Origin of the sequence: Caulobacter segnis, assembly GCF_003243465.1 — a bacterium.
GTDB lineage: Bacteria > Pseudomonadota > Alphaproteobacteria > Caulobacterales > Caulobacteraceae > Caulobacter > Caulobacter segnis_A.
Genome location: NZ_QFQZ01000001.1, coordinates 1 through 56,472, shown reverse-complemented (window position 1 = coordinate 56,472; position 56,472 = coordinate 1). Strand labels below are relative to the sequence as shown.

Sequence of the window (56,472 nt, the reverse complement as noted above, 5' to 3'; positions counted from 1 at the left end):
TGGCGATGAACCTGCTGACCCGCGCCCGCATCTTCATGGCGCGCGCCGGTCGCATCATCCTGCCGCTGATGGTGCTGGTCTGGGTGTTGTCGACCTTCCCCTATCCGCCTGAGGGCGCGACGGGGCCGGCCATCGACTACAGCATCGCCGGCCGCCTGGGGCAGTTCCTGGCCCCGCTGATGGCGCCGATCGGCTTCAACTGGCAGATGACCGTGGCCCTGATTCCCGGCATGGCCGCCCGCGAGGTCGCCGTGGCGGTGCTGGGCACGGTCTATGCGGTCGGCGGCGAGGACGGCGAGACGGGCGCCCTGTCGACCCTGCTGAAAAACCAGTGGTCCCTGGCCAGCGCCCTGTCGTTCCTGGCCTGGTACGTGTTCGCGCCCCAGTGCCTGCCCACCCTGGGCGTGGTCAAGCGCGAGACCAACAGCTGGGTCTGGCCGACCGTGATGTTCGTCTACATGGTCAGCCTGGCCTATCTGGCCGCGTTCGTGACCTACCACGTGGCCGTGGCGTTGGGAGCTGGCTAGAGGCGGACTCTTCCGTCCGTCTCCAATAGTCCGATCTCCCCGGCGAATGCCGGGGTCCAGATCGAACCCGCCAGCATCCTTGTTCAGGGCGCAGCGGGGGGCGCGAGCGCCCAGACGACCCCGGATGAATCTGGGCCCCGGCATTCGCCGGGGAGGTCGGATTTCCGGATGCCGCGCTCCGACGGCGTCCTCACAACAACCCCCGCACCCAGGCGAACACGTCGTCTGGCCGCTCGATGGCCGACAGGCCCTCGCGGCGGGCGCGTTCGCCCAGGCTGCGCAGGCGGCCGGGCGTCATGCCGAAGCGCGCGCGGAAGGCGCGGCTGAAGTGGGCGTCGGAGCGGAAGCCCAGGCGGTAGCCGACCTCGGCCAGGGTCTGCTGGTCGGCCTTGTCGCCCAGGATCTCGTCGAAGGCCTGGTCCAGGCGCCGGGCCTGGATGAACGCGCTGACCCCGCCCGCCGGTTCGAACACCTTGTAGAGCAGGCTGCGCGAGACGCCGAGGTGGCGGCGGACCGCCTCCGGCGACAGGTCTGGCTCGGCCAGGTTCTGGACGACGAACCGCTGGGCCGAGGCCAGCAGCATCTTCTCGACCGGCCGAACCTCCTCGTCGCTCGGCGCGCCGTGGGCCAGGATGACGGCGCTGACCAGGGCCGCCGCCGCCTTGCCGGCCAGGGTCAGGTCGGTGGCCGACATCGCCTGGGCCGACGCCCACAGGGCCCGCAGATGCGAGCCCAGAAGGCGGCCGCTGGGGCCGTCCTCGCGGATCACGCAGCCATGGAAGTCGAGCTCGGCGGCCTGGGGCTCCAGGGCGGTGCGCGACAGGATCAGGTGGACGGTCTCGTAGGCCTCCGTGACCATGTCGAACGGGCGCGACATGTCGATCAGGCGGATCGAGCCCATGTCGCTGCTGGCTTGCCGCCCGTCGTAGTCGCCGCGCCAGCCGCCGGACTCCAGGTCCAGGACCGCCAGCACCGAGTCCGAGGCGTCGGCGGCGATGTGCGACAGCTTTCGGGTGAAGCGCTGTGGCACGCCCGAGCAGCGCGCCATCACCACGCCGGCCAGGTTGTAGCCCTCCATCCGGTTGCGGAATTCGGCCTCGGGCGAGAGCAGGGTGATGTCGAACAGATGCGCGCAGGCGCGGCGGTACTCGGCGGCCGCGTCTGCGCGCTCGCGGGCGTCCAGGACCCAGAGATCGCGTCGCAGCGAAGCGGTCATCGGCGTGGTTTCGCGGCCAGGTAGAGGCGGTGATCCATCGCGGACGGCGGGGCAAGAGAACGTGGATATCGGGTCAATGACAACCGAGCCATGGCGAGCGAAAAGGGCGGCGCTTTCGAGGCGCGCCGGTGGGGGAGATTGGCGCGCTTGGGAGATGGTCATCGGCCCTCCGCCAGGGCTTCGACGACCCGTCGGCAGGGCCCCTATCCCTCCGACCTCGGGGGAGCGGCGCCGTCTTGAGTTCCTCAAATTCGCGACGGCTCCGCTCCTTCCACACCTTGCGGTCCGGTGGACGTGTCGCGGAGCCTTGCGTTGCGGGCGACCTAGCGCGTGGGGACCGGCGTCTCGCCGCGATAGTCGTAGAAGCCGCGCCCGGTCTTCTTGCCCAGCCAGCCGGCCTCGACATACTTCACCAGCAGCGGGCAGGGACGGTACTTGCTGTCGGCCAGCCCCTCGTGCAGCACGTTCATGATGCTCAGCACGGTGTCCAGGCCGATGAAGTCGCCCAGCTCGAGCGGGCCCATCGGATGGTTGGCGCCCAGCTTCATCGCCGTGTCGATGGCGTCGACCGTGCCGACCCCTTCGTACAGGGTGTAGATCGCCTCGTTGATCATCGGCACCAGCACGCGGTTGACGATGAAGGCGGGGAAGTCCTCGGCGTTGCTGGTGATCTTGCCCAGCGACTTGGCGAAGTTCACGGCCGTCTCGTAGGTCGGAACATCGGTGGCGATGCCGCGGATGATCTCCACCAGCTTCATCAACGGCACCGGGTTCATGAAGTGCAGGCCGATGAAGCGCTCGGGACGATCGGTCGCCGAGGCCAGGCGCGTGATCGAGATCGACGAGGTGTTCGAGGCCAGCAGCGTGTCGGGCTTCAGGTGCGGCTGCAGGCTGCGGAAGATCGACTTCTTGACTTCCTCGTTCTCGGTGGCGGCCTCGATGGCCAGGTCCGTGGCGCCCACCGCCTCCAGGCCGTCGGCGGGCGAGATGCGCTCCAGGGCCGCCTTCATGGCCGCGTCGTCGATGATGCCGCGGCCCACCTGGCGGGCCATGTTCTTCTCGATGACGGCGATGCCGGCGTCGATCCGCTCGCGCGAAACGTCGTGCAGCTTCACCCCGTAACCGGCCAGGGCGACGACATGCGCGATGCCCGCCCCCATCTGGCCCGCGCCGATCACGCCGACCGTCTTGATCTCACTCATGAACGCCAAGCCTTCGCTCGATCCCGCGCCGGGCTTCCGCGCCCACGCCTTCGACTATGGCGACTTTTCTAGCACGAGAAACCACGGCGCCGCCAAGGCTTTGCTGCGTCGCAACCGAAGGGCGGCTTTTCGCCTCAGTCGCCGGCGGGCGGATAGGCGTGGCGGCCGCCGTTCGGGTCCTCCACTTGGCCCTCGCCGAGGTAGCTGGGGCCCACCGGCGCCTTGCCGTGGCCGCCGGGAATGTCGAGCACATAGGTCGGCTGGGCCAGGCCCGACAGGCTTCCGCGCAGGGCGCGCATGATCGCCTGGCCTTCCGCGATCGTGGTGCGCAGGTGCGCGGTGCCGGGGGCGAGGTCGCCATGGTGCAGGTAGTAGGGCTTGATCCGCGTCTCGACGAAGGCCCTCATCAGCGCCGCCAGGGTGTCGGGATCGTCGTTGACGCCCTTCAGCAGCACGGTCTGGCTGACCATGGCGATCCCGGCGTCGACCAGGCGCGCGCAGGCCGCGCGGGCGGCCGGGGTCAGCTCGCGGGCGTGGTTGGCGTGCAGGGCGACATAGACCGCCTTGGTCGAGCGCTTCAGAGCGGCGATGAGGTCATCGCTCACGGCGGCCGGATCGACGGCCGGGACGCGGGTGTGGAAGCGCACGACCTTGACGTGGTCGATGGCCTCCAGCCGGTCGACCAGTTCGGCCAGCCGCCGCGGCGACAGCACCAACGGATCGCCGCCGGTGACGATCACCTCCCAGATCTCCGGCCGGCCGGCGATATAGGCGAAGGCCGCGTCCAGCTCGGCCGGCGTCAGGTTCGACAGCCCCTCGGGGCCGACCATCTCGCGGCGGAAGCAGAACCGGCAATAGACGGCGCAGGTGTGGGTGGGCTTCAGCAGCACCCGGTCGGGATAGCGATGGACGACGCCCTCCACGGGGCTGTGGGCGGAGTCGCCGATCGGGTCGCCGTCCTCGCCGGGGCTGGCGACCAGCTCCTCGGGGGCCGGGACGAACTGGCGGGCGATCGGGTCGTGCGGGTCGGCGACGTCGATCAGCTCGGCCATGGCCGGGGTGATGGCCACCGCATAGCGCGCCGCCACCGCCTCCAGCGCCGGCAGGCGCTCGGGCGGAACCAGGCCGGCCTCGTTCAGGGACCGGACGTCGCGAAGGGTCTTGGCGGGGGACATGAGGCGGCGGGATATGCGGGATTTTCGCCGTCGGGGCAAACGCGGCCTTCGCGCCGCTCGCCCTCTGTCTCTCTCAGCAACCAGTCCCGCAGCTTCAGGATGCGCGGCAGTTTCGGATTGTCGGCGCGCCAGACGAAGCTGTGGCCGGTGTCGACATCGACCTCTCCGGGCAGGGGGCGGACCAGGCGACCGTCCTGCAGGTCCCGCTGTGCGTAACCGGCGCGGGCCAGGGCGAAGCCCATGCCCTGGGCGGCGGCGTCCAGCAGCATGGTCGAGGCGTCGAAGGCCAGGCCGGGCGGCAGCTCGGGCGGTTCGATCCCCATCGCCCGGAACCACGTCGCCCAGGTCAGGCTGGTATGACGCAACAGCGGCGCGGTCAGCAGATCCTCGGGCTTTTCGATCGGATGGCGGGCCAGGGTCTCGGGGCTGCAGACCGGGAACATTCGCTCGTCGATCAGCCGGACCGACTCCACGCCCGTCCAGGGGCCGACGCCGTAGCGCAGGGCGATGTCGACGCCGTCGGTCGTCAGGTCGGCGACGCGGTCCTCCACGCGAATGGTCAGGTCCAGCTCGCCGGTTTCGGCCGTCAGGCGCGCCAGCCGGGTGGTCAGCCAGCTGGCGGCCAGGGCGGCGCCGACCGAGATCACGATCGGGCCGCTGCCGGCGCGACGGGCGTCCTCGACGCCGTGCCTGAGCGTGTCCAGGGCGCGGCGGACCTGCTCGGCCAGGGCGGCGCCCGTGGGCGTCGGCTCCATCTGGTTGCCGCGCCGGGCGAATAGCTGGACTCCCAACTCGTCCTCCAGCTTGCGGACCTGCTGGCTGACCGCGCCGTGGGTCACGAACAGCTCATCCGCCGCGCGGCTATAGCTCCGATGGCGAGCGGCGGCCTCCAGGGCCACCAGGGACGAGAAGGGCGGCAGGCGCATGGTCGCGCTCGGGGTTGTTAGTCAGGCTCACAAGCTGACACAGATACCATCGTTCGCAAAGCCGCTCGCACACGAGCATGTTCCCTCTCGCGACGCGCCGCTACCGCTTCACACCGATGAGGATCAACCCATGAAGACCCTGCTGATCGCGGGCGCGCTGGTGCTCGCCCTGGCCTCCGCCGCCGCGAGCCCTTCGTCCAGCCTGTCCAACCCGGACGCCGCTTGGGCCAGGCCGGTCATCACCGTGCGCTAACGCCATGCCCGCCGCACGAAGAAGGCCCGGAGTCGCCTCCGGGCCTTTCAAATTCATCCCTTCTCCCGCAGGGGGAGAAGGGGAGTTCCTACTTTCCGGCCGCGCTCAGGGCGTCCATCAGTTCCGGCACGGCGGTCTTGTAGTCGGCGACCAGGCCGTAGTCGGCGACCTGGAAGATCGGCGCGTCGGCGTCCTTGTTGATCGCGACGATCACCTTGGAGTCCTTCATGCCGGCCAGGTGCTGGATCGCGCCCGAGATGCCGATGGCGACATAGAGCTGCGGCGCCACGACCTTGCCGGTCTGGCCGACCTGGTAGTCGTTCGGGGCGTAGCCGGCGTCGACGGCCGCGCGGCTGGCGCCGACGGCGGCGCCCAGCTTGTCGGCCAGCGGCTCGATCACGCGCTGGAACTCCTCGGCCGAACCCATGGCGCGGCCACCCGAGACGACGATCTTGGCCGCGGCCAGTTCCGGACGGTCGGACTTGACCATCTCCTCGCTGACGAAGCGGGTCTTGCCGGCGTCGGCGCCTGCGACGCTTTCCACCGACGCCGAGCCGCCTTCAGCGGCGGCGGCGAAGGCGGTCGGGCGGACGGTGATCACCTTCTTGGCGTCGCCCGACTGGATCGTCTCCAGGGCGTTGCCGGCGTAGATCGGGCGCACGAAGGTGTCGGCGCTGACGACCTCGACGATGTCCGAGATCGGGGCGACGTCCAGCTTGGCGGCGACGCGCGGCGCGAAGTTCTTGCCGCCCGAGGTGGCCGGAACCAGGATCGCGTCGTAATTGCCGGCGAGGGCCAGCACCGCGTCGGCCTGGGCCTCGGCGATCCCGTGGCCCAGGGCGTCGGACTCGGCCAGCAGCACCTTGCGGACGCCGGCGATCTTGGCCGCTTGGTCGGCCACGGCCTTGGCGCCCTTGCCCAGCACCAGCACGTCGACGTCGCCCGAGATCTTCTGGGCGGCGGTCACGGTCTTGTGGGTGGCGTCGCGCAGGTGCGCGTTGTCGTTGTCGGCGATGACGAGAACAGCCATTACAGCACCCCCGCGGTGTTGAGCTTGGAGACCAGGTCAGCGGCCGTCTCGACCTTGACGCCCGCCGAGCGCTTGGCCGGCTCGGTGACCTTCAGGACCTTCAGGCGCGGCGCGACATCGACGCCGTAGTCGGCGACCGCCTTGGTGACGATCTCCTTCTTCTTGGCCTTCATGATGTTGGGCAGAGACGCATAGCGCGGCTCGTTCAGGCGCAGGTCGGCGGTGATCACGGCCGGCAGGTCGACGTCCAGGGTCTGGAGGCCGCCGTCGACTTCGCGGGTGACCTTGGCGGTCGAGCCCGACACGTCCACGGCCGAGGCGTAGGTCGCTTGCGGCCAGCCCAGCAGGGCCGACAGCATCTGCCCGACGGCGTTGTTGTCGCCATCGATCGCCTGCTTGCCCATCACGACCAGGTTCGGGTTCTCCTCGGCGACCACGGCGGCCAGCAGCTTGGCCACGGCCAGCGGCTCGACGTCGGTGTCGGAGGTGATCAGGATGCCGCGGTCGCCGCCCATGGCGAGCGCCGTGCGGATCGTTTCCTGGGCTTGGGCGGGGCCGATGCTGACGATGACGACTTCCGTCGCCACGCCTTTTTCCTTGAGACGCACGGCTTCCTCGACCGCGATCTCACAGAAGGGGTTCATCGACATCTTGACGTTGGCGAGGTCGACACCCGTTTGGTCCGCCTTGACGCGAGCCTTCACGTTATAATCGATCACCCGCTTGACCGGGACTAGGACCTTCATCGGTTTTCACCGCCTCCAGGTTTTGCGTTTTCTCCTGCTTGCCAATCGACTTAGCGCTTGTGCGCCGCAATGCAAGTTTCCCTTGGCGTAAGCGTAATGCGTTATCGCTGTGCGAGTTCAAACAATCGTAGGGAAGCTTCTCGCTTCCGAGCCGCCCGCGCGCTCGCCGGCCAATTCCCTTGCGCGCGGAAAGGCGCTAAGGGGCCGATCATGAACAAGACCTTCACCCGCCTGAAGTACATCTTCCTGGGCCTGTTCCTGCTCTCCAGCGCCAGCGTGCTGGCCTATCACGCGATGTGGGTCTGGCCGAAGCAGCGTTGCGAGGAGCGCGGCGGCGCCTGGGCCGGCCGGTGGCTGAAGTGCGCCACCATCTATCCGATCGAGACCCTGACCCGCCGCCCGGCCAATGTGCCGCCGATCAACGGCGAGGCGAAGATCGCGCCCGCGGCTCCAGCCGCCGCCTCGGCGCCACAGAAGAAGTAGTCCGCTAGCGCGTCGCGCCGGGCTTCCAGAGCACGTCGGCCTTGCCCTTGTCGTTGGCCCAGCGGGCGGCGACGAACAGCAGGTCCGACAGGCGGTTCAGGTACTTGATCGCCGGGGCGCCGACGATCTCTCCCTCGACGGCCGTCAGGGCGACGCAGCCACGCTCGGCGCGGCGGCAGACGGTCCGGGCGACATGCAGGGCGGCCGCGGCGGGCGAGCCGGCCGGCAGCACGAACGAGGTCAGGGGCTCGAGCTCGCCGTTCAGCAGATCGATCTCGCGCTCCAGCCGCTCGACCTGGCTGTCGAGGATGCGCAGCGGCTCCCATTCGGGCTTGCCGTGCTGTTCGGGGGTCGCGAGATCCGCGCCCAGGTCGAACAGGTCGTTCTGCACCCGCTCCAGGATGGCGTCGAGCACCGGGTCGGCCGCGGTATGCTGTCGCGCCTGGCCGATCGCCGCATTGGTCTCGTCCACCCCGCCATAGGCCTCGACCCGTTGCGAAGCCTTGCTGACCGGCGCGCCGGTGGCTAGGCGCGTCGAGCCGGCGTCGCCGGTGCGCGTGTAGATGCGGTTCAGCGTGACCATGCGTCGCGGACCCCTGTTCTCTGACGAGCGTTATCTAGCTGACGCGCCTCAAGCGCCCTTTCGCCACCAGAAGGCGGCGGCGACCAGGACGATGATGGCGATGAACTGCAGCAGCACCCGCAGCCGCATCAGCTTGTTGGAATAGGAGCGCCCGAAGTCGCCGCCGCGGAACAGCGCATAGAGGCCCGCGCCCAGGGCGATCAGCACCGCCAGGAGCGCGGCCGGAACGAGGAAGTCGAACAGATGGGACATGGCCCCAGGATAAGGGGTCTGGAAGCCACGCGCCATAGCGCTGCCGGATCTGCTGGAACGCCGGATTTTGAGCGCGTTCGCCGAACTCGTTCGACGGGCATTATGTCGCAGTGACGCTATGGTGGTGCGCGCATATCTAGGTTGAGCGCGATCACTTAGGTAATTCGCGCAGGTTTTCGCGGTTGCTAAGACGCTTCCCTGGCGTTAAGGCGGCGGCTTCCTATTTAGTAGTCTGCGTTCGTTGAACATGATCAACTCCCCCACCGCGGATCGTTCAACGCCTTTCACTGACCCCAGCGGGGGTAGGAGATAGCCGTATGGCTCAGAGCGCCTGCTCTGTGGACAGGGCCGAATCCGCCGCGTTCGAGCGCGAAGAGGCCATGGCCGAGGTTCGCCAGCTGATCACCGACCTGCGCGACGCCGCGCAGGACGGTCGCCAGCTGGCCCGTCGTTACGCCGACGTTTTGCAGAACGTCGTCGATGAATATTGCACCGAGTTCGAGATGCGCGCCGAAGCCGCTCTCGCCCGCCTGGAGGCCGTCGCATGAGCTTCGTATCCGTCAATATCGACCAAGGGGACGAGACCCCGGTGAAGCTGACCCGTCGGGCCCTGGCCAAGCAGCGCACCCGCGAGCGTGTCCTGGCCGCCGCCCGCCGCCTGTTCAGCGAGCGTGGCTATGAAGGCGCGACCATCCGCGACATCGCCCAGGCCGCCGGCATGTCGACGGGCGCCGTCTTCGCCAGCTTCGCCGACAAGTCGGAGCTGTTCGAGGAAATCCTGACCGCCGACTACGAGGTCATCTACGGCCAGATGACCCAGGCGGCCCGCACGGCCAAGACCGTGGACGAGGCGCTGCTGGGCCTGTTCGGCGTCGGCTACAGCTTCCATGTCGAGCAGCTGCCGCTGCTGCGCGCCAGCATCGCCGTCTCCTGGACCCGGTCCGAAGCGGCCGAGCGTCGCGCGCGCGCCGACCTGAAGCACATCTTCAGCCTGATCGGCGAGGCGCTGCAGCGCGGCGTCGAGCAGAAGCAGCTTAAGGCCGATGTCGACGCCAAGCTGTTGGCGGAAATCGTCTGGGACGTGTATCTCGCCAACTATCGGCGCGCGGTCTATGACGGCTGGACGGTCGACGCTCTGATGGAGCGCCTGTCGGCTCAGCTGAAGATCATCTTCGCCGGCGTGCGCGCCTAGAGCCCTTTAGCTTTCGGTGGAATCATCTAAAGCGTCGAAAGGCGCTCTAGAGGCTTGATTCCAGGGCCTGTTTGTCCGGCCTGGATTTTCCATCCGAGCCGGGTGGGCTCTGCGATGCGAGCCTTCGGCCAAGCCGGGGGAACGCCTGAGCTTGTCAAGACGTCCGCTCTCCGGGCTTGGATGGTATCATCTCGGTCCCGGTGGGCTCAACCGATGGGCGACTTCGTTCCTGGGGGGGAACGGGGCCGTCCGTGAAAAGTCAATTTTGACGCTGGCGTGTTCGAGGGGGACGTGCGTGGGCGTAAGAAACGTTCAGAAGGCCGCGACGCGCGAGAAGGTTCTCGAGGCGGCGCGCGACCTGTTCAACGACGTGGGCTATGACGAGACCACCATCCGCGCCATCGCGGAGCGCGCGGGGGTGTCGGTCGGCAGCGTCTTCACCACCTTCGCCTCCAAGGCCGAGGTGCTCAGCCATGTGATGGAGCATCGGCTGGGCGAGCTCTATGCGGAGTTCGATCGGGTGGTCCCATTCCTGCGGGGCAGCACCGTCGATCGGCTGTGCACGATCTTCGCCATCCACTACGCGTTCGAGACCCGGCGGGTGAAGCTGTTCCTGGCGCACATCGCCGCCTCGTACAATCCCAGCAACGATCCGGGCGTCACGCCCTACGGCCGCAACCCGCGCCTGACCGAGATGCTGCTCGACGTGCTGCGGGACGGCGTGCGGCGCGGCGAGGTGCGCGACGATCTCGAGCTGCCGCTGATCGTCGACACCCTGAAGGCCGCCTACGCCTGGAACTACCGGATGACGGCCGCGGCGGGCGGCGAGCTGCCCGCCGCCCAGATGTCGTCGGTGATGGACAAGCAGATCGCGATGATCGCCGAGGGCTGGAAGCCGCGGTAGGACCTGCCCGGGCTTACCGACATCCCGCCCTCACGACACCCGCGTCAGCCGCAGGTCCTGGTAGTCGTAGCTGAAGTCGGCCAGGGGCGAGACCGCCTTGACCAGGGCCGACACCACCTTGCCGTCCTTCAGGTCGAAGGTGAAGAAGGCGTCCTCCTGGGTGCGGTCGTCGAAGGTCGTCTTGAAGACCTCGCCGTCGAACGGCTCCAGCTTGCCGCGCAGGGCGGGGGTCTTGTCGAACGAGACGTGCAGGCCCTTGGCCTTGCCTTTCCCGACCAGGCTGATCGTCACCGTGCCGTACCAGGGATCGCGATAGACCCCGGCATAGGCCTCGAGCGGCAGGCTCGGCTTGGCGCCGCCGCCGGTCGGCGTCGTCGCCTTGGCCAGGTCCTTCAGCGTCTGGGCCTCGTTATCGGCCTGGGCGCGCTTGCTGGAGGCGATCCAGTCATAGTCGGACCGGCCCTGCAGGCGATCAGGACCGCCGTAGCGCAGCGACCGCAGCACCGGGTTTTCCTCGGCGTTGGTCATCACCATGATCCCCGACTTCCGACCCGGCAGCAGGCCGGTATAGGAGATGAAGCCGGCCAGACCCCCGGTGTGCCACAGCAGCCGCTCGCCGCGATGGTCCTGGACGAACCAGCCCAGGCCATAGGCCTGGATCGTGGCGCGGGCGGGGGCCTCGGCGGTGGGACCGTCCGACCAGTTGGTGATCGTGTGCGGCTTCCACATCTCGCGGGCCGTGGCCTCGCTCCACAGCCGCTTGCCGTCCGGCGCGACGCCGAGGGCCAGCTGGGTCAGCATCCACTGGCCGATGTCCTTGGGCGTCGAGTTGGTCCCGCCCGCCGGGGCGGCGGCGTCGAAGCTGCTGTCGAACGGCAGCACCTTCTGGGGACCGAGGCCGCGGGTCGGCGGGCCCAGGCGCGCGTGCGGCGAGGCGCGGCGAGACTTGTCGACCAGGGCCGGGCTGGAGACGGTGCTGCTCATGCCCAGCGGATCGAAGATCCGGGTCTTGATCATCTCTTCCCAGGTCTTGCCGCTGACCGCCTCGATCACCGCTCCGGCCGCGACGTAGAGGACGTTGTCGTAGGCGTAGCCGCCCCGGAACTGGCCGCCGATCGGCAGGTACTTGAGCCCCGCCACGATGTCGGCGCGGGTGTGGGTCGGAGCCGGCCAGATCATCAGGTCGCCCGCGCCCAGGGTCAGGCCGCTGCGGTGGACCAGCAGGTCGCGGACGGTCATCAGCTTGGTGACGATCGGGTCGCTCATCTGGAAGGCCGGCAGGTGCTTGGTGACAGGGTCGTCCCAGGAAAGGCGCCCTTCCTCGACCAGCATGCCGATCAGGGCGGCGGTCATGGCCTTGGTGTTCGAGGCGATGCCGAAGACGGTGTTCTCGTCGCAGCGGTCCTGGGTCCCAAGCGTCTTCACGCCATAGCCCTTGGCCAGGGTGACCTTGCCGTTCTCGACGACGGTGACGCCCAGGCCCGGCTGGTCGGGGAAGGCGGCCATGACCTCCTGCGCGAACTTGTCGACGGCCGCGCCGACCGCGCCGGTCTCCTGCCGGGCCCAGGCTCGACTGTCGAACGCCGCCAGGCCCGCCGTCGCCAGGGCCGAGACAAGGGCGGAGCGGCGGGTCGTGGTCAGCATGGGGCGGCTCTCATAAGGGAATCCTCTCCCTGGGGAGAGGAGGGACCCATTGCGTAGCAATGGGAGGTGAGGGGGTAAACCGTTGGCCGCGAAACCCCTCACCCTCCCATCCCGACCTTCGTCGGGACGGGCCCCGCCCTCTCCCTCGGGGAGAGGGTCTCTCTAATTCCCGCCGTCCAGCAGCCGCCGCGCGATGACCTGGGCCTGGATCTCGCCCGCGCCCTCGAAGATGTTGAGGATCCGGGCGTCGGCCAGCAGGCGGCTGGCGGCGTATTCCATCGCGAAGCCATTGCCGCCGTGAATCTGCAGGGCGTTGTCGGCGGCGGCCCAGGCGACGCGGGCGGCGATCAGCTTGGCCATGCCGGCCTCGAGGTCGCAGCGCTTGCCCTCGTCCTTCTGGCGGGCGGCGAAATAGGTCAGCTGGCGCACACCCATGATTTCGGCGGCCATCATGGCCAGCTTGTTGGCCACGCGCGGGAACTCGAAGATCGCCTGGCCGAACTGCTTGCGGTCGAGGGCGTAGCCGAGGCCCACCTCCAGCGCCGCCTGGGCCACGCCGACGGCGCGGGCGGCGGTCTGGATGCGGGCGCTCTCGAAGGTGGCCATCAGCTGCTTGAAGCCCTGGCCCGGGACGCCGCCCAGCAGGTTTTCGGCCGGCACGGTGAAGCCGTCGAAGCCCAGCTCGTACTCCTTCATGCCGCGATAGCCGATCACCCCGATCTCGCCGCCGCTCATGCCCTCGGCGGGGAAGGGGGCTTCGTCGGTCCCGCGCGGCTTGGGCGCCAGCAGCATCGACAGGCCGCGATAGTCGGTCGTGCCCGGCTCGGTGCGGACCAGCAGGGTCATGACGTCGGCGCGGGCGGCGTGGGTGATCCAGGTCTTGTTCCCGGTGACGACGTAGCTGTCGCCCTTCAGCTCGGCGCGGGTGCGCAAGGACCCGAGGTCGCTGCCGGTGTTCGGCTCGGTGAAGACGGCGGTCGGCAGGATCTCGGCGCTGGCGATCTTGGGCAGCCAGTACTGCTTCTGCTCTTCCGTCCCGCCGGTCAGGATCAGCTCGCCGGCGATCTCCGACCGCGTGGCCAGCGACCCGACGCCGATCCAGGCGCGCGACAGCTCCTCGGAGACCACGCACATGGCGGTCTTGCCCATGCCGCTGCCGCCGTATTCCTCGGGGATGGTCAGGCCGAAGACGCCCAGCTCGCCCAGCTCCTGAACGAGCTCGATCGGGATCAGTTCGTCCTTCAGGTGCCATTCGTGGGCGAAGGGCGTGACCTTCTCCTCGGCGAAGGCGTGGAACTGGTCGCGGATCATCTCGAAGGTTTCGTCGAGGCCGGTGTTCTCCAGCGTCGGGCGGCCCCGCGCCTCTGCCAGGCGCTGGGCGATCCGGCTCTTCACGGCCTGGGTCCCGCCCTCGACCATCAGCTTCATCAGGCCGTTGGAATAGAGCCGGTTCAGCACCGCGCGGTCCTCGACCAGGTGCGCGGGGCGGACGATCTCGCCCTGGTTCATCGGCACGCCGCCGACCAGCTGGGCGCAGTATTCCGAGAACAGCAGCTGGGCCAGCAGGGCCTCGATCTCGCCAAAGCGGCCTTCGGCTTCCAGCCGCTCGGCCCAGCCGGCGACCTGGTTCAAGAGTTCGGCATAGGAAGCGTACCAGCCATAGCCGTGGACGCGGTGCTGGTGGACGTCGGCCAGCTTGCGGTCGACCTTCCCACCTTCCGGCGCTATGTGCGCCAGCACGGCGGGCTTGGCCTCGGCTACGAACAGGCCCGCCGCGTCGGCGGCCTCGCGCAGCAGGCCCAGCAGGCCGGGCAGGACCAGATTGTCGGTATTGTCGCGCGCGAGTGTCGTGGTCATGGCTTGCTCCCCTTGGCCAAACAGATGTTTTGCGCCAAACAATTGTTTTCTTTCACCGTGGCGCATTTCGCATCTGCGAGCAATGCCGCGCTGCAACATAAAGATCACAAAACGGGGAGTCCGATGATCAAGGTCCACCACCTCAACGAGTCGCGCTCGCAGCGCATCCTGTGGCTGCTGGAGGAGCTGGGCCTGCCTTACGAGATCGTCCAGCACACCCGCGATCCCCAGACGCGCCTGGCGCCGCCGTCGCTTCTGGCGGTGCATTCGCTGGGCAAGTCGCCGGTGATCGAGGACGACGGGCGGGTGATCATCGAGTCCGGGGCGATCATCGACTACGTGATCCGCCGTCACGGCGGCGGCCGCCTGGCGCCGGACATGGCGAGCGCCGACTACGACCTCTACCAGCAGTGGCTGCACTACGCCGAGGGCTCGGCCATGCTGCCGCTGCTGCTAAACATGTATGTCGGCCGCCTGGGCGAGGCCGGCGCGCCGCTGCACCCGCGCATCCACTCCGAGATCGCCAACCACCTGGCCTTCGTCGACCAGAGCCTGGCTGGGCGTGAGTTCTTCGTCGGCGACAGCCTGACGGGCGCCGACATCCAGATGAGCTTCGTGCCCGAGGTGGCCAAGGCCATGGGCAAGCTCGGCGACTATCCGAACCTCGCCGCCTGGATCGGCAAGATGCACGCGCGACCGGCCTGGAAGACGGCGCTGGACAAGAGCGGGCCCTACGCCCTGGGGGCCTAGGAAATCGGGCGCTCAAGGGGAGCGCTTGCTCAGCGCTTCCCCCACTTCGCCAGCCTGTCCCGGGCCGGCCGCTCGAACGCCACCAACGACAGGTAGGCGATCGGGAACAGGGCTACGACCCAGAACAGGCACCACAGCCGCATGGCGTCGCCGTCCAGCCGCCAGGCGCTGAAGCCCACCCAGTTGAGGGCGATCTTCAGCGCGATCGGGTGCAGCAGGTAGAGGCTGAAGCTGAGCTGCGCCCAGGGCGCCAGGCGGCGGCTCACCCCGCCCTGGACGCCTTGCGCGTCGGCCGCCACGCCCGCCAGCCCCACGGCGTAGATCACCAGCAGCAGCACGGTCCGCGAGGCGCCGGCCCACGAGGCGGCCATGAACACGCCCAGCAGCGCCCACATGACGATGCGCGCGAACGGCAGCCTGGCCAGCGTGTCCCGCGCCTGCCAGGCCAGCATGCCCAGCATGAATCCCGGAACCGCGCGGGCGACGCCGAAGTCGTAGGTCCATTGCGAGAAGCTCTCGCCGTCGCGGGTGATCCAGACCAGCAGGGCCAGGCTGCCGACCGCCACGGCGGCGGTCGCCCAGCGGCCCCTCGCGGTGATCCAGAAGAGCAGGGGCAGGGCGATATACAGGCCCATCTCGGCGCTGATCGCCCAGCTGACGAAGTTCCAGGTCTGGGCCTTGCAGGTTCCCCAGGCGTGGACGAACACGAGGTTCGGGACGATGCAGGCGACATCGTAGCGCGACGGGTCCCGCTCGCTGATCACGCCGGCCCAGCCGAGCGCGGCGATCACCACGAACACCCCTAGCGTCGCCCAGTGCAGCGGCCCCAGCCGCGCCACCCGCTTGCGCAGGAAGTCACCGTACTTGGCGAGGGTCGTCAGCTTGCCCGTGTAGATCGCCGCCATCACGTAGCCGGAGATCAGGAAGAACAGGTCGACGATCAGGCTGAAGCTCTTGATCGTGTCGTCCGCCGCCTGCCACCGGCCATCCAGATTGATGAACCGGTTGAAGTGGAAGACCACGATCATCACCGCCCCGACGATCCGCAGGGCGTCGAGGTGCAGCATCTGGTCGGAGTCGGGTTTCAGCGGCGGCAACTTCAGCATGGGCCAGTGGTGGCATGGCGGGCCGTGCGCAGACAATGGCGCAGGCGGGGCGGTGGAAATCGAGAAGGTGACAAACGTTCGTTTAAGGTCCAGCCTCGCGGCATGGCCCCGTCAGAGGGCCGAAGCCTAGGGTGTGGCATGAGCGAACTGGCGGGGACGCCTCCGGGCGTGAGCGAGGTGCTGGGCGAGGCCGGCGCCGAGGATGTGCTGGTCCCGGTCCCGAAAAAACGGCTCTCGCGCGGGGCGCTGAGCTGGATCCTGCACCAGGGCAGCCGCGATCCCTATGTGATCCTGGTCACCATCTATGTGTTCGCGCCCTATTTCTCGCGGGTGCTGGTCGGCGATCCGGTCAAGGGCCAGGCGACCGTCGCCGACATCTCCACCGTCTACGGCCTGCTGACCGCCCTGACGGCGCCGCTGCTGGGCGCCTCGATCGAGCGCTACGGCCCGCGCAAGCCGTTCATGGCGGTGATCCTGGCGGTCATGCTGCCGATCCTCCTGGCCCTGTGGTTCGCCAAGCCCGGCGGGCTGCCGGTCGGCCTGGTCGGCGCCGCCCTGATCACCCTGGGCGTGGCCTATAACCTGGGCGACGTGCTGAACAACTCGCTGCTGTCGCGGGCGGCCGAGCCGGGCCAGGAGCCGGTGCTGTCGGGCCTGGGCTACGCGGTGGCCAACGGGCTGTCGGTGTCCCTGCTGATCTTCGTGATGTGGGCCTTCGTGCTGCCGGGCCAGGTCCCGTGGTCGTTCGTGCCGTCCGCGCCGCTGTTCGGCCTGAGCCAGGCCGACAATGAGCCCAGCCGCCTGGCCGGCCCGCTGTCGGCGGTGGTGATGCTGCTGGGCGCGATTCCGTTCTTCCTGTGGACCCGCGACGCGGCCCGCACCGGCGTCTCGCTGCTGGCGTCCTTGAAGGAGGGCGTGCGGCTGATCATCGACACCTTCGCCAACCTGAAAGGCCACGCCGAGGCCGCCAAGTTCCTGGGCGTGCGGATGTTCTACTGCGACGGCATGACCGCGATGATCATCTTCGGCGGCCTGTTCGCGGCCGGGATCATGGGCTGGGGCGAGCTGGAGATGCTGGCCTACGGCGTCTCGCTGTCGGTCTTCGGCGTGCTGGGCGGCCTGGTCGCGCCGGTGCTGGACCGGACGCTGGGCCCGCGCCGCGCCGTCCAGGTCGAGATCGCCGGCTGCATCCTGATGCTGCTGGGCATGATCGGCACCACCCGCGACAAGATTCTGTTCTTCTGGCCGTGGTCCGCGAGCGCCCATCCGCCGGTGTGGAACGGGCCGCTGTTCCAGACCCTGCCGGAGCTGGTCTATCTGGGCTGCGGCCTGATGATCGCCGTCTGCGTCACTGCCCAGTACGCCTCGAGCCGCACGCTGCTGGTCCGCCTGGCCCCGCCCGACCGGATGGCCGCCTTCTTCGGCCTGTTCTCGCTGTCGGGCACGGCGACGGTGTGGCTGGGCTCGCTGCTGGTGGCCCTGGCGACCAAGATCTTCCAGGCCCAGGTGGCGGGCTTCATCCCGATCATGGCGCTGATGCTGGTCGGGCTGATCGGTCTGTCGACGGTGAAGGGCGGCGGGCGGGAGGGCGCGTGATACTTGCCCCCACCTGACCTGCTTCGCAGGTCGTCTGCCCCCGGAGGGTGCAGAAGAGAAACCCTTCCTCCCCCATTGGGGGAGGGGGACCGCCGAACGGCGGTGGAGGGGGCCTGCCGACGCTGCTATCAACGCTCCATGCGCCGCGTCGCCATCCTGACCGCCCCTTGGCGCGAGCCCGTCTGGGCCCTGGCGCCCTTTCGGGACGAGCCCCACGCCTGCGCGCTGATCTCCGGCGGGCAGGGCGGGCGGTGGTCGTATCTGCTGCGCGCCCCGGACCAGACCTTCAGCCTGACCGCGAAGGACGCCGCCGACCCGTTCGCGGCGCTCGCCGCGCTGCTGGGTCCGCGCCAGCCGACCGATCCGGACGGCCCGCCGTTCCAGGGCGGCGTCGTCGGGCTGGCGGCCTATGAGCTGGGTGACTGGATCGAGCGCCTGGGCCTGCCGCGCTCCGACTGGCCGGACCTGGCCTGCGCCCGCTATCCGGCGCTGCTGGCCTTCGACCACCACGCCCGCCAGGTGCTGGCGATCGGCCGGGGCGAGACCGAGGGCGACGCCGACACGCGCGCCCGCGCCGCCCTGGCCTGGCTCGACGCGCGGGCCACGCAGAGGTCGGAGCCACAGGGCCCGCTCTGCGTCGACCTCGTCGCCGACGATCCCGCGACCTATGAAACCGCCGTCGCCGAGGTGGTCGAGCGCATCCTGGCCGGCGAGATCTTCCAGGCCAATATCGCGCGCGCCTGGAAGGGCCGCCTGGCGCCCGGCGCCGATCCGTTCGACCTGTTCGCCCGCCTGCGCGCCCAGAGTCCCGCGCCGTTCTCGGCCTATCTGCGCCTGCCGGGGCGGGCGATGGTTTCCAACTCGCCCGAGCGGTTCCTGAAGGTCTCGCCGGACGGGACGATCGAGACCCGGCCGATCAAGGGCACGCGGCCCCGCGACCGCGATCCGGCCCGCGACCTGGCCCTGGCCGCCGAGCTCCTGGCCAGCGACAAGGACCGGGCCGAGAACCTGATGATCGTTGATCTGATGCGCAACGACCTGGCCCGGGTCAGCCCGCCGGGCAGCGTGCGCGCGCCCGAGCTTTTCCGGATCGAGAGCTTCGCCAACGTCCACCATCTGGTCTCGACCGTCACCGCGCGCCTGGCCAAGGGGCGCGGCCTGGCCGACCTGCTGCGCGCGAGCTTCCCGCCAGGGTCGATCACCGGGGCGCCCAAGGTGCAGGCGATGCGGGTTATCGCCAGCCTGGAGCCGCCGCGCGGCCCCTATTGCGGCGCGCTGTTCTGGGCGGGGCATGATGGCGCACTCGACTCGAGCGTGTTGATCCGGACCGTGGCCTTGGTCGAGGATGGCGGCGGCTGGCGGGTCGAGGCGCGCGCCGGCGCGGGGATCGTCGCCGACAGCGATCCGCGCGCCGAGCAACTGGAGACCCAGGCCAAGATCGCCGCCATCCGGCGCGCGCTGACGGAGAGCCCTGGATGATCACCCACGACGCCATCCCCTTCGACGATCGCGGCCTGCTGCTGGGCGAGGGTCTGTTCGAGACCTTGCTGGCCGTCGACGGCGAACTGCGACACCTGGACGCGCACCTCGACCGGATGGCGGCGGGCTGCGTCGTGCTGGGCATGCCGTTCGACCGCGCCGAGGCCGAGGGGCTGTGCCGGAGCACGGTCCCCCCGTCGGGACGGATGGCGGTGCGGTTGACCCTGACCGGCGGCTCGGGCGGCCGAGGGCTAGATCGTCCGGCCGACCTCAAGCCGCGGCTCTTCGCGCGGGTGGCGGCGGTGGCGCCGGTGACGACGCCGGCCCGGGTGATGATCTCCCACGTCCGCCGCAACGAAGGCTCGCCGGCCTCGCGGCTCAAGACCCTGGCCTATGTCGACAACGTCCTGGCGCGGACCGAGGCGGTCGCGGCCGGGGTCGACGAGGCCCTGATGCTCAACAACCGCGGCGACGTGGTCTGCGGCGCGGCGGCGAACGTCTTCTGGGTGGAGGGCGGGCGCCTGTTCACCCCGGCGCTCGACTGCGGCGTCCTGCCCGGCGTCACCCGCGCCCGGCTGCTGGCCGCGCAGGCTGTCGAGGAAGTGGCCGCCGGACCGCAGGTGCTGGAGCAAGCCGAGGCGGTGTTCCTGACCAACAGCCTGATCGGCGTACGGCCCGTCTCCCGCCTGGGCGAGCGGACGTTCGCGCCGCACCCGCTGGTCGAGCGCCTGCGTTCGGCCCTGCCAGCCTGAGCCGCTTCCCTGGGCGGCCGGGCGCCGTCGCCGGATGCGTGCTTGGTAAATTACCGATTAACCCTTTGTATTTTACCGCCAATTAACAGGCCGACGGGAACTTGCCGGTGTTTTTGGACGGGCCGTAAATCAAGCTGGGTTGAAGCCTGGCGCTCGCGGCCCTTGGTGGGAGACCCAGTCATGACCAAGTTCGCCGCCCGTTTCCTACGGGACGAATCCGGTTCCACGGCCATCGAATACGGTCTGGTGGTCGCCTTGATCGCGGTGGTGATCGTCACGGCGGTGACCACGCTGGGCGACAAGCTTCCGGGCCTTTTCGGCCGCCCCGCCGTCGCCGCGGCGAAGCCGGCGCGCAACTAGGCTAAAATCCATTAAGTAAAACATGCGGGGAGGGCGAAGCAATTCGCCCTCATTTTTTTGACTGCACTTCAGGCGCGCGTCGGTAGCATTTAATTAAGCGCGATGAATAAGAGCAATTTTAGGCATACTGACTAGCGTCGCCGGCATCGGATCATATCTTCAGGACCGCGCCATGACGCAGCTGATCAAGGCCTTCGCCAAAGACGACTCGGGCCTCGCCGGCATCCAGTACGGGCTGTTCGTCGCCCTTATCGCCCTCATCACCGCCGTCTGTGTCACGGGCCTGGGCGTGATGTTCAGCCCCGCCGCCAAGATCACCGGCGTCGGCGTCGGCGTCGGCGGCGAATAGCGACCCCGAAACCTTCTCCCGACGGAGCGAGGCCTTGCTAGCTCTGCAGATTGCGCTGCTGATGGTCTTTCCGACCCTGGCGATCGTCGGGGCGCTGAAGGACCTGACCAGCTACACGATCCCCAACTGGATCGCGCTGGCGCTGGCGGCCGCCTTTCCGGCCGCCGCCCTGGCCAGCGGCGCCAGCCTGGAGACGGTCGGGCTGTGCCTGGCCGTCGGCTTCGGCGCTCTGGTTCTGGGGCTGGGGATGTTCGCCGCGGGCTGGATCGGCGGCGGCGACGGCAAGCTGCTGGCCGCCTGCGCCCTGTGGCTGGGCTGGCCGGCGGTGCTGCCCTTCCTGCTATACACGGCCCTGGCGGGCGGGGCGCTGACCTTCGCCATACTGGCCCTGCGCTCGGGCTGGGTGGCCCCGATGGTGGCGGGCGGACCGGCCTGGATGCGCCGGCTGGGCCAGTCCGACGCCGGCCTGCCCTATGGCGTCGCCATCGCCGTCGGCGCCCTGAGCGCGTTTCCGTATTCGGCCCTGGCCCAGGGCCATCTGGTCTAGACGTCGACTTCGCAGTCGGTGCGCAGCAGCCGGGCGCGGCGATAGTCGAAATAGCTGGTGCAGCGCTGGCCGCCGCGAACCGTCTCGTGCGGAATGACGTCGGTCGTGGCCAGCACCTCGTGCAGCTGGGTGCGCCCGTCGCTGTTCCAGTCCATCTCGCCCCAGCGGTAGCCGCGATCGATGACGGTGCTGACGATGAAGGCGGCGTAGAGGGCCGGCGGCAAGGCGAGCAGCACCGCGATCCGGCCAATCAGTTTGCGCATGAGGTCCCCCCCGGACGAGCGCGTGCTTAATACATCAAATGAGGGACGGGCAAGACGAGCGTTTTGCCGCACGCGGCTCAGGGCGCGAGCCGGCCGCGCACGACGGTCAGCGACCAGGGCGGCAGGACCACCTCGCGCCGCCCGTCCTGGCGCAGGCGCAGGGCCGGCAGGGTCTTTGACGGGCGGCTGTTCTCGCCATCGTCTTTCCAGGCGTAGCGCGTCCCGTCATAGCGCCAGACCTCGACCTGGCCCTGGAACCCGCGCGAGCGCCCGGCGGCGTCGCGGAAGACGAGCTTGGCGGCGTGGGCGGTCTCGGCGTCGCGGTTGACCAGCATCAGCGCCCACTGGCCGTCCGGCCGCTTGACGGCGTAGGCCGTCACCGGCGCCCGGCCCTTGGCGTCGCGAACGGTGGAGGCGGCGGGCCAGACCTGGTGCAGGCCGTTTCCGGGCTGGCTCCAGGCGCCGGTCAGCAGGCGGGCGGCCTCGAAGGTCGGGCTGGGCCACTTGGCCTGGCCGTTCTCGTCGGTCTGCCAGGTCATCATGTTGCCGTAGCCGGCGCAGGCCTGATGCTGGTTGATCGGGGTGTTGGGCGTGTAGCCGAACAGGAAGGCCTGGTCGCCGCCCATCGCCATGAACTGGCCCACCGTGTCGGCGTTCAACAGCGCCGCCGGAATCTCCGACATCACCCGCCCCGAATAGGCCGAGAAGCCATACTCGGCGATGACCAGCGGCGTCGCCTTCGGCACGCCGTCCTCGGCCAGGCGACGGAAGGTCTCGTCCATCATCGCCGTGTGGTCCTTGAGCTTCTCGTCGACCCGCCCGCAGACGTCGTCGAACGGGTAGTGCTCGAACGAGACGAAGCCCAGGTCCTTCATCCGGTCGCGGCTCTTCAGGTAGGTCACGAAGCGCTGGTTCCACCAGCGGCTCTCGCCCCGGTCGGGCATCCACATCTCGGTCATGGCCGACTGTAGGCTGGGGCCGCCGGTGACGATGGCCGGGTCGACCGCCTTCACCACGTCGGCCATCTGGATGTAGAGCGCGCCATAGTCCTCGGGCGAGCCGTACTGGCCGTCGGCCTCCTCGCCGATCTCGACCTGGGTGAGGGGATAGCCGCGACGCTTGAGCCAGCGGATCTCGGCCGCGACGTTCTCGGGCGTGTCGAACAGCGCCCCGACCGGGACCATCATCGGCAGGCCGCTCGTCAGGCCGCTGCGATAGACGAGATCCAGGCCCGGCTGCTCCAGGTCGCGGTCCAGGTCGACCGCCCGGTGCCAGGGATCGGTCGACGAGACGTGCATGATGCTTTGGGTCTTGTTCGAGCGGCCCTTGCGGATCGCGTCGACGAAGCGCTCGCCGTCCATGCGGCCGATCCCGATCTCGCCCAGGGCGTAGCCGAGGCGGTCGCGCACGTCGGTGGAGCCGGCCGGCGCCGTCCCCGAGCCCTTGCTCATCATTACGCGGATAAAGCCGGTGCGGATCGGGGCGTCGGCCAGCTTCAGCGTCACCTCGCCGCCGGTCGCGCCCTTGATGTCGCCATGTGGGAAGGTGACCCAGCGGCCGTCGTGGTCATAGTCGTCGCGGCCGACCCAGTACTGCACCTGGTAGTCGACGGCGTAGGGCGTGGCCCACCAAAGGCGCGCGGTGTCGACGGCGGTCTCGTCGCCCAGCTCGGCGATCAGCCACTGCGGCCGGGCCGGGGCGTGGGTGTGGCGGCTGTCGAGATAGGGGTTGGACTTCCAGAAGCTCGCCGGATCGCCGTCGGCCAGCCGCGAATAGCCGGCGTTGTTGGCGTTGTCGTTGGTCATGCCCCGCCTTGGCAGGTCATAGCCGTGCGACAGCAGGATGGGCGCGCCGGGCTTGTCGCTCGAGGTCCAGTAGCCCTGCTGGCGGGCGGGATCGCTCCAGCGTCCCTCCGGGTTCCAGTGCCAGGCCTCGGCGCCCAGCTCGGTCCGCAGGCGGTAGGTGATCGACTTCAGGCCCGCCTGGCGCATGGCCGCCACGTTGTGCGGCGTGTAGGTCGCCTTGACCTCGTCGCGGCCCATGCCGTCCAGCCCGCCGCCGAACGCCACGTCGGGGCGGAAGGTGTTGGCGGGTTTGCCGGCCGACAGGTCGACGATGATCTTGTCCGCAACGGGCGTGGCGGCGAGGAGGGCGAGGAGGGTGATCACGGGTCAGCAGCGGCCTGGCTTTTCGGATGGCCGCTCTTAGGCCCATTCCCACCGGCCGTCATGTCCGCCCTTGGCCGCAGGGCGGCGAGGGCGAGAACGGTTGCGGCGCGCGCGCGCTTGCGACACATGGAGAAGGCGTTTGCGCGGGCGCGCCGGGCCAAGACCGGCCCCAGCCCTGCGGCAGGCGCGGAGCCAGCTTTCGAAGAGGCCGCCGATGTCCGACGCGACGCACCCGATCCTCAGCCAGGGCGAGAACGGCGCCATTCCCGTCCACCCGCTGGCGGAGGCCGAGGTCGAGGCGTTCCTGGCCCGCAAGCGCGCGCCGGTCCGGACCTTCGCGGCCGCCAACAGGTTCACGGGCAAGACCGGCCAGGTGCTGGCGGTCCCCGGGGCCAGCGGGGCGGTCGAGCAGGTGCTGCTGGGCCTGGGGAGCGGCCGTGTCGATCCGACGCTGCTGCGGACCCTGGCCGGCAAGCTGCCCGCCGGCGACTACGCGCTGTCGAAGCTGCCCAAGGGCGTCGATCCCGAACAGGCCGCCCTGGCCTTCGCGCTGGGGACCTATCGTTTCGACCGCTACAAGAAACACGGCGAGCCGACCGCCCGCCTGGTCGCGCCCAAGGGCGTGGACGCCGCGTTCGTCACCGCCCTAGCCCACGCCTGCGCCCTGGCGCGCGACATGGTCAACACCCCGGCCAACGACATGGGCCCGCTGCAGATCGAGACGATCGCCGGCGAGATCGCCGAGAAGTACGGCGCCGCCCTGTCGGTCGTGCGCGGCGATGATCTGCTGAAGGAGAACTACCCGGCCGTCCACGCGGTCGGCCGCGCCGCCGTCCCCTCGCGCGCGCCGCGCATGATCGAGGTCAGCTGGGGGGATGCAGCCCACCCGTGCGTAGCAATCGTCGGAAAAGGCGTAGTGTTCGACACCGGCGGCCTGGACATCAAACCCTCGGCCGGGATGCGGCTGATGAAGAAGGACATGGGCGGCGCCGCCCACGCCCTGGCGCTGGGGCGGATGGTCATGGAGGCCAAGCTGCCCGTGCGGCTGGTGATCCTGACCCCGGTGGTCGAGAACGCCATCAGCGGCGACGCCATGCGCCCCGGCGACGTGCTGCAGACCCGCGCGGGCCTGACCGTCGAGGTCGGCAACACCGATGCGGAAGGCCGCCTGATCCTGGCCGACGCCCTGACCCGCGCCGCCGAGCTGAAGCCGGCCCTGACCCTGGACTTCGCCACCCTGACCGGCGCGGCGCGGATGGCCATGGGGCCGTTCGTGATCCCGTTCTGGACGCCCGACGACAAGCTGGCCGGCCAGATCGAGGCGGCGTCGAAGGCCGTGGCCGACCCGCTGTGGCGCCTGCCCCTGACCGAGGCCTATCGCGACGCCCTCGACAGCGACATCGCCGACCTGAAGAACGACCCCGACGGCTGGGCCCAGGCGGGCGCCACGACGGCGGCGCTGTTCCTGCAGCGCTTCGCGCCCTCCGGCGACGACATCGGTCCCTGGGCGCACTTCGACGTCTTCGCCTGGAATCCCAAGGGCCGGCCCGGCTATCCGGTCGGGGCGGAAGTCCAGGCCATCCGCGCCGCCTTCGCCCTGCTGCGCGCGCGGTTTTCCCGATGAGCGCCGGTGATCGTCGCCTGACGCTGCTGCGGGACGGCCTGGCCGACCGCCGGCTGGAGGGCCTGGTCGCCGCCGAGCGTTTCGCCCAGGTGACGCCGATGCAGGTCAGCGCCCCGGTCGCCAGCCTGCGCGTGGCGCCCGCGCCCGACGCCGAGCAGGAGGACCAGCTGCTGTTCGGCGAGACCTTCGACGTACTGTTCGAGACCGGCGACTTCGCCTTCGGCCAGGCCCGTCGCGACCGATACGTCGGCTATGTGCCGATCGAGGCCCTGTCGGCGCCTGTCGTGACGCCCGAGCATCGCGTCTCGGCCTTGCGGACCTACGCCTTCGCCGAGCCGGACATCAAGTCGGCCATCGTCGGCCTCTACAGCCTGAACGCCCTGGTCTCGGTCGAGGCGCGGGAGGGGCGCTTCGTGAAGGGCGCGCGGACCGGCTGGTTCGTCGAGCACCACCTGGCCCCGATCGGCCGCTTCGAGACCGACTATGTCGCCGTCGCGCAGCGGTTCCTGGGCGCGCCCTACCAGTGGGGTGGCCGCGAAAGCCTGGGCCTCGACTGCTCGGCCCTGGTCCAGCAGGCGCTGTACGCCTGCGGCCGCGCCTGCCCGCGCGACACCGACCTGCAGCGCGGCTTCTTCCCCGAGATCGCCGAGGCCGAGCGTCGACGCGGCGACCTGGTGTTCTGGAAAGGGCACGTGGCGATCCTGCTGGACGCCGAGACGATCCTGCACGCCAACGCCCACCACATGGCCGTGGCGATCGAACCGCTGGCCGAGGCGATCGCCCGGATCGAGGCGGCCGGGGTCGGCGCGCCGCTCGGCTACCGGCGGGTCTAGCGCGAGACCAGGCGCCGCCGGTGCGCAGGCGGCGTCCTAACGCGCCGGGCTGACCCGCCAGACCGCGTTGCCGACGTCATCGGCCACCAGCAGCGCGCCGGTCGAGTCCACGGTGACGCCCACCGGGCGCCCCTGGGCCTTGCCGTCCTTGTCGAGGAAGCCGGTCACGAAGTCCTCGACCGGACCGGTCGGCTTGCCGCCGGCGAACGGCACGAAGATCACCTTGTAGCCGGCCTGCGGCTTGCGGTTCCACGAGCCGTGCTGGCCGACGAACACCCCGCCCTTGTAGCGGGCCGGGAAACTGGCCCCCTCGTAGAAGGTCAGGCCCAGCGAGGCGGTGTGGGCCCCCAGGGCGTAGTCGGGGACGATGGCGCGCTCGACCAGGTCGGGGCGGCGCTCGCTGTCCTTGACGCGCTTGTCGACGTGGCGGCCGTAATAGCTGTAGGGCCAGCCATAGAAGCCGCCCTCGCGCACCGAGGTCATGTAGTCGGGCACCAGGTCGTTGCCCAGCTCGTCGCGCTCGTTGACCGCGGTCCACAGCTCGCCGTTGGCCGGGTTCCAGCCCAGGCCGTTGGGATTGCGAAGGCCCGAGGCGAAGACGCGCTTGGCGCCCGTCGCCAGGTCGATCTCGAGGATCGCGGCGCGGTCGACTTCATTGGCCATGCCATTTTCGCCGACATTGCTGTTCGAGCCGACAGTCGCATAGAGCTTCGCGCCGTCCGGGCTGGCGATGATGTTCTTGGTCCAGTGGTGATTGATCGGCCCGCCCGGCAGGTCGGCCACCTTCCGGCCGGCGGCGGTGATCTGGGTCTCGCCGGTCTTGTAGGGGAAGGCGACGATGGCGTCGGCGTTGGCGACGTAGAGCGTCTCGCCCACCAGGGCCATGCCGAACGGCGAATAGAGGTTGGTCAGGAACGGCGTCTTCAGCTCCGCCACCCCGTCGTGGTCGGCGTCGCGCAGCAGGGTGATGCGGTTGGCGCTGGGCACGACCGAGCCGGCCTTCTTCATCAGCATCTTCTGGAAGAAGCCGCGCAGGCCGTGCGGCGGCTCCTTTTTCGGCGGCTCGGCGCTCTCGGCCACCAGGGTGTCGCCGTTGGGCAGGACCAGCAGCCAGCGGGGGTGGGCCAGGCCGGTGGCGAAGGGCTGGACGCGGAAGCCCGCCGGGGCCTTGGGCGTCACGCCCGCGGGCCAGCCGACGACCTCCGAAACCTTAACGGTCGGGATCAGGCTCTTGTGCGGCTCGGGCAGGGCCGGGTTGGGGCCGTAACCCACGGGGCCTGTCTGGGACTGGCTTTGGCCGCAGGCCGACAGCGCCGCGGCGGCGACGCCGACGATCAAGATTTCGCGAAACCTGCGACGCATAGCCGCCTCTCCCCTTCATCCCGCGTTCAAAGCCAAACGCGTTTCATGTTTGCAGGCAACACATACGGTTCGATCCATGGAGAAGTTCCACAGCCCCCTCGCTCACCGCCGCGCTTTCCTCGGCGGCCTGCTGGCGCTCGGCGTTCCGGGCGCGGCGCAGGCGGCCGCGCGCCGCAAGGTTGCGCCGCCTCCGCCGCCTCCGCCGCTGGTCACGGTGCTGGGCGACTCGATCACCGCCGGCCTTGGCCTGGCGCAGGATCGGGCGCTGCCGGCCTGGCTGCAGCGGACCCTGGACGCGATGAAGATCCAGGCGCGGGTGTTCGGGTTCGGCGCGATCGGCGACACCACCAAGGCGGGCCTGTCGCGCGTCGAGCGCATCCCGCCCGAGACCGCCGTCTGCGTGGTGGCCCTGGGCGGCAACGACCTGCTGCAGGGCGCCGACCCGTCCTGGACCCGCGAGAACCTCCGCGCCATCGTCTCGCGGCTGAAGGCGCGTGGCGTGAGGGTGGTGCTGGCCGGGGTGCGAGCCCCGGGCCTGCTGGGCCTGGACTACGCCCGTCGCTTCACCGAGATCTATCCGGCGCTGGCCCGCGAAGAGGGGGTGTTCTATGCGCCCGACTTCTTCACCGGCGTGATCGGCGTCTCGCGCTACATGCAGAGCGACGGCATCCACCCCAACGCCGAGGGCGCGCGGATCATCGCCGAGCGCCTGGCGCCGGTGGTGGCGCAGGCGCTGAAGGGCTGAAGCGGCGGGTGGGGCGATGCGGCCAGCGCCGTCCGTCCCGCCTCCGCGTCCCACGTCACCGCTGAGCGCCCGCTCGCTCAGCGATGAAGGCGCAGGGTTGCGACCGACCGTGGCGGGACCACGAGGCCCGCGACCGGCTCGGCGCGCCGTTGCGCGTCGGTGACGATCAAGCGCCCGGACCATCCCTTTGGCGGGACCAGGCGGCGCGGCGACAGTCCGCCATTGACGTGGACCAGGACCAGCTCCCGGCCGTCCTGCGACACGGCGCCGACCGTATCCAGGTCGTCGACCGGGACCAGCCGGAAACCGGGGCGGATGAAGCGGCTGAACTGGGCCATGACCCAGTAGCGACGCGTCACGTGGATCGTGTGCGGACCTTCGGGCGGTTGGCCATAGTCCGCTTTGATCAGCCCCCAGTTCGACCCCTTGCCGCCGTTGCGGGCGCTGAGGTTCTCCACCGCCTGCCAGAACACCCACGCGGCGGGCTCCAGCCGCTTGAGGTCCATCACGACGTGCTCGGCGAAGGCGAGCGGCGAGGCCATGTCCTCGAAGTTCTCCGGATCCTTGTCCAGCGGGGTGTCGTTCTCGGACATCCAGAGGCGGATCCCGCTGGTGCGGGCGACGTCGCGCACGCCGGTCTGGTTCACCGTCCCATAGCTGTGGACGTTCAGCTGGCCGATCGCCGCGCGGACCTCCGGCGAGTAGGCGGCCCAGTCGGCCAGGAACAGGTGCGAGTTGGTCTCGTCCGGCGCGCTGACCACCGTCTTCAGGCCCCGCGCCTTCAGCGCCGCGGCGGTGGCCAGGATCATCCGGCCCTGCCGCTCGGGGCTCCAGTGCGCGCCTTCCTGGGTGTTGGCCGCGAACCAGTAGTCGCTGTTGGGTTCGTTGACGGGCGACAGCGTGCGGAAGGCCACGCCATGCCGGTGCTGGAGCGCCTCGACGACGCGGGCCAGGTAGTCGGCGAACGGCGCCTCCTGGCCGGGGCGCAGGTTGTCGTCGGTTCCCTTCTCGGCGCCCGAGACCTTGCCGCTGACGGTCATGAACCAGGGCGGGGAGTTGGAGAACGCCTCGAAGATCGGCGCGCGCACGCGGGCCTTGATCGCGTCCAGCCACCAGCGCTGGTTGGCGTCGGCGGACCAGTCCCACATCGCCGGGTCCTGCGGGTTCCACCAGTCGGTCCCGGCCGTGCCGGGCGGCGCGCGCCAGAAGCCCGGCACGGCCGCGCCGGGGCGCAGGTAGGGCTTGGTGTCCGGATTGTCGCCGCCGCCGATGTTGTAGCGGGCGATGGTCCAGCCCAGGCCCTGCGGCCCGTACAGCAGGTCGGCCAGGCGCTCGCGGTCGGCGTCGGGCCAGCCGCCCGTGACGTTCGCGAACCAGGCCAGGGCCGTACCCCAGCCCTCGAACACCGGGCCGGCGCGCGACAGGTCGGGCCGCAGCGCGACCGAGACCGTCGGCTCGGCCGCCGCGGCGAGGCTCGGCGTCGCCAGGGCCCAGCCCGCCGCCGCCAGCAGGGCGCGTCGCGAGGGCGAAACAGGGGATGAGGGCTTGGTCATCGATCGTCCTGAATTGTTAGCGGTCACATTTGTCTGACAAATCGGCTAGAGGTTGCATAGCTAAGCTCCGGACGCATTTGCTGCAACCTCTCGTCGAGTTTTCGGGGCGCCATGGGCGCCATTCGGTCGGCGACGGGATGGAAGTTCCTCTAGAAAACAATGGCCTACCGCGCCACGGCGGCGCTTGCCGCGGTCAAGCTCGGTTGGTAGGCCACCGGTAGGGGCAGGGCGGATCCTCCAAAATCGCGGCGGGCCGCGGAAATCATACTTGTATGATAATTGATAGCGTAATATGTCGGACATGAAACCGGGCTCGGAAATAAAGCGCGGTCGAAAAAACATTAGGAGGAGGAGATCTCATGAAGACCATGCAGATGGGATTGATGCTGGGCGCGTCGGTCGTGGCGTTGGGGCTGGCCGCTCCGGCCATGGCCCAGACGGCGCCCGCCCAGGACGATACGGTTTCGGAAGTGGTGGTCACGGGCGTTCGCGAAAGCCTTCGCTCGGCCCAGGCGATCAAGCGTAGCGCCGACCAGATCGTCGATTCGGTCCAGGCCCAGGACATCGGCAAGCTGCCGGACGCCAATACGACCGAAGCCCTGCAACGCATCACCGGTGTCCAGATCCAGCGCCGGTACGGCGAAGGCGCCACCGACTTCGATCACCGCACCCAGCCGGCCGTCACCGTGCGCGGCCTGACCCAGGTGCAGAATTTCCTCGATGGCCGCGCGATCTATTCGGCCTCGGGCGGCCGGGCCTTCGACCTGGAAGGCGTGCCGCCGGAACTGCTGTCGGGCATCGACGTCTACAAGAACGCGCCGGCCAACATCATCGAGGGCGGCGTCGGCGGGGCGGTCAACCTGCGCACGCGCAAGCCGTTCGACGCCTCGGGCCGGGTGCTCAGCGCCACCGTCCGCGGCAACCACTACGATCGCGTCGGCAAGGACGGCGGTTCGATCTCCGGCCTGTACAGCAACCGCTGGGACACCGCGGCCGGCGAGATGGGCTTCCTGGTCAACGCCGTGCTCAGCAAGAGCCACTATCGCCAGGACGGCCTGCTGGCCGGTCCGTTCGACACGGTTCCGGCGGGTTCGATCGCCAACGCGCCGGCCAACGCCCAGGTGCCCTACGGCTTCGAGATCTATGACGACACCGGCGATCGCAAGCGCCTGGGCATCGCCACCGCCTTCCAGTGGAAGCCCACCGACGACCTGCTGATCACGGCCCAGTACCAGCGGACCAAGTACTGGTTCAACCGGACCGGCGCCTACTATTACGACTACAACAACCGCTCGAACGTGCGGAACGCGGCCGGCGTGGTGACCAGCTACGGCACCGACCCGCTGCCCGGCGCGGCCTTCACCTTCAACGACGAAGGCTATGCGACCAAGGGCTCGCTGCAGAACCAGACGTTCGAGACGGGCCGCTTCGACCAGCAGCTGTGGAGCCAGAGCCAGAACTTCACCCTGAACGCCGCCTGGCGGGTCAGCGACAAGCTGAAGACCAATTTCGACGTCCAGTACCTGAAGTCGTACTACAACGCCGACCGCAACGGCCACGTCCTGTCGCTTTACACCCAGGCCGGCCAGACGGCCCTGACCACGCCGCACAAGACGGTCGTCGACTTCGACCTGACCGGCAAGTATCCGCGGTTCGAGGTCCGTGACCCCGGCCTGCTGAACAATCCGGCCAACTACACGACGCCTTATGTCGCCGACTCGCTGCAGCGGAACAGCGCCGAGACCTTCGCGCTGGCCGGCGACTTCGAATACGACTTCGAAGGCGGCTTCTTCGACAAGCTGCGCGGCGGCGCGCGCTATTCGGACAACAGCATCGACCTGCGCGGCACCTGGCACGGGGTCTGCGTGACCTCGCTGGGCGCGGACCCGAACTGCTCGGCGCCCGCCGGCACGCCGCTGGTCCCGCTGAGCGCCCACCCGCAACTGGCGATGAAGGGTCCGTCCAAGAACTGGTTCGACGGCAACACCGTCAAGGCCGGCCTGCTGTATCCGGCGTTCCCGTCGGGCGACGGCGTCTGGGCCCAGACCAAGGCGCTCTACGCCATGCTCGGCGCGCAGACCAAGGACAACTTCACGCCCGGCGACCTGAACAGCCAGACCGAGAAGACCTATACCGGCTGGGCGGTGGCCGACTACGACACCCAGATCGGCGGCGTCGCGATCGACGGCGGGATCGGCGTGCGGGTGATCAAGACCGAAGCCACCTCGATGGGCACCCAGTTCAACAACGATGGCACGTCCAAGGCCATCGACATGGACAACAGCTACACGCGTGTGCTGCCCAGCTTCAACCTGCGGGCCAAGCTGACCGACACCCTGCAGGCGCGCCTGGCCTATTCGAAGGGCCTGGCCCGTCCGAACTTCGACCAGCTGTCGACCAACGTCACGCTCAACAACCCCAACCAGAAGAACCCGATCACTGGCCACCCCAGCGCCAGTTCGGGCAATCCGAACCTGCGCCCGATCGAGTCGGACAACTACGACCTGACGGCCGAGTGGTACTTCGCCAGCACCGGCTCGCTGACCGCGGGTCTGTTCTACAAGAAGGTCGACGGCTTCCTGGCCGGCGGCACGGTGACGGGCACGTATGACGGCGTCGTCTATGACGTCAGCACCGTGGTCAACACCGGCAGCGGCACGGTCAAGGGCCTGGAAGTCGGCTACCAGCAGTTCTTCGACTTCCTGCCGGGCGTGTTCAGCGGCCTGGGCCTGCAGGCCAACTACACCTATGTCGACAGCAACGTGGAGAACCCGTTCTTCTCGCCGGGCTCCAACGCGCCGCAGCAGCTGCCGCTGGAGAAGCTGTCCAAGAACAGCTTCAACGTGATCGGCCTCTACGAGAAGGGCCCGGTCAGCGCCCGCATCGCCTACAACTGGCGCTCGCGCTACCTGGACCAGACGACGGGCAGCGGCGCCAACGGCCAGGCTCAGTACGCCAAGCCGTACGCCTCGCTCGATGCGTCGATCAGCTACGACATCAACGAGCACGTCGCGGTGTCGTTCGACGCGGTCAACCTGAACAACCGCATGAACGTCCTCTACATCGGCACGCCCGCCGCGCCGCTGCAGTACCAGCTGAACGACCGCCGCTACGGCTTCGCCGTGCGCGTGACCTACTAACCCCCCCCTGCTAGCCGGCGCGACCCTTGTCGCGCCGGCGTCTTTTTTCGTAGGGTTTCCATGATGAGCCAGGCCACAGCGACCTCCGCCGCCGCGGCGTCCGCCCGTCATGGCCCGCTCGATCGCATCGTCATCGTCGGCGGCGGGGCGGCGGGCTGGATGGCGGCCGCGGCGCTGTCGCGCGTGCTGGGGCCGCGCGGGCCGGCCATTACGCTGATCGAGTCCGAGGACATCGGCATCGTCGGGGTGGGCGAGGCGACCATTCCGCCGATCCGCGCCTTCAACGCCCTGATCGGCCTGGACGAGGCGACCTTCGTCCGCGAGACGCAAGGCACGTTCAAGCTGGGCATCGCCTTCGTCGACTGGACCCGGCTCGGCGACCGCTACTTCCATCCCTTCGGCGTCTATGGCCACGACTTCGGGGTCGCCCCGTTCGAGGCGGTCTGGCGCGCCGCGCGCCGCGCGGGCCAGGCCCAGCCCCTGGACGCCTATTCCGTCTGCGCCCGCGCCGCCGCCCAGGGGCGGTTCGCGCCCCTGCCGCAGAGCGCCAACGGCCCGCCGCCGATGGGCTACGCCTTCCACTTCGACGCCGCCCTCTACGCGCGCCTGCTACGCGCCCACGCCGAGGCGGCGGGCGTCGTCCGCCGCGAGGGCAAGGTCGTCGACGTCGCCCTGCGCGGCGCGGACGGCTTCGTCGAGGCCGTCACGCTGGAAAGCGGCGAGCGCATCGCCGGCGACCTGTTCATCGACTGCTCGGGCTTCCGTTCGCTGCTGCTGGGCCAGGCGCTGGGCGCGCGGTTCGAGGACTGGTCGCGCTGGCTGCCCAATGACCGCGCCCTGGCCGTTCCCTCCGCCAATGTCGGACCGCCGCCGCCGTTCACCCGGTCGACCGCGCGGGAGGCCGGCTGGCAGTGGCGCATTCCGCTGCAGCACCGGACCGGCAACGGCTATGTCTTCTCCAGCGCCCATGTCTCGGTCGACGAGGCCCACGACACCCTGCTTTCGGGGCTGGAGGGCCAGCCGCTGGCCGAGCCGCGTCTCCTGACGTTCCAGGCGGGATGCCGCGAGGCCTGCTGGGTCAAGAACGTGGTGGCGCTGGGCCTGGCCTCGGGCTTCCTGGAGCCGCTGGAGTCGACCAGCATCCACCTGATCCAGGCGGGCGTCGCGCGCCTCCTGGAAATGCTGCCGACCAAGGCGTTCGAGCCCGCCGATGCGCGTCGCTACAACCGCCTGATGGCGGCCGATTTCGAGAACGTCCGCGACTTCCTGGTCCTGCATTTCCACGTCACCCAGCGCGAGGACACGGCCTATTGGCGGGATCTGCGGGCCATGGCCCCGCCCGACAGCCTGGCCGAGCGGCTGGCCATCCATCGCGCCACGGGGCGGATCTTCCGCGAGGCGGACGAGCTTTTCACCAAGACCAGCTGGCTGGCCGTGCTGGAGGGCCAGCAGGCGCCGGTGATGGGCGAGGACCCGCTGGCCCTGGCCGTCCCGCCGGAGGTCGCCGCCACGCGCCTGGCCCGGATCGCCGAGCTGGCCCGCGAGGCCGCCGACAGCATGCCTGGACACGCCGAATTCATCGCCGCGCGCTGCCAGGCCAGGGCGTCGGCCTGAACTTGATCATCGATGTGAGACTGGCCGGACTCGGTCCGAGCGGAGGGTGCGTATGAAGAAGGTGCTGTTGGCCGGCGTGGCCTGGCTGGGCGTGGCGGGCGCGGCGATGGCCCAGGGGCCGCAGGTCCAGCCCGTGCAGGTGGACCCCTCGCGGCCGGACTGGGAGAACCCGGCGGTCTATGCGCGCGGCAAGCTGCCCGCCTCGGCGACGCATTTCCCGTTCGAGAGCCGCGAGGCGGCCCTGGCCGGCGACCAGACCCGGTCGGCGCGCTACCAGACGCTGGACGGTCAATGGAGCTTCAGCTTCTCGCCTTCGTCGGACGCCGTCCCGGAGGGCTTCGAAAAGCCCGACTATGACGTGTCGGGCTGGAAGACCATCAAGGTCCCGGCCATGTGGCAGACCGAAGGCTACGACCAGCCGCGCTACAACAACATCACCTATCCCTTCCCAGCCAACCGCCCGCTGATCCCGCACGCCACCAACCCGGTCGGCAGCTATCGCCGGACGTTCGAGGTCCCGGCGGGCTGGTCGGGACAGGACGTCATCCTCCATATCGGCGCCGCGGGTTCGGCCTATCGCGTGTGGGTGAACGGCAAGGAGGCGGGCTATTCCGAAGACTCCAAGCTGCCCAGCGAGTTCGACGTCACGTCCCTGCTGGTCCCCGGCCAGAAGAACATCGTCGCCATCCAGATCCACCGCTGGTCGGACGGCTCGTACCTTGAGGACCAGGACTTCTGGCGGGTGTCGGGGATCGAGCGGTCGGTCTATCTGAAGGCCGTCCCCAAGACCCGCCTGACCGATCTGTTCGTCCACGCCGGCCTCGACAAGGCCTATAGGGACGGGGTGCTGTCGACCGACGTCGCCCTGACCCGGCGCGACCAGCCGGTCGTCGTCCGCATGACCCTGCTGGACGGCGACAAGCCCGTCCTGACCCAGGAGGCCAAGGTCGCGGCCGGCGCGGCCCGCACCCAGACCCTGTCGGCCAATGTGCCCGGCGTGCGTCAATGGACCGCCGAGACGCCCAACCTCTACACCCTGCTGGTCGAGGTGCTGGACGCCAAGGGCGGCGTCATCCAGGCCACGCCTCAGCGGATCGGCTTCCGCACGGTCGAGATCAAGAACGGCCGCGTGGCCGTCAACGGCAAGCCCATCGTCATCCGCGGCGTCAACCGCCACGAGCACGATCCGGAGACCTTCCACGTGATGTCGGAGGCCTCGATGCGCCGCGACATCGAGCTCATGAAGCGCAACAACATCAACGCCGTGCGCACCTCGCACTACCCGAACGCCGAGCTCTGGTACGCCCTGGCCGACGAGTACGGCCTCTATGTGATGGACGAGGCCAATATCGAGAGCCACGCCTACATGGACTACGCCAACAAGTATCCCGAGCTGCGGCCCAAGCTGCAGCTGGGCTTCGACCCGGCGTGGGAAGGGGCCCACGTCAGCCGCGTCCTGAACATGGTCGAGCGCGACAAGAACCACCCGTCGGTGATCTTCTGGTCGCTGGGCAACGAGGCCGGCATCGGGCCCAATTTCGAGAAGGCCGCGGCCGAGGCGCGCAAGCGCGATCCCTCGCGCCTGATCTCGTACCTGGGCTGGGGCACCCTGGACTGGGAGCACGAGCCCAACGCCTATGTCGACGTCTATGCGCCGATGTACGACGACATCGAGAAGATGGTCGACTGGGCCCAGGAACCGACCCGCGCCCAGCCGATGATCCAGTGCGAATACGCCCACATGCAGGGCAATTCGGGCGGCAACTTCAAGGACTACTGGGACACCATCTATAAGTACGACAAGCTGCAGGGCGGCTTCATCTGGGACTGGGTCGACCAGTCGATGTACCGCTACGCCAAGGACGGTCGCCGCTACTGGGGCGACGGCGGCGAGTACGGCCCCAATCCGGGCGGCGATGTCGAGTTCGGCGACGGCCTGAACCAGCCGGACCGGACGCCCAATCCGCACCTCTACGAAGTGCAGAAGGTGCTGTCGCCGATCCAGTTCGAGGGCTTCGATCCCGCCACCGGCGCGGTGACGGTGCGCAACCGCCACGACTTCCGCGACCTGTCGGGCTTCAGCTTCGAGTGGACGCTGCTGGAGGACGGCGTCGGCGTCGCCTCGGGCGCCCTGCCGGACCTGGCGACGCAGGCGCGGGCGACCCAGACGATCACGCTGCCGGTCGCCGGGATCCCCCGCAATCCGGGCGCGGAGTACATGGTCACCGTACGCGCCAAGGCCAAGGCCGGCGCCGTGCCCCTGACGCCGGAAGGCTATGTCGTGGGCTGGGAGCAGTTCGCCCTGACCCAGCCGGTCGCGCCGGCGGCCAAGGCGGCCGCGGGCGCGGTCGCGCTCAAGGAGACGGCCGACGCGATCACCTTGTCGGCCGGCGGCGCCACCCTGACCCTGGACCGCAAGACGGGCCTGGTCGCCGGCTACGGCAAGGCCGGGGGCGCGACGCTGACGGGCGGCCAGCCGAACTTCTTCCGGGCCGAGACCGACAACGACACCCTGACGGGCACGGTCAGCCAGCAGGCGCCCTGGAAGGCCATGACCAGGACGCGCCAGACCCGGGCGATCACCGTCGACGCCAAGGCCGGCCGGGTCAGCGTCGACCATGAGCTGGGGGCCGGCGCGGCGCGCTTCGTCACCACCTACGTGATGAACGGCGACGGCTCGGTCGACGTGGCCGGGCAGCTGACGCCGCTGAAGGACGACCTGCCGCCGCCGGTCCGCGTGGGCCTGTGGTTCAGCCTGCCGACCAGCCTCAAGACCGTGGAATGGTATGGCCGCGGCCCGCACGAGAGCTATGTCGACCGCAAGACCAGCGCGCCGATCGGCCTGTGGCGGGGGGCGATCGCCGAGCAGAACCACGACTACATGCGGCCCCAGGACACCGGCAACAAGGTCGACGTCCGCTGGCTGGAGGTCTCGGGCGAGGGCCAGGGCCTGCGCGTGCGGGGCGAGACGCCGCTGATGATGAACGTGCTGGCCTTCCCCTACACCGACCTCTACCGCCGGCCGGAGGGAACCTGGAAGTCGACGGACATCGTCCCGCGCGAGGCGGTCACGCTGCTGGTCGACGGCGCCCAGTGGGGCGTCGGCGGCGACACGGCCTGGAACCACGTCGGCCAGCCCCACGTGAAGTACCGCACCAAGCTGGAGCCGATCCGCGTCGCCTTCCGCCTGGAGCCCTTCGCGGGCGAGGGGACGACGCCCGACAAGGCGCGTCCCGCCCAAGCCACCACGCCGCAATAGGAGCGCCTGACCTATGAAGCCTCTTTCCCTGCTGCTCGCGGCGGCCCTGCTGGCGAGCCCCGCGCTCGCCGCCCAGCCGATCAGCCCGCGGTTCAACGCCGACCCGTCGCCGCACGCCTTCAAGGGCGGCTACTACCTGTACGCCACGGACGACGCCTCGAACTCGGGCAAGTACTGGGACTCGACCACCTGGCGGCTCTACACCTCCAAGGACCTCAAGACCTGGAAGGACGGCGGCGCCTTCCTCGGGGTGACGGTGTTCGGCTGGGCGCGGCCCGACGCCAAGGCGTGGGCGCCCGAGGCGGCCTATCGCAACGGGAAGTACTATTTCTACGCCCCGGTGGGCGGCGACAAGATCGGGGTGGCGGTGGCCGACAAGCCCGAGGGGCCGTTCACCGACGCCATCGGCGCTCCCCTGGTCGACAAGGCCCGCGACGCCAACGCCGGGGCCGAGCCGATCGACCCCCAGGTGCTGATCGACGACGACGGCCAGGCCTACATGGTCTTCGGCACCCGCGTGCCGAAGATCGTCAAGCTGGGCGCCGACATGACCAGCCTGGCCGGGCCGATCCAGGATCTCGTCGTCACCGGCTTTCCCGCCAACGACCCCAAGAAGACCTATGGCGAGGCGCCGTTCCTGCACAAGCGCAAGGGCCTCTACTATTTCAGCTTCTCGACCGGCTGGCCGGGGCAGATCGTGTACGCGACCAGCACGTCGCCGATGGGCCCCTACGCCTATCGCGGCGTGATCCTGGACTACCTGAAGATCTCGACCAACCACCAGGCGATCCTCGAGGCCAAGGGGCGGACCTGGTTCTTCTATCACGACGCCCTGCTGCCCGGCGGCGGCGACCATCGGCGCTCGATCGCCATCACGCCGCTGCGCTACGGCTCGGACGGTTCGATCCTGCCGATCAAGCCGAAATAGGCCCACCGCGGAGGGGCGTCGAAGCCTCCGGCGAAACAAAAAAGCCCTCCGCCAGCGCTGGCGGAGGGCTTTGCGTTGCGAGGGCCCGGCCTTACTCCGCCGCCTTGGGCGCGGCGTGGTGCTGGTGGCCGAACATCCGGTGCATCAGGCGTTCCGAGCGGGTCTTCAGCCCGTCCATCAGGATGAACACCACCGGGATGTAGAGCAGCGACAGCAGGGTCGAGGTGATCAGGCCGCCGATCACGGCGATGGCCATCGGCGCGCGGAACTCGACCTCGGCGCCCAGGCCGATAGCCGTGGGCAGCATGCCCGCGCCCATGGCCACGGTGGTCATCAGGATCGGCCGCGCCCGCTTGTGGGCGGCGTCGATGATGGCCGTGCGCTTGTCCATGCCATGCTCCTGCATCGCCATGATCGCGTACTCGACCAAGAGGATCGAGTTCTTGGCGGCGATGCCCATCAGCATCAGGATCCCGATCAGGGTCGAGATCGAGAAGCTGGACTTGGCCAGCACCAGCAGGCCGAACGCGCCGCCGATCGCCAGCGGCAGGGCGACCATGATGGTGATCGGGTGGGCGAAGCTGCGGAACAGCAGCACCAGCACGACGTACATTAAGAGGATGCCGGTGATCAGCGCGCCCAGGAAGCCGCTGACCATTTCCTGGATGAACTCGGCGTCGCCGGCGGCCACTTCCTTGACGCCCGGGGGCAGGTTCTTGACCGAGGGCAGGGCGTGCACCCGCGCGCCGGCCTCGCCGACGACGATGCCGTCCAGCTCGGCGGTGATGGTGGCCACCCGCGAGCGGTCACGGCGGTCGATCTGCGAGGGCCCGGCGCCGAAGCGGACGTCGGCGACGGCGTTCAGCGGCACGGGGCCGTTGGCCGACGGCACCTGCAGGGTCTGCAGCACCGCGATGTCGCCGCGCGCCTCGTCGTTCAGGCGCAGACGGATCGGCACCTGGCGGTCGCCCAGATTGTACTTGGGCAGGTTCTGGTCGACGTCGCCGATCGTGGCCACGCGCACGGCCTGCGAGATCGCGCCGGCCGAGACGCCCGCGCGGGCGGCCTGGTCGGGACGCGGGGTCACGACGATTTCGGGACGGGCGATGGCGGCGGTGTTGACCACGTGGGCCAGGCCGGGGACCGAGCGCATCTCGGCCTCGACCTTGCGGGCGGCGGCCTCCAGGGCCGGGCCGTTGTCGCTGACCAGGCTGAGGGTGTAGCTGCCGCCGTTCGAGGGGCCGCCGCCGTTGTTGCTGCCCGCGCCGATCCGCGCGCCGGCGATGGCGGCGAACTGGTCGACCATCTGGCGGCTGAACTGCTGCTGGCTGATCCGCTGGCCCTTCTCGGTCAGGTCGGCGGTGACCTGGCCCTTGTTGACCGCGTTGTTGCGGCCGATCGAGGCGTAGACGCTGACCACTTCGGGCCGCGCGCGCAGCTCGCGGGTCACGCGTTGCACGACCGCATCCGTCTCGTCCAGCGTCGCGCCAGGGGGCAGCTCGACCGAGAACTCCGCGCGGCCGCGGTCGGCCTGGGGCTGGAACTCGAACGGCAGGCGGGTCGCCAGGAACACCGAGATGGCGAACATCGGCAGCCCCATCGCCAGCACCTTCCAGCGATTGTTCAGGGCCCAGTTCAGGCTCTTCAGGTACGGACCCATCCATGGCGGGTCCTTGTCCTCGTGCTTGTGGTCGGCCTTCAGCATGTAGGCGCCCATCAGCGGCGTCAGCAGGCGGGCCACGACCAGGGAGAACAGCACCGACACGCAGGCCGCCAGGGCGAAGGCCTTGAAGAACTGGCCGATGATGCCGGGCATGAAGCCGACCGGCGCGAACACCGCCACGATCGTGAAGGTGGTGGCCACGACGGCCAGGCCGATCTCGTCGGCCGCCTCCATCGCCGCCGCATAGGGGCTTTTGCCGCCGCGCATGTGGCGGACGATGTTCTCGATCTCGACGATGGCGTCGTCGACCAGGATGCCGACGGTCAGCGACAGGGCCAGCAGGGTCACGCCGTTCAGCGACTGGTTCATCGGCCCCAGCACCGCGAAGGTCGGGATCAGCGAGGTGGGGATCGCCACGGCCGCCAGCAGGGTGGCGCGCCAGTCGCGCAGGAACAGCAGCACCACCAGCACGGCCAGGATCGCGCCGATGATCAGGGCCTCCATCGAGGCCAGATAGCTCTCCTCGATGTATTTCACGTTCGAGGTGACTTCCTCGATCTGGATCTCGGGGTGCTCCTGGTCGAGCTTCTCCACCGCCTTGCGGACCTTCTCGGCGGTCTGCACCTCCGAGGCGCCGCGCGAGCGGATCATCGAGAAGGTCACGACCTCCTGGCCGTCGAAGCGGGCGCGCGTGCGCGGCTCGGCCCAATGGTCGGTGACCTGGCCCAGGTCGGCCAGCCGCACCGCGCCGCCGCCGGACAGCGGCACGCGGGTTTCCCGCAGCTGCTCGACCGAGCCGGCCGCGCCCAAGGTGCGGATGGCGCGCTCGGCGCCCGAGATGGTCACCCGCCCGCCGGGCAGGTCGGCGTTCGACGAGACCAGGGCCTGGCTGACGGCGGCGGCGGTGACGCCGCGCGCGGCCAGGCGGTCGGGATCCAGGGCGACCTCGATCTCGCGATTGACGCCGCCGCGGCGGTTGACCTCGCCGACGCCGCGGATCGCCAGCAGGGCGCGGCTGACGTCGTTGTCGACGAACCAGCTGCGCTGCTCGGGCGTCAGGGTCGGCGCCTTGACGACGTAGGTGATCAGGTCGTCGCCGGAGATGTCGACCCGGGTGACGGTCGGCTCCTGCATGTCCTGGGGCAGGGCGCTGCGCAGGTTCGACATCGCGTTGCGGACGTCGTTGGTGACGCGCTCGTGGTCGACGCCCAGCTCGAACTCGATGACCGTGGTCGACGCGCCGTCCACCACGGTCGAGCGCGTGTGACGCACCTGGCCCAGGCCCGCGATCGAGTCCTCGATCAGGCGGGTGACCTGGGTTTCCAGTTCGCTGGGAGCGGCGCCGGGCCGCACGGCCGTGACGACGACGATCGGCAGATCGACGTCAGGCTCATTGTTGATCCGCATCGAGCGGAAGCTCGAGATCCCCGCGATCATCAGCAGCAGGAACAGCAGGATGACGGGGATCGGGTTCTTGATCGCCCAGGACGAGATGTTGCGCATCGGAGCGTCCTCTAGCGAGCGGGCTTGGGCGTGGCGGCGCTGATCCGCACCAGGTCGCCCTCGCCCAGGAAGCCGGCGCCGTCGACCACCACCTGCTCGCCGGCGGTCAGGCCGATGGCGGCCACGCGGTCGCCGGTGCTGGTCAGGATCTGGATCCGGCGGAAGTGGACCTTCCTGGCCGCGTCGACCACGAACACGCCCGGCCGGTTCTCGCGATAGAGCACCGCGGCGCTGGGCACGACGAGGGCAGGCTGGTCGCCGGCGTCGATGCGGACGCGGGCGAACATCCCCGGACGGAAGCCGCCCATCGACGACAGGGCCACGCGCGCCACGCCCAGCCGGCTGGTGGCGTTGACCTCGGAGGTGACGATGCGGACGCGGCCGCTCGTCTCGCCGATCTTGTCGGAATAGATGGTGGCCGGCATCCCGGCCTTGACCGCGCCGAGATCGGTCTCGGGGATCTCGGCGTCGACCTCCAGCCGGCTGTCGCGGACGATGCGGAACAGCTCCGAGCCGGTGGAGACGATCTGGCCCTTGGTGACGCTGCGGCGGCTGATCAGCCCGCCGACCGGCGCGCGGATCGCGGTCTGGGCCAGGCGCGCGGTCGTCTCGCCGCGCGCGGCCTCGGCGGCGGCGAGGTTGGCCGTGGCCGTGCCCTGGCGGGCGGTGGCGGTGTCCAGCGAGGCCTGGGACAGATAGCCCTTGGCCTGCAGCTCGCGGGCCCGGCCCAGGGCGGCCTGCGCCTCGGCCAGGGTGGCGCGGGCGCTGGCGACGGCCGCCTCCTGCTGGCGCAGCTGGGCGCTGATCAGGGCGTCATTGAGCTTGACCAGCACCTGGCCGGCCTGGACGACCTGGCCTTCCTCGGCGTTGACGGACACCGCTGTCAGGCCGCCGGTTTCGGCGCCGACCGGAACCTCCTCCCAGGGCGAGATCGAGCCGGTGGCGCTGATCTCGCGCGCGATCGGCTGGCTGGCGACGGTGGCGACGCTGACGGTGGCCGCGGCGGAGGGCGCGGCCTTGGCCTTCTGGGGCTTCTTGTCGCCGCATCCGGACAGGGCGATCGCGCCCACGCCCAGGACCAGAACCAGCGCGCTCATAGTCGGGCGGCGCCCATCGATCCGGTAAAGCACGATCATCCCCAGCAATTCTTGTTAGCCCGACGGCCTTCTAGCCGACAAAACCCGGGTCGCTGAGTTAATTTGCCGTAAGACGATAAATTCGTTCAGACGCTCGCGGGCGCCTGGCTTTGCGCCGCCCTCGCGCGGGCGAAGGCCGGCCGCTGGCTCATGCGGTTCCAGTAGTCGGCGACGACCGCCGGGAAGGCGTCGTCCAGCTTCAGGGCCCGCGCCAGCAGCAGGGCGTAGGTCACCGAGATGTCGGCCCCGGTGAAGCGATCGGCGGCCGCGAAGGCGGACCTTTCCAGGATCGCTTCCAACCCTTTCAGCCGCGCCAGGAACCAGCGGGCGTAGTCCTCGGCCACCTGCGGCTGGCGGCGTTCCTCCGGCTCGAGGCGCGTGTAGCGCAGCACCAGGGTCTGGGGAAAGGTCAGGGTGGCCTCGCCATAGACGAGACCGTTCAGATAGGCGCCATAGCCCGGCGCGTCGGGGCGCACCGACAGCCGCCCGCCGCCATGGCGCATCGACAGGTACTCGATCATCGCCGCGGACTCGGTCATCCGCGTCTCGCCGTCGACCAGCAGCGGGATGGTGCCGAGCGGGTTTTCGTCCAGGTAGTCGCGCGCGTGGAAGCGCGGCGGGAACGGCAGGAGCTTGAGGTCGTAGGCCAGCTCCAGCTCCTCCAGCGCCCACAATGGCCGGAACGAGCGCGCGTCGCGGCAGTGCCAGAGGGTGATCGTTATGGGGGCTATCCGACAAAGCCAGTGAAACCGTGTCATCCCGGCCGTAGCGAAGCGGAGCGCCGGGACCCAGGGGCGACCACACTGCGCCGGCCCCTGGGTCCCGGATAAGCGCTGCGCGCTTTCCGGGATGACACGGATTTATGGTCTTGAAACTACAGCCGCTCCACGATCGTCACGTTGGCCAGGCCGCCGCCCTCGCACATGGTCTGCAGGCCATAGCGGGCGCCGCGGTCCTTCAGGGCGTGGACGAGCGTGGTCATCAGCTTGGCGCCGGAGCCGCCCAGCGGGTGGCCGAGCGCGATCGCGCCGCCGTTGACGTTCAGCCTGTCGGGATCGCCGCCGGTGACCTTCAGCCAGGCGGTCGGCACCGAGGCGAAGGCCTCGTTGACCTCGTAGAGGTCGATGTCGCCGATCTTCATGCCGGCCCGCTCCAGCGCCTTCAGGGTGGCGGGGATGGGGGCCTCCAGCATGATCACCGGATCGTGGCCGATCACCGTCATGTGGTGGATGCGGGCCAGCGGCTCGACGCCCAGGGCTTTCAGGCCCCGCTCGTTGACGATCATCACGCCGGCCGCGCCGTCGCAGATCTGGCTGGAGGTGGCGGCGGTGATCCGGCCGTCCTCGGCCAGCAGCTTCACCGAGCCGATCGACTCCATCGAGGCGTCCCAGCGGATGCCCTCGTCGACCTCGTGGCGCTCGCTCTTGCCGTCCTCGAGCTTGACCTCGATCGGCACGATCTCGGCGGCGAACTTGCCGGCCTTGGTCGCGGCCTGGGCGCGCTGGTGGCTCTGCAGGGCGTAGGCGTCGAGGTCGGCCCGCGACAGGTCGTACTTCTTGGCCATCATCTCGGCGCCCATGAACTGGCTGAACTGGACGCCCGGATACTTGTCCTGGATCCGCGGGCTCATATAGGTGCCAAAGCCGTTCTTGTACGGCAGCTGCGAGGACAGGCCCATCGGCACGCGGCTCATGCTCTCGACGCCGGCGGCGATGACGATGTCCATCGCCCCCGACATGACGGTGGCGGCGGCGAAGTGGATGGCCTGCTGCGACGAGCCGCACTGGCGGTCGACCGAGGTGCCCGGCACGCTCTCGGGCAGCTTGGAGGCGAGGATGGCGTTGCGGGCGACGTTCAGGCCCTGCTCGCCGACCTGGCCGACGCAGCCCATGATCACGTCCTCGACCAGGGCCGGATCGGCGCCGGTGCGATCGACCAGCGCGTCCAGAATGACGCCGCCCAGGTCGGCCGGGTGCCAGCCCGAGACCTTGCCGCCCTTGCGCCCCCCGGCCGTGCGCGCGGCCGCCACGATATAGGCTTCGCCCATCAGTTCTCTCCCTGCTGTCTGATACGCGTCAGCGGCGAAACCCCTCACGTTTTCGCCCAACGCGCTCTCTCGTTGCCGGGAGTGAAACAGGCGTTTGGGGCTATGTCAGCGGTGACGCGGCGTCAGGCGCGGCGGGGGGTCTTCGGCGCCCCAGGGCGCCGCACAGCAGGGCCAGCATGGCCAGGTAGCTGAAGCACGAGCTGGCGATCCAGGCGGCGCGCCGCCACAGCACCGCGTCGGCCAGCATGGCGAAATGCAGCACCACGTTGAGGGCCTGGAAGGCGCAGGCCCACATCGGCCACCAGCGGTCCGAGCGCAGGGCGACGAACAGCAGCGCCAGCATCAGCAGGATGTCGATGACCATGGGACCGGCCTGGGCGCCGCGCTGCTGGATGCTGTTGTAGACGACGCCGGTGGCGATCCAGGCGGCGACCATCGCGCCGGCGCCGAACCGCTCGGGCCAGTCGCCGCGCCACAGGGCGGCGGTCGCCGTCGCCGCCAGGACCAGCAGGCTGGCCCATTGATAGAAGAAGTGGAAGAACATCGCCGGTCAGGAAGATCCGCCGCAAACCCTGGGTGCGGCTGCGCCTAGGGTGGCGCCATTATCCAGGATTGCAAATCCCCGCCGGGCCAACCGGCGGGGATCGCTTGACGCTCGGGCCCTGGCGGCCGCGACCTCGCCGCGACCGCTGAAGCGCTAGGCGGCGACCGTCAGGTGGCCCGACGGGCCGGGCGAGCCCGGCTTTTCGGCCATGTCGCCGAACGAGACGCGGGCCAGGCCGATGTCGTGCTGGGCGACGGTCAGGTGCTTGTGGGTGGTGACGATGCCTTCGCGCGCCACGCCCAGGGCCTGCATGGTGTTGATGGCCGACATCAGGGCGTCCTGGCCGACGATCGCCGAGAGGTTGGCGGCCTGGCGGCTGTGCGGCATCAGCGCCGCGAGGGTGGCGGTGGAGGCGATGGCCGCGTCGATGGCCTTCTCGGCGGCGAACAGGGCTTCGGCCACGGTCTCGGCCGCTTGGCGACGTTCCTTAAGCATGAGCGATCTCCTTCGCGCGGGGCTAGGCCGGCGCGTTGCCAATGGGGGCTGTGCGATTGGACGCCCGGCTCCCGAGGCGTCGAACTTAAGGAAACAGGCCTTCCAGCGCGTGGAGCCCCGCCAGGATCGAACCGAACGCGAGCGCGGTCACGATCATCACGGCGGCGATGAAGGCCAACCGATGGGGGACGCTTAGATGGTTAGGCTGTCCGCGTCCGAGTCCGAAGACGAGAAGTCCGACGGAAAGCTCTCGTCCATCACTGCGCTCGCGATGCAGAGGATCTCCCGCATCACCAGCTCGCTGGGCTTGAACGTGGCTTGCTTGCGGGTGGCCGCCACCAGGTCGTGGACCATGGCCGCGCCATCCGGCGTCGCCGACAGGCTCATCAGCTGGCGCTCGAGTTCGCTCCAGGTGATGGGCGGCAGGAGCTCGGCCGAATTGAGGGCCGGCCAGCTGTTCCGGAAGCTCATGATGTCCTGGCGCATGTAGGTCGCCCGGCCAATGGCTTCCTTCTGGTGGGGGGTCAGTTCGGTCACGGAAAGCTCCTTGCTCAGCGGGGCCAGGAGACCGTGAAGTCGGGGGTTCGGCTAGCGGCGCCGGATCGGACCCCGACGCGATCGGAGGGGGGGGTGACAGGGGCCGTGACAGGGGGCGGGGGCGCGCCGGCCTGGGCCGCGCGGTCGAAGACCCGGCGCGCGGCGTCGTAGCGGTCGGTCGCGCCCAGGCGACGCTTGGCCTTGTCCAGATGCCAGTCGACGGTGTGCTTGGAGAGACCCAGCTCGCGGGCGATCTCCTTGGAGCTCATGTGCCGGTCGACCAGACGCAGGCACTCGCGCTCACGGTCGGTGAGACGGTCGAGACCCTCGACCTGATCCGTCACGGAAGGAAAGCCCTTGCCCATGGTCAGAACTTTAAGGGTCGGCCGGCGATCGGCCAAGCGTCGCCACATTAAACCTTGGCCATCAAGCCCGCGAGCGGTTTTCCGCTCCGGCTCACGCGTCGCGGCGGGCTGCCTCGGATTCAGTGTTCGGCGAGGCGGCCCGGATCAATTCCAGCACATCGACGATGATCTCGCGCATGGCCGAGGACGCCTTGTCGGCGTCGCGGGCGATGATCGCCTGGGCCACGTCCTCGTGCGAGGGGATCGAGGCGGTGCGGCCCTTGATGCGGTTGGTGAACCGGATCGAGATGCGCAGGGCCGTGTTCACCAGCTCGTGCAGCTCGCGATAGAACGGGTTCTTGGTCGCGTCGAGGATGGCGACGTGGAAGGCGATGTCGGCCGACAGCGGGTCGTCCTCGCCCTCGGCGGCGGCCTTCATCCGGCGCAGGCCCTTGCGGATCTCCTCCAGCCCGGCCTCGTCGGCGTTGCGGGCGGCCAGGGCGGCGGCGGCCGGCTCGATGCCCAGCCGCATCTCGGTAAACTCGGCCAGCAGGCGCAGGCTGAACTTGCGTTCCAGCAGCCAGCGCAGCACGTCCGGATCGAGCATGTTCCACTCGGCCTCGGGCTCCACCACCGTGCCGTGGCGGGGGCGGGCGCTGAGCAGGCCCTTGGCGGTCAGCATCTTGACCGCCTCGCGGGTGACGGTGCGGCTGGCGCCGAACTGCTTGGAGAGTTCGCCCTCGGTCGGAAAGCCCACGGTGGCGTATTCGCCCGTGACGATCGCCTGGCCAAGCTGCTCCACCAGGCCGTACGTCAAGCTCAGGCCAGGTTGGGTGCGCATCTTATTCTCTTCCCCCTGACGATCGCTCTCCCGCGATCGCCGTTCCCTCTTGCGATCGGCGCGGCCGACCCATGGACTCTGTCGCGCCGAATACAGCCGCGCCGTCCGCATTGAGCAAGAGCGTTCGGACGGATGGCGCGGCCAAAATGCGACGGGACCTGTATTCGTCGTCCCTTTGCGCCCTCGGCGTTCAGCGCGGTCACCACCAGGTGGCGTAGAGCGCGATGAGGATCAGGATGACACCCAGGCCCGCGATGTTGAAGCTGGTCGAGGTCTTGTAGCTGACGCCTTCCAGCGTCACGACGCTGACTTCCTTCTTCTGCGGCGCGGCCAGCGACACCAGGATCGCCCCGGCCAGCGACAGCAGGAACACCACGCCGACCCGGTTCATGAACGGCATCGTGTAGATCCCCTTCTCCTGCAGCCACCAGAACAGGGCCGACAGCAGGGCCGAGCCGATGGCGGCGGTCAGGGCGCCGGCGGTGGTCGCCTTCTTCCAGAACATGCCCAGGATGAAGATCACCACGATCCCCGGCGTGAAGAAGCCGGTGAACTCCTGGATGAACTGGAACGCCTGCTCGGCGCCGCCCAGCAGCGGCTTGGCGGTCAGGACGCCGATGATCACCGCGACGACGGCGGTGATCCGGCCGACCGCGACCAGGTGGCCCTCGCTGTGGTTCGGGCGGGCCTTGGCGTAGACGTCGAGCGTGAAGATGGTGGCGATCGAATTGATCTTGGCCGCCAGCGAGGCGACGATCGCCGCGACCAGCGCGGCGAACACCAGGCCCAGCAGGCCGGGCGGCAACAGCTTCATCATTTCCGGATAGGCCTGGTCGGGCTTGATGCCCTGCGGGGCCAGCACCAGGGCCGCGATGCCCGGCAGCACCACGATCACCGGCATCAGGAGCTTCAGATAGGCCGCCATGGCGATGCCCTTCTGGGCCTCGGCCAGGTCCTTGGCGCCCAGGGCGCGCTGGATGATGTACTGGTTGAAGCCCCAGTAGCTGATGTTCATGATCCACAGGCCGCCGATCAGCACCGCGATGCCCGGCAGCTCCTTGTAGTGCGGGCTGTCCTTCGAGAGGATCATGTCGAACTTCTCGGGGAACTGGGTGGTCAGGTGGTGGAAGCCGGCCACGACGTCGCCGCCGCCGATCTTGCCCAGCGACAGCCAGGCGATGATCAGGCCGCCGGTGACCAGCAGGGCCACCTGGACGATGTCGGTCAGGGCCACGGCCTTCAGCCCGCCCCAGATCTGGTAGGCCAGGGCGAAGACGCCGATGGCGGCCAGGGCCCACATCTGGTCGAGGCCCGTGACGGTGTGGATGGCGATCGAGCCCAGCCACAGGATCGAGGTCAGGTTCACGAAGACATACAGACCCAGCCAGAACACGGCCATCAAGGTCCGCACGCTGGGGCCGTACCGCTGCTCCAGGAACTGCGGCATGGTGTAGACGCCGTTCTTCAGGAACACCGGCAGGAAGAACTTCCCGACGATCAGCAGGGTCAGGGCCGCCATCCACTCGTAGGAGGCGATGGCCAGGCCGATCGCGTAGCCCGAGCCGCTCATGCCGATGATCTGTTCGGCCGAGATGTTGGCGGCGATCAGCGAGGCGCCGATCGCCCACCAGGGCAGGGCCTTGCCGGCCAGGAAGTAGTCGGTCGAGTCCTTCTGGTGGCCGCCCTTGTCCCGGCTGACCCATTGGGCCAGGCCGAAGATGGCGACCGCGTAGATCGCCAGCACCGCGATGTCGATCGTGGCCAGGTTCATGTTGTCTCCCCCCTTTTCGTTGTTTGTTTGAGCCCTTAGGCGCCCCAGGCCGCGACCAGGGCGGCGGCCCGTTCGCCGACCTCCTGGGCCGTGTAGCCCGGCCGGTAGAGCTCGCCGCCGACCCCGATGCCGGCGACGCCCGCCGCGCGCCAGGGCTCGAGATTGGCCGCGCCCACGCCGCCGACGGCGTAGACGAGAATGTCCTTGGGCAGCACGTCCTTGACCGCCTTGATGTGGCTGGGGCCGAACGAGCTGGCCGGATAGAGCTTCAGCGCCTTGGCGCCGGCCTTGACGGCGACGAAGGCTTCCGACGGCGTGGCGAAGCCCGGCATGGCGGTCAGGCCCAGCTCGACGGCGCGCGAGATCACGGCGGCGTCGGTGTTGGGGGTGACGATCAGCTTGCCGCCGACGCCGGCCACCTGGTCGACGACCTCGGGGGCCAGCACGGTGCCGGCGCCGCACAGCGCCTGGTCGCCGAAGGCGTCGCACAGCTTGCCGATGCTCTCCAGCGGATCGGGCGAGTTCATCGGCACCTCGATGCCCTTGATCCCGGCGGCGACCAGGGCCGCGGCGATGTCGACGATCTCGGTCGGCTTGACGCCGCGCAGGATGGCCACGATGGGGGGCGGAGCGGCGTTGGTCATAAGCTTCACTTCCGTTGAGATCTGGAGATGGCCGAAAGGCCGGCGAGGACGGCCGCGTCGCCGTCGACGACGGACGCGCCGACCCCGAACTTGGCCAGGGCCTTAACATAGAGGTCGCTGAGGGCGCCCGCGCCGATCACGGTCACGGCGTCCATCGGCCCAAACCAGTCGCGGGCGGCGGCGACGTCGGCGCCGATCAGCAGGCCCGACAGGTAGCCCATGGCGTCGGCCGGGCTCATGCCGTCCAGCAGCTGGCGGGCGCGGGTCTCGAACATCAGGTGCGGCAGGCGCGCGGCGCCATGCTCGGCGATGCGCGCAAGACCCAGGGCGAAGCCTTCGGGCGAGCCGTCGGCCTGCGACCCGCCGCCGGCGGCCAGGGTCGAGTGCGCCTTCAGCAGGGCGAAGGTCTCGCCGACCGGGGCGGTGACGAAGCCGGTGACGTTGCCGTCCTCGACCACGGTCCACTTGTTGTGGGTGCCGGGCAGGACGAGCAGGTGGCGGCCGGTCTGCAAGGCGGGGTCGAGCGACAGGGCGCCGAAGACTTGCGTCTCCTCGCCGCGCATCACGTCGGGACCGCCCAGCGGGTTCACGCAGGAGAGGCCGGGAACCAGCGTCACCGGCAGGCCGTCGGCTTCCAGGCGGATCGTGCGCTCGGCGATCGCCGCCGGGTCGGCCGGGCAGGGGGCGTAGGGGGCCAGGGTCCAGCCGATGCTGGAGCCGACCATGCCGCACAGGATGGCGCCGTCCGGCTTGGCGTCGCGCCAATCGCCGACCAGGTCGAGGAAGGTCTTTTCGGGGGTGTCGGTCAGGGCCGAGACGCCCGGGCCATCGCGGCGGTGGATCACGCTCTTGCCCTGGCGCAGCCAAAGGCGCAGGCGCGAGGTGCCCCAGTCGCCGACGATCACGATGTCCTGGTCCATCAGGCTTGGGCTTTCGACGTCGCAGCGTGACCTGCGTTGTTGTTTTTCATGACCGTCCACCGCTGGCGCAGGGCGCGCCCGCCGCGTCCTTCGCGGCTCGATTTATAGTACAATATTTTCTCCGACAATGCGCCCCCTGTCCACCCATTGATGGAAGCGCTTCCGGAGTTTTCAGCCATTGCGCGCGGTGTCATTGACCCTGGTGTGGCTAAAACAACGCTGTCATCCGAGAATTGATAGCGCTATCAAAATCGGCTTGTCGGTATCACTTATACGACTATAGCTACCGAAACCGAGAAGCGCGCGACCAGCTCGCCGCGATCATTGAGCGCCAAGAACGCTCCGGAATGCTCTGACTTTTTGGGAGGGGAAGCCCATGCAAGGCCAAGACCAGTCACACCGTAAACTCATGCTCGCGGGCGTATCGGCGCTCGTGCTCTGCGCCGTCGCGCCGGGCGCGGCCCTCGCCCAGGCCCAGGCGCAGCCGAAGGACGACTCCGCCGTCGAGGAAATCGTCGTCACCGGCCAGCGCGCCGCCATCCAGTCGGCCCAGAAGATCAAGCAGAACGCCGAGCAGCTCGTCGACTCGATCACCTCGACCGACATCGGCGCCCTGCCGGACCGCTCGGTGACCGAGGCCCTGCAGCGGGTCGCGGGCGTCACCATTGGCCGCACCTCGGACGGCCGCGACGCCGACCGCATCTCGGTCGAGGGTTCGGGCGTGCAGGTGCGCGGCCTCTCTTGGGTCCGCGGCGAACTGAACGGCCGCGACAGCTTCTCGGCCAAGGCCGGCCGCACCCTGAGCTTCGAGGACATCCCGCCCGAGCTGATGGCCGGCGTCGACGTCTACAAGAACCCCTCGGCCGACATCATCGAAGGCGGCGTCGGCGGCACGGTCAACCTGCGCACCCGCCTGCCGTTCGACAGCGCCAAGCGCATCATCGCCTACTCGCTGGACGGCAGCTACGGCGACCTGGCCAAGAAGTGGAAGCCCTCCGGCTCGATCCTGTACAGCGACCGCTGGGACACCAGCGTCGGCCAGATCGGTTTCCTGATCGACCTGTCGGACTCCAAGCTGAAGAGCCGCACCGACACCATCTCGGTCGAGCCCTACAACGTCCGCACCGACCTGGTTCCCGGCAAGACGGTCTACGTCCCCGGCGGCTACGGCTATCGCAGCCTGGAATTCGACCGCGAGCGCAAGGGCATCGACGCCGCCGTGCAATGGCGTCCGAACGACCAGTGGGAAGCGACCTTGCAGTTCCTGCGCTCGTCGGCGCTGCAGGCCTCGACCGAGCGGGCGAACGGCTTCACGCCGGGCTCGACGGACGGCCCCGCCGCCGGCACCACCTTCACCTACGACTCGGCGGGCCGCTTCCTGAAGGGCACCCTGGCCGATACGGCCGGCGGCACGGGCCTGGGCTCGTCGCTGATCGACACGCGCTACGCCGAGCGCAGCTCGGTGACGTCCGACTACTCGCTGAACCTGAAGTACAATCCCAACGACAAGTGGGCCTTCAGCGGCGACGTCCAGTACATCTACGCCAAGACCAAGACCGTCGACTTCACCGCGTTCAACGCCCTGAACGGCTCGACCCTGCCCGGCACGCTGGACCTGACCGGAAGCCTGCCGTCGATCACGGCCAACAACGACAAGGCCTTCCTGGCCAACCCGGCCAACTACTACCTGCAAGCGGCGATGGACCACCATGACCGCAACGAAGGCAGCGAGCTGGCCGCCCGCTTCGACGGCGCCTACACCTTCGACGGCGACGGCTGGCTGAAGTCGTTCCGCTTCGGCGTGCGCCACACCTATCGCCAGGCCACGACGCGCGAGACCGCCTATCGCTGGGACACCGTCGCGCCCAGCTGGTCGGGCGCGGCCACGATCGACAAGCTGTCGGGCTACCAGGGCTATTACGAGCTGTTCCCGTTCGACAACTACTTCCGCGGCAAGGCCAACATCCCGGCGGCCTTCGTCATGCCGACGGCCTCGTTCGTGAACCAGTACGGCGTCACCTCGACGATCCTCGGCAAGATCGCCGCGGCCAACGGCGGCGGCTGGCGTCCGTTCAACGGCGACTTCGAGGACCAGAACCAGGACGGCGGTAAGGGCAGCACGAACCACCAGAAGGAGAAGACCCTCGCGGCCTTCGCCATGCTGCGGTTCGGCCACGACATCGCCCTGTGGGGCGACGATCGCGAGCTGGACGGCAATATCGGCGTCCGAGTCGTCAAGACCGAGAGCGAAAGCCAGGGCCTGCAGAACTTCACGGTCAACGCCGAGGCGATCGCTGACGGCAGCAAGATCCCCGTCCCCGACCGACAGTTCGCCAACGGCGCCAAGAGCGCCTTCGTCGGCGGTCGCGACTATGTCAACGTCCTGCCCAGCCTGAACGCGCGCCTGAAGGTCACGCCGGAAATGTTCGTGCGCTTCGCGGCCGCCAAGGCCATCGTGCGTCCGGACTTCCAGCAGCTGCAGCCGAACTATGCGATCACCGCCACCAACGGCGTGATCACCGGCGGCGTCTGCTCGAACACCATCCCCGGCGGCGCCCGCGCCGACTGCGTGTACCAGTACACCGCCAACGCGGGTAACCCGAACCTGAAGCCGATCCGCTCGACCCAGTACGACCTGGCCTATGAGTGGTATTTCGCGCCGACGGGCAGCCTGACGGCGACGGCCTTCTACAAGGACATCTACAACTTCATCACCAACGGCTCGCAGAACCTGCAGTTCACCAACAACGGGGTGACGCGCACGGTCCAGGTGGTCCAGCCGTACAACGCCGGCCACGGCACGATCAAAGGCTTCGAAGTCGCCTACCAGCAGTACTACGACTTCCTGCCCAGCGTGCTGAAGGGCCTCGGCGTCCAGGCCAACTTCACCTATGTCGACAGCAAGGGCGCCCGCAACGCCGCGGTCAATCCCTACGACAACACCCAGATCGGCAACGTGACGGGCGCGCTCGGCGAGTCCATGCCGCTCGAAGGCCTGTCGAAGAAGAGCTTCAACGTCGCCGCCCTCTACGACCTGGGCAAGGTCTCGGCGCGCCTGGCCTATAACTGGCGCGAGCGCTACCTGCTGACCACCACGGCGGCCAACATCAACATCCCCGCCTGGGCCGACGACTACGGCCAGCTGGACGGCTCGATCTTCTACACGGTCAGCGAAAAGCTGAAGATCGGCTTCCAGGCGGTGAACATCACCAACAGCAAGACCAAGATCCTGGTCAGCTATCCGGGCCGCCCGGAAGAGGGCCTGACGGGTCGCAACTGGGTGGAGGCCGACCGCCGCTACTCGGTGGTGCTGCGCGGGACCTTCTAGGGACCGGCGCCTTCAGCGCATGGCCCCCGTCGCCCCGTCCTTCCCGGATGGACGCGGCGGGGGCTTTCTTTTTTTCGGGGCCGGGGTCTAGCCTGCCGGCCTGAGCACGGTTCGAGGCGGCCCGATGGACGCAAAGCCCTATCGCAAGTTCGTCATCGTCGGCGGTGGGACCTCCGGCTGGATCGCCGCCGCGACGCTGATTCAGGCGCTGAAGGGCCATCTGGGCGAGGTCGAGCTGATCGAGTCCGACGAGATCGGCACGGTCGGCGTCGGCGAGGCGACCATTCCGCCGATCCAGTTCCTGAACGGCCTCTTGGGGATCGATGAGTACGACTTCGTCCGCAAGACGCAGGCGACGTTCAAGCTGGGCATCCAGTTCCGCAACTGGGGACGCCAGGGCCAGGAATACTTCCATCCCTTCGGGGCCTATGGCGAGCCGATCGACGGGGTCGGCTTCCATCACTACTGGCTGCGGCTGCGGGCCAACGGCGAGGGGGGCAGCCTGGACAGCTACGCCCTGTCGACCGTGGCGGCCAAGGCCGGCAAGTTCGCCACCCCGCCCAAGGACCTGCCGCCCGGCGTGCCGGGCCTGGGCTATGCCTACCACTTCGACGCCGGTCTCTATGCGCAGTACCTGCGGGCCTATGCCGAGGCGCGCGGCGTCAAGCGCACCGAGGGGCGGATCGCCAAGGTCGAGCAACGGCTGGAGGACGGCTTCGTCTCGGGCCTCGTCCTGGCCGACGGCCGGCGGGTCGAGGGGGACTTCTTCGTCGACTGCTCGGGGTTCCGCGGCCTGCTGATCGAGCAGGCCCTGGAGGCGGGCTTCGAGGACTGGTCGCACTGGCTGCCCTGCGATCGCGCCCTGGCCGTGCCCTGCGAGAACGCCTATCCGCTGACGCCCTACACCCGCTCGACCGCGCGCGAGGCCGGCTGGCAGTGGCGGATCCCGCTGCAGCACCGCACCGGCAACGGCTACGTCTATTGCAGCGACCACATCAGCGACGACGAGGCCGCCGCCACGCTTCTGGCCAATCTCGACGGCAAGGCCCTGGCCGATCCGCGTCCGCTGCGCTTCAAGGCTGGCCGCCGCCGCAAGGCCTGGAGCAAGAACGTCGTGGCCCTGGGCCTGGCCGGCGGCTTCATGGAGCCGCTGGAGTCGACCAGCATCCATCTGGTGCAGACCGGCGCCATGCGCCTGCTGGCCCTGTTGCCGCTGGGCGGCTACGACCCCGCCGCCGAGCATGAATACAACCGGCTGACGCAGATCGAGTACGAGCAGATCCGCGACTTCATCATCCTGCACTACTGCGCCACCGAGCGGGACGACGCGCCGCTGTGGACCTACTGCCGGACCATGGCCATCCCCGACAGCCTGGCGCATCGGATCGAGCTGTTCCGCAGCCGGGCCAAGATCGCCCGCTACGACGACCAGCTGTTCGCCGAGCCCAGCTGGCTGGCGGTGTTCCTGGGGCAGGGCGTGGCGCCGCGCGACTACGACCGCCTCGCCGACGCGGCGGCCTATGACGAGGTGGTGGCCCGGGTGCGGCGGATCGGCCAGGCCAACGCCGGCCTGGTGTCGCGCCTGCCGACGCACGACGCGTTCATCGCGGCCGCCTGCAAGGCCGACCCGCTCGCCGCCTGAGCGATCGGGCGCGCCCGGCCCTGCGGCGCAGGGGCGCACCCCTGGGCGAGCGCTCCGCGCCTCGCCGCGGACTTCAAGCTATCGCATAGGTGGCGCGGCCCTGGATTAGCGAATTGGCTCGATCCAGGATTGATAAATTCAGGAAGAGATCGTGCGGCCTGTTCCATTTTAGAACAGATGGGCGCTTGGGCGGGCCTGCAATAAGTAAATATAGTTGTTTACTATTAATAAAATAGCTCGAAACGTTAATTACGTATCTGAAATCCTTAAACGAAATCGAAATCACGAATGTGGATACTTGCGGTGGGTAAAACGCCCGCCGGCAGTCAAAACGACGCCGGGACACCTCGAATAGGAGTTGTTTCGTTATGGCGCTGAATAGCATCAATACGAACTCGGGGGCGATGATCGCCCTGCAGAACCTGAACTCGACCAGCGCCGAACTCGGCGTCGTCCAGCAGCGCATCAACACCGGCAAGAAAGTCGCCAGCGCCAAGGACAACGGCGCGATCTGGGCCATGTCCAAGACGCAGTCGGCCACCGCCCAGTCGCTGAACTCGGTGAAGGACTCGCTGCAACGCGGTCAGTCCACCATCGACGTCGCCCTGGCCGCCGGCGACACGATCACCGATCTGCTCG

49 protein-coding genes and 3 pseudogenes (1 of these 52 only partly in view) are annotated in these 56,472 nt (G+C 69.1%); 24 read left to right on the top strand and 28 right to left on the bottom strand.

The genetic code is table 11. The annotated features are described in order from the left end of the window. Positions 1-527, top strand: partial view of a ferrous iron transporter B gene (locus DI526_RS00260; protein ID WP_304272911.1) — the 3' end only. Its footprint begins 1,333 nt before the window's first position; the window shows 527 of its 1,860 coding nt (coding positions 1,334-1,860); its start codon lies off the left edge, out of view; it ends in the stop codon at positions 525-527. A gap of 190 nt (positions 528-717) precedes the next feature. On the opposite strand, the gene DI526_RS00255 is transcribed toward DI526_RS00260, so the two are convergent. The 4 genes from DI526_RS00255 to DI526_RS00240 form a co-directional block, all read right to left on the bottom strand. Then, positions 718-1,743 (bottom strand): helix-turn-helix domain-containing protein, encoded by a 1,026-nt coding sequence (locus tag DI526_RS00255; protein WP_304272625.1) that lies wholly within the window; start codon positions 1,741-1,743, stop codon positions 718-720. A gap of 323 nt (positions 1,744-2,066) precedes the next feature. Further along, a complete protein-coding gene (locus tag DI526_RS00250) occupies positions 2,067-2,945 on the bottom strand; it encodes a 3-hydroxybutyryl-CoA dehydrogenase (RefSeq protein WP_304272623.1) in 879 nt (292 codons plus the stop codon). A gap of 134 nt (positions 2,946-3,079) precedes the next feature. Beyond that, positions 3,080-4,120: a lysine-2,3-aminomutase-like protein gene (locus DI526_RS00245; protein WP_304272622.1), complete on the bottom strand. Its 1,041-nt coding sequence runs from the start codon at positions 4,118-4,120 to the stop codon at positions 3,080-3,082. Continuing rightward, positions 4,081-5,046 (bottom strand): LysR substrate-binding domain-containing protein, encoded by a 966-nt coding sequence (locus DI526_RS00240; protein WP_304272620.1) that lies wholly within the window; start codon positions 5,044-5,046, stop codon positions 4,081-4,083. The genes DI526_RS00245 and DI526_RS00240 overlap by 40 nt, the downstream gene beginning before the upstream one ends. 130 nt (positions 5,047-5,176) lie before the next feature. On the opposite strand from DI526_RS00240, the gene DI526_RS00235 reads away from it, so the two are divergent. Further along, on the top strand, positions 5,177-5,299 hold the full coding sequence (locus DI526_RS00235; RefSeq protein WP_304272618.1) for a hypothetical protein: 123 nt from the start codon (positions 5,177-5,179) through the stop codon (positions 5,297-5,299). An 88-nt stretch (positions 5,300-5,387) separates the two neighbouring features. Here the strand turns inward: DI526_RS00235 and DI526_RS00230 are convergent, their stop codons facing one another. Continuing rightward, the gene (locus tag DI526_RS00230; RefSeq protein WP_304272617.1) at positions 5,388-6,329 is read right to left on the bottom strand and encodes an electron transfer flavoprotein subunit alpha/FixB family protein; all 942 of its coding nucleotides are present in this window, start codon (positions 6,327-6,329) and stop codon (positions 5,388-5,390) included. Next, positions 6,329-7,075 carry an electron transfer flavoprotein subunit beta/FixA family protein gene (locus DI526_RS00225; RefSeq protein WP_304272615.1) on the bottom strand — a complete coding sequence of 249 codons (747 nt, stop codon included), beginning with the start codon at positions 7,073-7,075 and terminating at the stop codon, positions 6,329-6,331. Before DI526_RS00225 ends, DI526_RS00230 begins: the two co-directional genes overlap by 1 nt. 210 nt (positions 7,076-7,285) lie before the next feature. Between DI526_RS00225 and DI526_RS00220 the strand changes: the two genes are divergently transcribed. Then, positions 7,286-7,558, top strand: coding sequence for a hypothetical protein (locus DI526_RS00220; protein WP_304272614.1), 273 nt, complete (start codon positions 7,286-7,288; stop codon positions 7,556-7,558). Positions 7,559-7,562: 4 nt separating this feature from the next. Here the strand turns inward: DI526_RS00220 and DI526_RS00215 are convergent, their stop codons facing one another. Then, positions 7,563-8,141 (bottom strand): cob(I)yrinic acid a,c-diamide adenosyltransferase, encoded by a 579-nt coding sequence (locus tag DI526_RS00215; protein WP_304272612.1) that lies wholly within the window; start codon positions 8,139-8,141, stop codon positions 7,563-7,565. 48 nt (positions 8,142-8,189) lie between these two features. Beyond that, positions 8,190-8,393, bottom strand: a complete 204-nt coding sequence (locus DI526_RS00210) for a twin transmembrane helix small protein (RefSeq protein WP_082769664.1) — start codon at positions 8,391-8,393, stop codon at positions 8,190-8,192. 317 nt (positions 8,394-8,710) lie between these two features. Between DI526_RS00210 and DI526_RS00205 the strand changes: the two genes are divergently transcribed. The 3 genes from DI526_RS00205 to DI526_RS00195 all read left to right on the top strand — a co-directional run bounded on the left by DI526_RS00205 (position 8,711) and on the right by DI526_RS00195 (position 10,489). Beyond that, positions 8,711-8,941 carry a hypothetical protein gene (locus DI526_RS00205; RefSeq protein WP_304272606.1) on the top strand — a complete coding sequence of 77 codons (231 nt, stop codon included), beginning with the start codon at positions 8,711-8,713 and terminating at the stop codon, positions 8,939-8,941. Beyond that, positions 8,938-9,585, top strand: a complete 648-nt coding sequence (locus DI526_RS00200) for a TetR/AcrR family transcriptional regulator (RefSeq protein ID WP_304272604.1) — start codon at positions 8,938-8,940, stop codon at positions 9,583-9,585. Before DI526_RS00205 ends, DI526_RS00200 begins: the two co-directional genes overlap by 4 nt. 295 nt (positions 9,586-9,880) lie before the next feature. Continuing rightward, positions 9,881-10,489: a TetR/AcrR family transcriptional regulator gene (locus DI526_RS00195; RefSeq protein ID WP_304272602.1), complete on the top strand. Its 609-nt coding sequence runs from the start codon at positions 9,881-9,883 to the stop codon at positions 10,487-10,489. 30 nt (positions 10,490-10,519) lie between these two features. Here DI526_RS00195 and DI526_RS00190 read toward each other — a convergent pair whose 3' ends face one another. Together DI526_RS00190 and DI526_RS00185 are read right to left on the bottom strand one after the other, a co-directional pair. Then, positions 10,520-12,133 carry a serine hydrolase gene (locus DI526_RS00190; protein ID WP_304272600.1) on the bottom strand — a complete coding sequence of 538 codons (1,614 nt, stop codon included), beginning with the start codon at positions 12,131-12,133 and terminating at the stop codon, positions 10,520-10,522. 162 nt (positions 12,134-12,295) lie between these two features. Continuing rightward, positions 12,296-13,990, bottom strand: a complete 1,695-nt coding sequence (locus DI526_RS00185; protein WP_304272598.1) for an acyl-CoA dehydrogenase family protein — start codon at positions 13,988-13,990, stop codon at positions 12,296-12,298. Positions 13,991-14,113: 123 nt separating this feature from the next. Between DI526_RS00185 and DI526_RS00180 the strand changes: the two genes are divergently transcribed. Further along, positions 14,114-14,740, top strand: coding sequence for a glutathione S-transferase family protein (locus DI526_RS00180; RefSeq protein WP_304272596.1), 627 nt, complete (start codon positions 14,114-14,116; stop codon positions 14,738-14,740). A 29-nt stretch (positions 14,741-14,769) separates the two neighbouring features. Here the strand turns inward: DI526_RS00180 and DI526_RS00175 are convergent, their stop codons facing one another. Then, a complete protein-coding gene (locus tag DI526_RS00175) occupies positions 14,770-15,846 on the bottom strand; it encodes an acyltransferase (protein WP_304272593.1) in 1,077 nt (358 codons plus the stop codon). 102 nt (positions 15,847-15,948) lie between these two features. Between DI526_RS00175 and DI526_RS00170 the strand changes: the two genes are divergently transcribed. Beyond that, positions 15,949-17,442 carry an MFS transporter gene (locus tag DI526_RS00170; RefSeq protein ID WP_304272592.1) on the top strand — a complete coding sequence of 498 codons (1,494 nt, stop codon included), beginning with the start codon at positions 15,949-15,951 and terminating at the stop codon, positions 17,440-17,442. Positions 17,443-17,502: 60 nt separating this feature from the next. Here the strand turns inward: DI526_RS00170 and DI526_RS00165 are convergent. Then, positions 17,503-17,571: pseudogene (locus DI526_RS00165) on the bottom strand (hypothetical protein); the annotation flags it as partial. 6 nt (positions 17,572-17,577) lie between these two features. Between DI526_RS00165 and pabB the strand changes: the two are divergent. From pabB to DI526_RS00140, 5 genes and pseudogenes are all read left to right on the top strand, one after another. Then, positions 17,578-18,921: pseudogene (pabB, locus tag DI526_RS00160) on the top strand (aminodeoxychorismate synthase, component I); the annotation flags it as partial. After that, the gene (locus tag DI526_RS00155) at positions 18,918-19,673 is read left to right on the top strand and encodes an aminotransferase class IV (RefSeq protein ID WP_304272591.1); all 756 of its coding nucleotides are present in this window, start codon (positions 18,918-18,920) and stop codon (positions 19,671-19,673) included. The pseudogene pabB and the gene DI526_RS00155, both read left to right, overlap by 4 nt. Positions 19,674-19,853: 180 nt before the next feature. Beyond that, entirely contained in the window at positions 19,854-20,033 is a 180-nt protein-coding gene (locus DI526_RS00150; RefSeq protein ID WP_304272590.1) for a Flp family type IVb pilin, read from the top strand. A gap of 172 nt (positions 20,034-20,205) precedes the next feature. Next, complete coding sequence (locus DI526_RS00145; protein ID WP_304272589.1) at positions 20,206-20,382, top strand: Flp family type IVb pilin; 177 nt, start codon at positions 20,206-20,208, stop codon at positions 20,380-20,382. A 34-nt stretch (positions 20,383-20,416) separates the two neighbouring features. Continuing rightward, positions 20,417-20,929 (top strand): prepilin peptidase, encoded by a 513-nt coding sequence (locus DI526_RS00140; RefSeq protein WP_304272586.1) that lies wholly within the window; start codon positions 20,417-20,419, stop codon positions 20,927-20,929. On the opposite strand, the gene DI526_RS00135 is transcribed toward DI526_RS00140, so the two are convergent. Then, positions 20,926-21,192 carry a hypothetical protein gene (locus DI526_RS00135; RefSeq protein ID WP_304272584.1) on the bottom strand — a complete coding sequence of 89 codons (267 nt, stop codon included), beginning with the start codon at positions 21,190-21,192 and terminating at the stop codon, positions 20,926-20,928. The genes DI526_RS00140 and DI526_RS00135 overlap by 4 nt on opposite strands. A gap of 77 nt (positions 21,193-21,269) precedes the next feature. After that, complete coding sequence (locus tag DI526_RS00130; protein WP_304272582.1) at positions 21,270-23,360, bottom strand: discoidin domain-containing protein; 2,091 nt, start codon at positions 23,358-23,360, stop codon at positions 21,270-21,272. A gap of 214 nt (positions 23,361-23,574) precedes the next feature. Here DI526_RS00130 and DI526_RS00125 point away from each other — a divergent pair, with 214 nt between their 5' ends. Beyond that, on the top strand, positions 23,575-24,984 hold the full coding sequence (locus tag DI526_RS00125; protein ID WP_304272580.1) for a M17 family metallopeptidase: 1,410 nt from the start codon (positions 23,575-23,577) through the stop codon (positions 24,982-24,984). Beyond that, entirely contained in the window at positions 24,981-25,817 is an 837-nt protein-coding gene (locus DI526_RS00120; RefSeq protein WP_304272578.1) for an NlpC/P60 family protein, read from the top strand. Before DI526_RS00125 ends, DI526_RS00120 begins: the two co-directional genes overlap by 4 nt. A 36-nt stretch (positions 25,818-25,853) precedes the next feature. Here DI526_RS00120 and DI526_RS00115 read toward each other — a convergent pair whose 3' ends face one another. Then, the gene (locus DI526_RS00115; protein WP_304272576.1) at positions 25,854-27,179 is read right to left on the bottom strand and encodes a sorbosone dehydrogenase family protein; all 1,326 of its coding nucleotides are present in this window, start codon (positions 27,177-27,179) and stop codon (positions 25,854-25,856) included. Positions 27,180-27,255: 76 nt separating this feature from the next. Between DI526_RS00115 and DI526_RS00110 the strand changes: the two genes are divergently transcribed. After that, the gene (locus DI526_RS00110) at positions 27,256-27,924 is read left to right on the top strand and encodes an arylesterase (protein ID WP_304272575.1); all 669 of its coding nucleotides are present in this window, start codon (positions 27,256-27,258) and stop codon (positions 27,922-27,924) included. 77 nt (positions 27,925-28,001) lie between these two features. Here the strand turns inward: DI526_RS00110 and DI526_RS00105 are convergent, their stop codons facing one another. Beyond that, complete coding sequence (locus DI526_RS00105) at positions 28,002-29,477, bottom strand: glycoside hydrolase (protein WP_304272573.1); 1,476 nt, start codon at positions 29,475-29,477, stop codon at positions 28,002-28,004. 359 nt (positions 29,478-29,836) lie between these two features. Here DI526_RS00105 and DI526_RS00100 point away from each other — a divergent pair, with 359 nt between their 5' ends. From DI526_RS00100 to DI526_RS00085, 4 genes are all read left to right on the top strand, one after another. Continuing rightward, the gene (locus DI526_RS00100) at positions 29,837-32,617 is read left to right on the top strand and encodes a TonB-dependent receptor (RefSeq protein WP_304272572.1); all 2,781 of its coding nucleotides are present in this window, start codon (positions 29,837-29,839) and stop codon (positions 32,615-32,617) included. A gap of 63 nt (positions 32,618-32,680) precedes the next feature. Next, complete coding sequence (locus DI526_RS00095; RefSeq protein WP_304272571.1) at positions 32,681-34,231, top strand: tryptophan halogenase family protein; 1,551 nt, start codon at positions 32,681-32,683, stop codon at positions 34,229-34,231. 52 nt (positions 34,232-34,283) lie between these two features. Then, a complete protein-coding gene (locus tag DI526_RS00090) occupies positions 34,284-37,490 on the top strand; it encodes a glycoside hydrolase family 2 TIM barrel-domain containing protein (RefSeq protein WP_304272569.1) in 3,207 nt (1,068 codons plus the stop codon). A gap of 13 nt (positions 37,491-37,503) precedes the next feature. Further along, entirely contained in the window at positions 37,504-38,418 is a 915-nt protein-coding gene (locus tag DI526_RS00085; RefSeq protein WP_304272567.1) for a family 43 glycosylhydrolase, read from the top strand. Positions 38,419-38,509: 91 nt separating this feature from the next. Here the strand turns inward: DI526_RS00085 and DI526_RS00080 are convergent, their stop codons facing one another. The 3 genes from DI526_RS00080 to DI526_RS00070 all read right to left on the bottom strand — a co-directional run bounded on the left by DI526_RS00080 (position 38,510) and on the right by DI526_RS00070 (position 43,478). Further along, the gene (locus tag DI526_RS00080; protein WP_304272566.1) at positions 38,510-41,584 is read right to left on the bottom strand and encodes an efflux RND transporter permease subunit; all 3,075 of its coding nucleotides are present in this window, start codon (positions 41,582-41,584) and stop codon (positions 38,510-38,512) included. Positions 41,585-41,595: 11 nt separating this feature from the next. After that, positions 41,596-42,681 carry an efflux RND transporter periplasmic adaptor subunit gene (locus DI526_RS00075; RefSeq protein ID WP_304272564.1) on the bottom strand — a complete coding sequence of 362 codons (1,086 nt, stop codon included), beginning with the start codon at positions 42,679-42,681 and terminating at the stop codon, positions 41,596-41,598. A gap of 125 nt (positions 42,682-42,806) precedes the next feature. Beyond that, positions 42,807-43,478: a glutathione S-transferase family protein gene (locus DI526_RS00070; RefSeq protein WP_304272563.1), complete on the bottom strand. Its 672-nt coding sequence runs from the start codon at positions 43,476-43,478 to the stop codon at positions 42,807-42,809. Between DI526_RS00070 and DI526_RS00065 the strand changes: the two are divergent. Then, positions 43,464-43,547: pseudogene (locus DI526_RS00065) on the top strand (hypothetical protein); the annotation flags it as partial. The gene DI526_RS00070 and the pseudogene DI526_RS00065 sit on opposite strands and share 15 nt — an antisense overlap. 47 nt (positions 43,548-43,594) lie before the next feature. Here the strand turns inward: DI526_RS00065 and DI526_RS00060 are convergent. The 9 genes from DI526_RS00060 to DI526_RS00020 all read right to left on the bottom strand — a co-directional run bounded on the left by DI526_RS00060 (position 43,595) and on the right by DI526_RS00020 (position 50,863). Beyond that, positions 43,595-44,767 carry an acetyl-CoA C-acetyltransferase gene (locus DI526_RS00060; protein ID WP_304272561.1) on the bottom strand — a complete coding sequence of 391 codons (1,173 nt, stop codon included), beginning with the start codon at positions 44,765-44,767 and terminating at the stop codon, positions 43,595-43,597. Between the two features lie 100 nt (positions 44,768-44,867). Then, positions 44,868-45,311, bottom strand: coding sequence for a hypothetical protein (locus DI526_RS00055; protein ID WP_304272560.1), 444 nt, complete (start codon positions 45,309-45,311; stop codon positions 44,868-44,870). A gap of 153 nt (positions 45,312-45,464) precedes the next feature. Then, the gene (locus DI526_RS00050) at positions 45,465-45,806 is read right to left on the bottom strand and encodes a hypothetical protein (RefSeq protein WP_304272559.1); all 342 of its coding nucleotides are present in this window, start codon (positions 45,804-45,806) and stop codon (positions 45,465-45,467) included. Between the two features lie 192 nt (positions 45,807-45,998). Continuing rightward, positions 45,999-46,343 (bottom strand): hypothetical protein, encoded by a 345-nt coding sequence (locus DI526_RS00045; RefSeq protein ID WP_304272557.1) that lies wholly within the window; start codon positions 46,341-46,343, stop codon positions 45,999-46,001. A 14-nt stretch (positions 46,344-46,357) separates the two neighbouring features. Continuing rightward, the gene (locus DI526_RS00040; protein WP_304272555.1) at positions 46,358-46,708 is read right to left on the bottom strand and encodes a helix-turn-helix transcriptional regulator; all 351 of its coding nucleotides are present in this window, start codon (positions 46,706-46,708) and stop codon (positions 46,358-46,360) included. A 91-nt stretch (positions 46,709-46,799) separates the two neighbouring features. Beyond that, on the bottom strand, positions 46,800-47,528 hold the full coding sequence (locus tag DI526_RS00035) for a FadR/GntR family transcriptional regulator (protein ID WP_304272553.1): 729 nt from the start codon (positions 47,526-47,528) through the stop codon (positions 46,800-46,802). A gap of 199 nt (positions 47,529-47,727) precedes the next feature. Continuing rightward, positions 47,728-49,299, bottom strand: a complete 1,572-nt coding sequence (locus DI526_RS00030; protein WP_304272551.1) for a sodium/sugar symporter — start codon at positions 49,297-49,299, stop codon at positions 47,728-47,730. A 35-nt stretch (positions 49,300-49,334) separates the two neighbouring features. Beyond that, complete coding sequence (locus DI526_RS00025) at positions 49,335-49,943, bottom strand: 2-dehydro-3-deoxy-6-phosphogalactonate aldolase (RefSeq protein ID WP_304272549.1); 609 nt, start codon at positions 49,941-49,943, stop codon at positions 49,335-49,337. Between the two features lie 5 nt (positions 49,944-49,948). Beyond that, positions 49,949-50,863, bottom strand: a complete 915-nt coding sequence (locus DI526_RS00020; protein ID WP_304272547.1) for a 2-dehydro-3-deoxygalactonokinase — start codon at positions 50,861-50,863, stop codon at positions 49,949-49,951. Between the two features lie 376 nt (positions 50,864-51,239). Between DI526_RS00020 and DI526_RS00015 the strand changes: the two genes are divergently transcribed. The 3 genes from DI526_RS00015 to DI526_RS00005 form a co-directional block, all read left to right on the top strand. Continuing rightward, positions 51,240-54,191 (top strand): TonB-dependent receptor, encoded by a 2,952-nt coding sequence (locus DI526_RS00015; protein ID WP_304272545.1) that lies wholly within the window; start codon positions 51,240-51,242, stop codon positions 54,189-54,191. Positions 54,192-54,315: 124 nt separating this feature from the next. After that, a complete protein-coding gene (locus tag DI526_RS00010) occupies positions 54,316-55,833 on the top strand; it encodes a tryptophan halogenase family protein (RefSeq protein WP_304272543.1) in 1,518 nt (505 codons plus the stop codon). A gap of 368 nt (positions 55,834-56,201) precedes the next feature. Then, on the top strand, positions 56,202-56,472 hold a 271-nt coding region (locus DI526_RS00005; protein ID WP_369691861.1), incomplete at its 3' end, for a flagellin.

Bases quoted from the DNA above. Each gene is read 5' to 3' on its own strand.
- DI526_RS00255 (WP_304272625.1), bottom strand. From the start codon at position 1,743: ATGACCGCTTCGCTGCGACGCGATCTCTGGGTCCTGGACGCCCGCGAG.
- DI526_RS00250 (WP_304272623.1), bottom strand. From the start codon at position 2,945: ATGAGTGAGATCAAGACGGTCGGCGTGATCGGCGCGGGCCAGATGGGG.
- DI526_RS00245 (WP_304272622.1), bottom strand. From the start codon at position 4,120: ATGTCCCCCGCCAAGACCCTTCGCGACGTCCGGTCCCTGAACGAGGCC.
- DI526_RS00240 (WP_304272620.1), bottom strand. From the start codon at position 5,046: ATGCGCCTGCCGCCCTTCTCGTCCCTGGTGGCCCTGGAGGCCGCCGCT.
- DI526_RS00235 (WP_304272618.1), top strand. From the start codon at position 5,177: ATGAAGACCCTGCTGATCGCGGGCGCGCTGGTGCTCGCCCTGGCCTCC.
- DI526_RS00230 (WP_304272617.1), bottom strand. From the start codon at position 6,329: ATGGCTGTTCTCGTCATCGCCGACAACGACAACGCGCACCTGCGCGAC.
- DI526_RS00225 (WP_304272615.1), bottom strand. From the start codon at position 7,075: ATGAAGGTCCTAGTCCCGGTCAAGCGGGTGATCGATTATAACGTGAAG.
- DI526_RS00220 (WP_304272614.1), top strand. From the start codon at position 7,286: ATGAACAAGACCTTCACCCGCCTGAAGTACATCTTCCTGGGCCTGTTC.
- DI526_RS00215 (WP_304272612.1), bottom strand. From the start codon at position 8,141: ATGGTCACGCTGAACCGCATCTACACGCGCACCGGCGACGCCGGCTCG.
- DI526_RS00210 (WP_082769664.1), bottom strand. From the start codon at position 8,393: ATGTCCCATCTGTTCGACTTCCTCGTTCCGGCCGCGCTCCTGGCGGTG.
- DI526_RS00205 (WP_304272606.1), top strand. From the start codon at position 8,711: ATGGCTCAGAGCGCCTGCTCTGTGGACAGGGCCGAATCCGCCGCGTTC.
- DI526_RS00200 (WP_304272604.1), top strand. From the start codon at position 8,938: ATGAGCTTCGTATCCGTCAATATCGACCAAGGGGACGAGACCCCGGTG.
- DI526_RS00190 (WP_304272600.1), bottom strand. From the start codon at position 12,133: ATGCTGACCACGACCCGCCGCTCCGCCCTTGTCTCGGCCCTGGCGACG.
- DI526_RS00185 (WP_304272598.1), bottom strand. From the start codon at position 13,990: ATGACCACGACACTCGCGCGCGACAATACCGACAATCTGGTCCTGCCC.
- DI526_RS00180 (WP_304272596.1), top strand. From the start codon at position 14,114: ATGATCAAGGTCCACCACCTCAACGAGTCGCGCTCGCAGCGCATCCTG.
- DI526_RS00175 (WP_304272593.1), bottom strand. From the start codon at position 15,846: ATGCTGAAGTTGCCGCCGCTGAAACCCGACTCCGACCAGATGCTGCAC.
- DI526_RS00170 (WP_304272592.1), top strand. From the start codon at position 15,949: ATGGCCCCGTCAGAGGGCCGAAGCCTAGGGTGTGGCATGAGCGAACTG.
- DI526_RS00155 (WP_304272591.1), top strand. From the start codon at position 18,918: ATGATCACCCACGACGCCATCCCCTTCGACGATCGCGGCCTGCTGCTG.
- DI526_RS00150 (WP_304272590.1), top strand. From the start codon at position 19,854: ATGACCAAGTTCGCCGCCCGTTTCCTACGGGACGAATCCGGTTCCACG.
- DI526_RS00145 (WP_304272589.1), top strand. From the start codon at position 20,206: ATGACGCAGCTGATCAAGGCCTTCGCCAAAGACGACTCGGGCCTCGCC.
- DI526_RS00135 (WP_304272584.1), bottom strand. From the start codon at position 21,192: ATGCGCAAACTGATTGGCCGGATCGCGGTGCTGCTCGCCTTGCCGCCG.
- DI526_RS00125 (WP_304272580.1), top strand. From the start codon at position 23,575: ATGTCCGACGCGACGCACCCGATCCTCAGCCAGGGCGAGAACGGCGCC.
- DI526_RS00120 (WP_304272578.1), top strand. From the start codon at position 24,981: ATGAGCGCCGGTGATCGTCGCCTGACGCTGCTGCGGGACGGCCTGGCC.
- DI526_RS00115 (WP_304272576.1), bottom strand. From the start codon at position 27,179: ATGCGTCGCAGGTTTCGCGAAATCTTGATCGTCGGCGTCGCCGCCGCG.
- DI526_RS00110 (WP_304272575.1), top strand. From the start codon at position 27,256: ATGGAGAAGTTCCACAGCCCCCTCGCTCACCGCCGCGCTTTCCTCGGC.
- DI526_RS00105 (WP_304272573.1), bottom strand. From the start codon at position 29,477: ATGACCAAGCCCTCATCCCCTGTTTCGCCCTCGCGACGCGCCCTGCTG.
- DI526_RS00100 (WP_304272572.1), top strand. From the start codon at position 29,837: ATGAAGACCATGCAGATGGGATTGATGCTGGGCGCGTCGGTCGTGGCG.
- DI526_RS00095 (WP_304272571.1), top strand. From the start codon at position 32,681: ATGAGCCAGGCCACAGCGACCTCCGCCGCCGCGGCGTCCGCCCGTCAT.
- DI526_RS00090 (WP_304272569.1), top strand. From the start codon at position 34,284: ATGAAGAAGGTGCTGTTGGCCGGCGTGGCCTGGCTGGGCGTGGCGGGC.
- DI526_RS00085 (WP_304272567.1), top strand. From the start codon at position 37,504: ATGAAGCCTCTTTCCCTGCTGCTCGCGGCGGCCCTGCTGGCGAGCCCC.
- DI526_RS00080 (WP_304272566.1), bottom strand. From the start codon at position 41,584: ATGCGCAACATCTCGTCCTGGGCGATCAAGAACCCGATCCCCGTCATC.
- DI526_RS00075 (WP_304272564.1), bottom strand. From the start codon at position 42,681: ATGAGCGCGCTGGTTCTGGTCCTGGGCGTGGGCGCGATCGCCCTGTCC.
- DI526_RS00070 (WP_304272563.1), bottom strand. From the start codon at position 43,478: ATGACACGGTTTCACTGGCTTTGTCGGATAGCCCCCATAACGATCACC.
- DI526_RS00060 (WP_304272561.1), bottom strand. From the start codon at position 44,767: ATGGGCGAAGCCTATATCGTGGCGGCCGCGCGCACGGCCGGGGGGCGC.
- DI526_RS00055 (WP_304272560.1), bottom strand. From the start codon at position 45,311: ATGTTCTTCCACTTCTTCTATCAATGGGCCAGCCTGCTGGTCCTGGCG.
- DI526_RS00050 (WP_304272559.1), bottom strand. From the start codon at position 45,806: ATGCTTAAGGAACGTCGCCAAGCGGCCGAGACCGTGGCCGAAGCCCTG.
- DI526_RS00040 (WP_304272555.1), bottom strand. From the start codon at position 46,708: ATGGGCAAGGGCTTTCCTTCCGTGACGGATCAGGTCGAGGGTCTCGAC.
- DI526_RS00035 (WP_304272553.1), bottom strand. From the start codon at position 47,528: ATGCGCACCCAACCTGGCCTGAGCTTGACGTACGGCCTGGTGGAGCAG.
- DI526_RS00030 (WP_304272551.1), bottom strand. From the start codon at position 49,299: ATGAACCTGGCCACGATCGACATCGCGGTGCTGGCGATCTACGCGGTC.
- DI526_RS00025 (WP_304272549.1), bottom strand. From the start codon at position 49,943: ATGACCAACGCCGCTCCGCCCCCCATCGTGGCCATCCTGCGCGGCGTC.
- DI526_RS00020 (WP_304272547.1), bottom strand. From the start codon at position 50,863: ATGGACCAGGACATCGTGATCGTCGGCGACTGGGGCACCTCGCGCCTG.
- DI526_RS00015 (WP_304272545.1), top strand. From the start codon at position 51,240: ATGCAAGGCCAAGACCAGTCACACCGTAAACTCATGCTCGCGGGCGTA.
- DI526_RS00010 (WP_304272543.1), top strand. From the start codon at position 54,316: ATGGACGCAAAGCCCTATCGCAAGTTCGTCATCGTCGGCGGTGGGACC.